The sequence below is a fragment of the Ruegeria sp. YKSF070 genome (assembly GCF_059612725.1).
In genome coordinates this window covers 1-54,911 of record NZ_JBXWRD010000014.1, presented here as the reverse complement: position 1 = coordinate 54,911, position 54,911 = coordinate 1, and the positions used below count along the sequence as shown (strand labels likewise).

Genomic DNA, 54,911 nt, shown 5'->3' with positions numbered 1-54,911 from the left:
CGGGCAGACCCAGTTCGCGCGCTTTCAACAGACGGCGCATGATCTTGCCCGATCTCGTTTTCGGCAGCGTGTTGCGGAACACGATCTCGCGCGGGGCCACGGCGGCACCCAGACTTTTGCGGGCGAAACCGCGAATGTCGCGTTCAAGCTCGGGGCCGGGCTCCGCACCAAGATTGAGCGTGACGAAAGCCTTGACCACCTCGCCGGCGGTTTCGTCGGGCACGCCGATCACCGCCGCCTCGGCCACCGCGTCATGTTCGATCAGCGCGCTTTCCACCTCGAACGGCCCGATCAGGTGGCCCGAGGACTTGATCAGGTCGTCGGCCCGCCCGACGAACCAGTAATACCCGTCGGCATCGCGCATGGCCAAGTCGCCGGACAGGTACCAGCCATCGGCAAAGCACTTGTCATAGCGCGCCTGTTCGTTCAGATAGGCCCGCATCATCGAGGGCCAACCTGGCCGCAAGGCCAGTTCGCCGATCTCGCCATCCGGCAGTTCGCGCAGGCCATCAACGGCGGGTTCGACGATCCCGGCGGTGATCCCCGGCAGCGGCTTGCCCATCGAACCGGGCTTGATGTCCGCGTCCTGCGTGTTGGCGATCATGATCCCGCCGGTTTCGGTCTGCCACCAGTTATCATGGAACGGCAGCCCGAACACCTCGTTCGACCAGATCACCGCCTCAGGGTTCAGCGGCTCGCCAACACTGGCCAGAAACTCAAGGACCGAGAAATCGTAAGGAGCGGCGGCGTCCTTGCCGGCGCGCATCATCATCCGTATCGCGGTCGGGGCGGAATACCAGATCTGGACCTTTTCCCGCTGAAGCGTCCCGTACCAGCGGTCAAGATCGAACTCCGCCTCGTCAACGATCATCGTGGCCCGGTTCACCAGCGGCGAGATGATGCCATAGGTCGTTCCCGTGACCCAGCCGGGATCGGCGGTGCACCAGTAGCGAATGCCGGGCCGCAGCCCCAGCGCATGGCGCCCGGACAGGGCGTGGTAGAGAACCGCCTCGTGAACATGCAAGGCACCCTTGGGCTTGCCGGTGGTGCCCGAGGTGAAATGGATCAGCGCCGGGTCTTCGGGCCGGGTGTTGACCGTCTCGTGTTCCGGCGAGGCTGCGCGCAGCGCCGGACCCAGCGCGACACATCCCTCGGGTGCCTCCTCGCCAACGATCAACACAAGACGCAGCGTCGGGATGTCCTCCCGCCAGGCGGCGATCTTGCGTTCATAGAGTGCGCGGCTGGTGACCAGAACGTTGGCCTCTCCGATTTCCATCCGGGTTCTGAACGGCTCGGGCCCGAAGGCGGCGAAGAGCGGCGTGAAGACCATGCCCGCCTTCCAGGTGCCCAAGGCCGCGGCATAAAGCTCTTTCTCGCGGCCCATGGCGGAAAAGACGCGGGCTCCTTTCTCCAGACCATGCGACTTCAGCACATTTGCTAATCGGGAGGAGAGTTCGGCAAGCTCCTGATAGCTGATCACCTCGCGGCGACCATCTTTCGAGAGCCAGATGATCGCTGTTTCACGACCATGGCCCTGCGCGACATGGCGATCGACGGCCTCGAAACCGATGTTGAGCGCGCCATTCGGCAAACCCGTAACCAGCGCGCGTCCCATCGCGTAGGCATCCAACCGAGCGGTTCCGACGTCCGGCGTCGACTTTGAGCTTCCCAAATGCTGCGGGCGCTTTCTGATGATCTCGTGCATCACGGCCCCCTCCCACTTGAAATGTGGCCGAAGCGGAGCCGCGCGAGCAATGATCCATATCAAAACGGGCCCGGACCCAAGAGGCCCCGCACGCGGCACTGGTGTGGCCGTGTTGCCGGGAGCGGTCTGCTCACGAAACGCGCCGCGGGCAAGACCGCGCGGCACGTTCCTTTCGCCTGCCCCGGACGGCAGGCTGTCAGGCGGTGATGTCTTTCATGGCGGCAAGGAACTGGGCGACTTCCTGGATGCTGTTGTAATGGCACATCGAAACGCGCACGCAACTGTCCATGCCCAGCGGTGTCAGGATGTTGCCCGAGTAGTGGTCCGCCTTTCTCAGATGGGTCCGAATGCCCTGTTCGTTCAGCGCCCTGACCACATCCACCGAGGGCACGCCCTCGACCCGCAGCGACACGAGTCCCTCGCGCGCGGGGTTGTCGACACCGCCAAGGATGGTCACTTTTTCCATCTCCGCCAGGCCGGACAGGTTGCCGGTACCATGGATCATGGCATCGGTCAGGGCCTTTTCCTGGTCATGGATCGCTTCGGCCGCCGCCTTGAACTTGCCTCGTCGGTCGGTGGCATCACTAACCTCGCCGCCCAGCCATTCGAAATAGGAGACGACGTCCGACATTGTCGCATAGGCACCGGTGTCGCGGGTACCCATTTCCCAGTTGTCTTCCGGCCCGTCGAGCAGCGCGTTATGGGGCAGGCGGGTCAACCGGTCCGAGATCCATGCAACCCCGTACCCATGGCGCGAGAACACCTTGTAAGGCGAGATCACGTATCCATCCACGTCATGGTCGGTCAGGTCGATGCCGCCATGGGCCGCGTGCTGAATGCCGTCGACGATGATGATGCAATCGGGGGCCACCGCGCGGATCGCGCGGCTGATGGCGGTCACATCGACGCCCATGCCCGTCACGGGCGAGGTATGTATGATCGTGGCCACCCTGGTGTCCGGGGTGATGGCGGCGGCATAGGCATCGGCCCCGATCGTGCCGGTGGTGCCGTCATGAGGGATCAGAACATGCTGCTGGCCCGCGATGCGTGCCCAGCGGTCACAGGCCGAGCGAGAGGCGGGGTGTTCCAGCGTCGATCCCAGAACCTTGCCTGTGCCGGTACCCAGACAGGCGTTCATGATCAGGCGGAACAGCAATTCAGTGCCGCTTTCCCCCACAAAGAACTGGCCTCCGGGGGCGTTCATGAAGTCCGCCATGTCCTGCTTGGCCTTGTTGATTGTCGCCACCAGTGCATGACTGCCGGGATTGTCGCGTCCCTGGTTGTCGGGGATGGCGGCATGGATGGCAGAGCTTTCCAGAACGGTTTTCAGCGTCAACGCACCACCGGCGTTTTCAAAGAAGATGCGCCGCCCCTGCACCGGGCAATTTTCGACCTGGGCAAATCGGTCACGGATTTGCGCCAACAAGGGATCGGATATCTTGGTCATCTGAGGGGTCAGGCTCCTGAATGGTGTGCTTCGGGCAACTTAGGGGATCCGGCGGCGCATGACATCCAGAGAAGTGATGCTCATCTGCCATTTCAAGAATAGATTGCCAGCCGCGTTTCCGCGCCCCATGCTTCGCTGACACGGCTTCGGTTGAAGGAGAGATACCGATGGCACTGGAAATCATCGGCGCCGGTTTCGGGCGGACAGGCACCGACTCGCTGCGCGCAGCATTGACGATCCTGGGGTTTGGTCCCTGCCACCATATGTACGAGATCCGCGACAATCCCGAAAAGATAGAGCCATGGCATGATCATTTCTGCGGGGGTGCGCCGCTGGATCTTGACCTGCTTTTCGACGGGTACCGGTCGCAGGTCGATTGGCCCGGTGCACATCTATGGCGGGAGGCGGCTGAAAGATATCCCGATGCCAAGGTGATCCTGTCGGTCCGCGACGCCGAAGGCTGGTACAACTCCTATTCCAAGACCATCAAGGTCTTTCGCGAGACGGAGATGCCACCCGAGGCCGTGCATCAGCGCCGCATGCAGGAATTCATCGAAGTTTTCCTCGCAGACCGTTTCGATAGTCGCGAACGGGCCATTGCCGAATTCGATCGGCATGTCGCCGAGGTGAAATCTGCAATCCCCGCGGATCGCCTGCTTGTCTATGAGCTTGGGACGGGCTGGGAACCGCTTTGTGCATTCCTCGGGGTCCCGGTCCCGGAGCAAGACTATCCGCACACCAACTCTTCTGAGGCCTTTCGGCAGAGCAATATCGAGTCGGCGAGCGATCAGCGCTAGGTCCGGGCGCCCGAAAGCAGGGCCTGATAGTCGGCGGCAACCCCTCTGGCCGCTGCCTGCAATAGCTGTGCGCCGTATTCCGGGGTGGCAAGCGCCGAATGCGAGCCGACCCGGCCATCGGGAAACTCCCGCCGGTGCAGGTCGGGTGGCCCATGCCGGTCGCCGGCCCGGCTGGCGATGTCCTCGGCAGTCAGTAGACGGGGTGGGGTGGCTGCGGCACCCGGCGCCACTCGCCGGCCCAGGAATTGCGTGATCGAGATTTCCGCAGGCGTGGCGTGCATGCCCTCCCACTGTCCAAAGAAAGACTGGCGCAGGGCGTTGACCTCGTCGAACTCCCACCAGCTGCGGATGTGCACCATATCGAGAGACCGGGCAACGCGGCGCATCGGTGCCAGGTTCGCCCCATGCGCGTTCAGGACATAGACCCGGCGAAACCCCTGCGCCTGAAGCCCGCGCACGATCTCGGCGAAGAGGTCGGCAAAGAGCTGTTCGGAAATTGACACGGTGCCGGGAAACCCGGTGTTGAACGGCGCAGGGGTATAGGCCAGCGTCGGCGCCACAAAGGTCTCGACGATCTCTGCCGCCGCCTCGGCAATGGCCTGGGCACAGGTGGCGTCCGTCCCGATGAGGCCCATCGGGCCATGCTGTTCGGTCGAACCGACCGGCAAGATGATCCCGTCATGATCGGCCAGATAGGTATCCACCTCGGGCCAGGTCGCCTGATCCAGTCGCATGTTTCCCACCTGTCCGATTGAAAAGGGGGGCATGGATCATGCCCCCCGTCACCTTGACCTCTCGACCGCTTATGCGGCGCTTCAGAGGCCCCACTTGGCCTTGGTGGCTTCGAAAAACCCCTTGGCCTGTTTCACCTTGACCCAGTTGTTGACGTAGTTGATCCACACCTGATCATCCTGCGGCAACAGCATCGCGATCGGCGAGGGCGAGCGCGGTTCGGTATTGGGAACCTGGACTACGCCATGCTTGGCCTTCAGCGTCGAGCCTTCGATGTTGGAAGTAATGAACACATCCGCGCGTCCAGCGAGAACCTCCTGGAAACCACGGGCCGGGGCCTCGACCACCTTGATGTCGGCATTGGGGAACCATTCGCGGGCCAGCGCCTCGAACGTGGTACCCAGCGTGGTGGCCACCTTCACATTGGGCTGGTTGATGCTGTCATAGCCATCGAAGTCGCCCGCCTTTGCAGGGATGGTAAAGGGCATGATCTCGACCGCGATATAGCTTTCCGAGAACCCGGCCACCTTCATTCGGGGCGGGCTGATCGAGGCGGACCCGGTCATGTGGTACTTGCCCGCCACGACACCGTTGACCAGCGTTTTCCAGTCCGTCGGCACGAATTCGACGGTAACGCCGAGGTCGTTGGCCAGTTCGTTGGCAACGTCGATATCAAACCCTTTGTAGCTGTTCGTGGCCGGGTCGCGAACCGACATCGGGTTCCAGTCCCCCGTGGTGCCGAATTTCAGAACGCCGCTGTCGAGGATATCGTTCAGCGCGGATTGCGCCTGTGCCGCAGCAGCCAGACCAAGGCTGAGAACGCCCGCCGCAGCGATTGTCATCCAGTGTTTCATCGTCGTCTCCCTGTTTCTCGCGCTTGCTTTACTTGTACGCTTTGACACTTGAACTTGTGGCCATTCCCCTTCAGCCTCAAGAAAAATCTTCCCTCAGGGGAGGGCCGGGGAGGGGAAATGACCGATATCGCCATCGAAATGGTCAGTGTAAACAAATGGTTCAGTGATTTTCACGTGCTGAAAGATATCGACCTGACGGTGAAGAGTGGCGAGCGGGTGGTGATCTGCGGCCCAAGCGGATCGGGCAAATCCACGGTGGTCCGGTGCATCAATCGGCTAGAAACCCATCAAAAAGGCAGCATCCGCATCTATGGATCCGAGGTGAGCGAGCGCCCCGAGGATCTGCGCGGTGATGTCGGCATGGTGTTCCAGCAGTTCAACCTGTTCCCGCATCTGAGCGTACTGGAGAACCTGACGCTTGGCCCGATGAAAGCGCGCGGGTTGAGCCGCAGCGAGGCAGAGGACCGGGCGCGCCGTTATCTGGAGCGGGTGAAAATTCCCGAACAGGCCGACAAGCGCCCCGGTCAGCTGTCCGGCGGCCAGCAACAGCGCGTCGCCATCGCCCGCAGCCTGTGCATGGAGCCCAAGGTGATGCTGTTCGACGAGCCGACCTCGGCCTTGGACCCTGAAATGATCTCGGAGGTGCTGGACGTGATGGTCAAACTTGCCGAGGAGGGCATGACCATGATCGTTGTGACGCATGAGATGGGATTTGCCCGCAAGGTCGCCGACAAGATGGTGTTCATGGACGCCGGCGAGATTGTCGAAACAGGCGCACCGGCCGAGTTTTTCGGGAACCCGAAATCGCGCCGCTGCCAGACCTTCCTTAGCCAGATACTGAGCCACTGATGCGCCTTCTTCTCTCCCTTGCCGCGCTGGCCCTGCTGTCGGGCTGTTCCTCGTCAACGACATGGGGCTGGTATGTGATCAACCCCTGGACGCCGTCGGGCTGGGTCAACATCAAGTTCCTGATCGGCGGCATGGGGGCCACGATCCTGATCTCGGTCATCGCGGCGGTGCTGTCCATTGTCCTAGGCTTGCTCGTCGCGCTGCCCGGCCTGTCGTCGCGCTGGTATGTCCGGCTGATCAACCGCGTTTATGTCGAGTTCGTCCGGGCGATCCCGCTGTTGCCGATGCTGTTCTGGGTGTTCTACGGGCTGCCGATCATCTTCCGCTCGATGGGGTTGGATATCCCGATCGACCCGTTCTGGGGCGCGATCATCACGCTGGCGATCTCGGACAGCGCGTTTACCGCCGAGATCTATCGGGCCGGGATCCAGTCCATCGCGCGGGGGCAGACCGAGGCGGCCCAGACCATCGGGCTGAACTATCTTCAGACCATGCGCTATGTGATCCTGCCGCAGGCGATCCGGCGCATCCTGCCGCCGCTTGCGAACCAGTTCATCTATATCGTCAAGATGTCGGCCTTTGCCTCGGTGATCGGCATGCAGGAGCTGACCCGGCGGGCCAATGAACTGGTGGTGACCGAGTATCGGCCGCTGGAAATCTATACCTTGCTGATCCTAGAATATCTGGTTCTGGTGCTTGTGATCAGCGCGGGCGTGCGGTGGCTGGAACGCCGCATGGGGTCGGACGAAAGGGGATAGGAATGGATTGGGAAGCCTTCATGGACGGGATCGTCGCGGATCTCGCGGTCCTGAACCCCGAGATACCCGAGACGGTCAAGGGGTTCGGAATGATGGGCGCCGCTGCCAAGAAATCCGGCGCGCTCGACGAAAAGACCAAGGAGATCATGGCGCTGGGCATCGCCATCGCGACGCGCTGCGACAGTTGCATCGGGTTCCATGTGAAATCCCTGATCCGCCTCGGCCTGACCCGACCCGAACTGTGCGAGGCGCTGGCCATGGCGACCTATATGGGTGGCGGGCCGTCCTATGCCTATTCCGCCAAGGCGCTCAAGGCCTATGACACGTTCAAGGGGGGCAACTGATGCAATCGGACCGTTTCATCCGCAACACCTGGTATGTCGCCGGGCGCAGCGAGGATTTCAGCGACCGGCTCAAACCGCTCCGCTTGCTGGATGAGGCGATCGTATTCTACCGGAAAACCGATGGAACCCCGGCCGCGCTGGAGGATGCCTGCCCCCATCGGAAGCTGCCGTTGTCGATGGGCAATCTCAAGGGCGACACTGTGGAATGCGGCTATCACGGACTGACCTTCGATTGCTCGGGCGCGTGCGTATCCGCCCCGACGCAGGGCGACCCGATCCCGAAGCGCGCCCGGGTCCGCAGCTATCCGGTCGAGGACCGCTATGGGTTTCTCTGGATCTGGATGGGCGACCGGGCACCGGGGCCGATCATGGACATCCCCAATTTCGACAATCCCGCCTGGGGCCGGACCGAGCGTGGCGCGCTGCAGATCGCCTGCAACTATCTCTACGTGATGGACAACCTGCTTGATCCCAGCCACGTCGCCTGGGTCCATGTCACCAGCTTTGCCGGGGCAGGGACCGACACACGCCCGCTGGATATCGAAGAGTTGGACGACGGGGTCATCGTCTCGCGCTGGATCATGGCGGAACCGGCACCGCCCTATTATCGGGCGATGCTGGCCTTTGGGGACAATACCGACCGAAAGCAGCATTACGAATGCCGCCTGCCATCCACCGCGATCAACATGAGCGTCTACACCCGAGCGGGCACCGGCGGGCCCGATGCCATCCTGCCCGACGACGCCTATCTGAACATCTCCTATAACTTCATCACCCCGGTCGATGCGGACAATTCGCTGTATTTCTGGTTTCAGCACCGCAACACCGATGCGGGCGACGAGGCCATCAACAAACGGATGTTCGAAGGTGCGACCATGGCATTCAACGAGGACAAGGCGGTGCTGGAGGCGGTGCATGAGGGCATGAAAAACCGCAAGACGCCGTATATGAACCTTGGGTTGGATGCCGGTGCGATGCGGTTCCGGTCCAAGGTGGACAAGGTGATCGCCGCCGAGACCTCAGGCGAAGCTTAAGGCCCCCTCAGGCCCAAGCCCGCAGTCTTGCGCGGGCGCGTCATAAGCGGCGCGCAGATCCGGATGACGGTCGAGGATCTCGGTTGCCCCCGGCATGGCCTCGGGCACCAGCCGACCCGCCTGCCACAGGGCGATACCGTCGGCGGTGATTGTCGGGTCGAGGATGTTGAGCGAGATTTCACCCGGCGCATAGGCGCCGCAGGTATGCACGTGCAGCAGCCGCGGGTTGCCAAAGGCGCTGCCGCTCCAGCGTTCGAAACTGTCCCGCGCCGGATCCCGGAACGCACAACCGGGATGGATGCCGCAATGCCAGGAATGGACGAAATAGGGGTCGATACCGTATCTTTCACCGATCCCGCGATAATGCGCCTCGGCGCGGGCCACATCTGATGCGGTGCCGGAAAACCCGGTGATCCGGTTGCCTTCGATTTCGACGAACAGCACGTCCTCAAGCGCACAGGCATAGGGCTGATAGAAGCGTGATCCCGTTCCGACCAGGAAACCGCGTTGTGCAATACGACCGCTGAAGTTTACGGCAGGCACCGGGGAATGCACCGACAGAGGAAACCGGATCGTGTTGGTGTCCTTTGGCTTTGCGTCAACCGGCGCGACATGGCCGGTGAAATCGGTTCCGGCAGGGCAGGTGACCGTTATGCTCCGGGCCTGTCCCATCGCGCTGTCGATACGGTCGCGCAGTTGAACCATGGCTGCGTGGTCCAGTCGACCAAACGCCGATCCCAGCATGACCCCGTCCAGCGCATAACACACGATGGCACGTATTGTGCCCGGCAGGTCCTGAAACCTGAGCTGATCGCCCAACCGCGCCAGAAAGACGGTCAGGTCCGCCGCCTGCATCGCTGCGGCCAGCGCATTGTCCGGCGCGGTCGCGGTTTCCGTGAACGGGGCCATAACGACCGTGGCACGGATTCCGAGGCTCTGCGCCGCATGCATCAGGCCGTCCACGATGCATTCGCGGTAATACCCCAGACCGGGCGGTTCGCGCACGATCAAGACCGAGTCCCCTGCCGACAAGCCGCCGCAACGGGTCAGCAGATTGACCGCTCCGGCGTGCAGGTCTTCCTTATGGTCAAGCATATTGGCCTCTTGCATGGGAAGATGCTAGCAAGGGCTGCTGGCGTTGAACAGCGGCAAGGGAGATACGAGATGAGCGCTTGGATCGAGATGATCGGGGATGACGCGGCGGACGGGCGCCTGAAAGAACTGCTCGACCGGGCGCGCACGCCCCATGGCACGGTCGACACCGTCATGCGGGTGCATTCGCTGCGCCCCGAAACGATGAACGGTCATGTCACCTTGTATCGCTCGGTCCTGCATTCCGACGACAACACCCTGCCGTTCTGGTTTCTCGAGGTCGTGGCCAGCTATACCTCGATCCTGAACGACTGTACCTATTCGCTGACCCATCATTTCATGAACGTGCGCAACCTGCTCCGGGACCAGCCGCGATCGGACCGCATTTTTATCGCGCTCAAGGCACAGCGGCCTGAGGACGCGTTCGAGGGCAAGGAACTGGCCCTGCTGCGCTATGCCGCCAAGCTGACCACCGGGGTCGGTAGGATGGTCAGATCGGATTTCGAGGCTCTGAAACTGGCAGGCTGCGACGATGGCGAGATCCTGGAGGTGAACCAGGTCTGCGCCTATTTCAACTATTCGAACCGCTTGCTGAACGGGTTGGGTTGCACGACAGAAGGGGATGTCATCGGCTATTACAAGGGCGACGAGAGCTAAGACCGCCGCCCGTCAGACCATCATTTCCTTGGTCGCGGTCAGCTTCAGCTCGGGGTAATCGCGGATCACCCGGTCGATGTCCCATTGCAGACGCGTCAGATAGACAACGTCGCCGTCATGGTCATGTGCGATATGCTGCTTGTTGGCGTTGATGAACTTGTCCATAGCCGCCTTGTCGCCCGCAACCCAGCGGGCGCTGGTGAATTGCGAGCCGTCGAACCGCACCGGCAGGCCGTATTCCAGCTCGATCCGGCTGGCCAGAACCTCGAATTGCAGCGCGCCCACGACGCCCACGATAAAGCCTGAGCCGATCATCGGCTTGAACACCTTGGCGGCGCCTTCCTCGGCAAACTGCATCAGCGCCTTTTCCAGGTGCTTGGCCTTCATTGGATCGCCCGCGCGCACGCCCTGCAACAGTTCCGGCGCAAACGAGGGGATGCCGGTCACCCGCAGCGCCTCGCCCTCGGTCAGGGTGTCGCCGATGCGCAATTGCCCGTGGTTGGGGATGCCGATGATATCCCCTGCCCAGGCCTCGTCCGCCAGTTCGCGGTCCGACGCAAGGAAAAGTACCGGGTTCGATACCGCCATCGGCTTTTTGGTGCGCACATGGGTCAGTTTCATGCCACGCTTGAAATGGCCCGAGGCCATACGGACAAAGGCGACCCGGTCGCGATGCTTGGGGTCCATGTTTGCCTGAACCTTGAAGACAAACCCTGAAACCTTTGTTTCTTCAGGGGAAATCTTCCTGGGCTCTGCGCTTTGCACCTGCGGTTCCGGACCGTAATTGCCGATCCCGTCCATCAGTTCCTTGACCCCGAAAGAGTTGATGGCCGAGCCGAACCAGATCGGCGTCATATGCCCTTCGAGCACGGCTTGCGGGTCGAGCTTGGGCAAGAGCTCGCGCGCCATTTCCAGCTCCTCGTGCAACTGTTCCAGCAGATGCGCGGGCACGTGCTGGGCCAGCTTGGGGTCGTCAAGCCCATTGATTTCAATGCTTTCGGCCACCTTGTTGCGGTCGGCGCGGTCCATCAGCTCCAGCCGGTCGCGGAGGATATCGTAACAGCCGATGAAATCGCGGCCCTGACCGATCGGCCAGCTTGCGGGCGTCACGTCGATGGCCAGCATCTCCTGGATCTCGTCGATGATCTCGAACGTGTCGCGGCTTTCGCGGTCCATCTTGTTGCAAAAGGTCAGGATCGGCAGGTCACGCAACCGGCAAACTTCGAACAGTTTCTGCGTCTGGCTTTCAACGCCCTTGGCGCCGTCGATCACCATCACCGCCGCATCCACCGCCGTCAGGGTGCGATAGGTGTCCTCGGAAAAGTCTGAGTGGCCGGGCGTGTCGACAAGATTGAACCGGAACGTCTTGTAATCGAACGACATTGCCGAGGCCGAGACCGAGATGCCCCGGTCCTTTTCCATCTGCATGAAGTCCGAGCGCGTGCGCCGCGCCTCGCCCTTGGCCCGCACCTGTCCGGCCATCTGGATCGCGCCGCCGAACAGCAGAAACTTTTCGGTCAGCGTGGTCTTTCCCGCATCGGGATGCGAGATGATGGCAAAGGTGCGGCGCCGCGCGATCTCGGGCGGCAAAGCAGGGCGGTTCGAGGCGATATCCAACATGCAGGCGCGTATAGCAGGTTGCGCCGCCCTTGCAAGAATGCGCGTTTACGAGGGTTTGCGGAAATCCTGGTGACAGGATTTGCAGGTGTTGCCGATCTGCGCGAGTGCCGGCTTCAGATCGGCCTCGGTCTCGATTGCTGCGGCCGCCTCGGCGGCGGCCAGTGTCAGTGCCTCGGACCTCTGGCCGAAGGTGTTGAAATCCTGCCAGATCGCGGGCAGGGCCTCGGATTTCGGATCGTGCTCTTCGGCCATGAACAGTGTTGGAACGCTGGCCGCATGGGCGGCAATGGCGGCGGCGGCGGCTCGGGCCTCATCGACATCGAACGCGGCCTCGCCCTTGGCCATGGCACCCAGGATCTTGGTATTGTCGGCGATCTGCATCATCGCGTGCATCCGCGCCTTGACCGCCGGGTTGCTGACGCCGCTATGGGCCAGCGCCGCGCTTGCGGCAAACAGGGCGACAAAAAGAGGGATGGGGCGCAACGGCATGAGGCTTCTCCTGTTCACGGGTCGCGGCAGGATAAGCAGAGGGGGCAACAGGTCAAGACGCAGAGGTCGTCGTGGCGGTCGCGATGCCGTGAGTGATCCGGCCAGACAGATCGACGCCGACGTGACGCTCAGCGTTTGGTCGAGGCGCGTTTCAGAAGGTCGATCGCATCGGGCCGGTCGAGCAGCGCCTTGGCAACATCCATCCCGTGTCCTTCGCCACTTGCATGCTGGTCCAGGAGCGGGCTGACCTGCTCCAGCATCTCTTGCGGCAGCGCCGGTCGGGTCCGCGGGTCGAGCAGCATGGTTTCGGCCGCGATCCCCTCGGCATAGATGATGTGGTGCCGGTCGAACAGCAGCTGGAAATAGTCGACGAAACCGCCCTCTTGCACGAACACGGTATCGCCGTTGACCAGATGCCGCGCCTTGACCAGCAGTTCCGGCCGGCCGACGCCGATCTCGTCGCGGCGCTGATAGACAAAGAGCCGGTGATCGGGGCTGACCACGAGGTCGTTCTCGTTGTTCAGCGTGCCGGCGCGGATCACGATGGGGGCGAACTCGCCCATTGCCCGGACCGTGGTCTGACCGATCCAGCGCACCTCTCGCACGCCGTCGTCACGGGTAAGCACCCGGTCGCCGACCTTCAGGTCCTCGATGCGGACCTGTGCGCCTGAACCCAGCGTGATATGGGTGCCGCGGGTGAAGGAGACACAGGCGACCTGGGCGAATTTCTGGCCTGCGCGGTCGCGGTCAACGCCCACCAGCGTATAGTCGGTCTTGGGCAGCAGAGGTGCCAGCGGCAACAGGTAGAGCTCGGCGATATGGCCGGTCGTGTCGAGTTCGACCAATAGGATGGCGTCGGTGGTATGGCCGTCGGGACTCATCAGGCTCAGCGCGCAATCCAGGTGCAGCGCGGCGCCCGGCTGCCCGGTCTCGGTGTCCCCGGCGATCCGGAACCCGCCGTCCTCCATGGCCTCGATCCCCAGCCGCCAGGTCCGCGCGTCTGTCGCCATGCCATAGACATCGTCCAGCATCAGCTCGTCCATCGGGGCAACCGCATCGCCCAGATTGGCGCCATTGGTCACCGAGAAATCCTCGGCCAGATAGACGGGAACGGATTGGATCGGGGCGTATCGGGTCACGGAGATGGTCCGGATGTTGGTTAACAGGGTACCGGTTGCAAGAAAGTCTAGCACCCGGTTGGGCGCTTCGACAGTGTATGCACCAAAAATGTGGCGCGGATCCGCCGATCGGGTGGTGAAGTGCGGGCAAATGATGTTAGCTCCGAACAACAGGGCATGAGGGGAGAACGCGATATGGATTTGGGGATTTCCGGCAAGCGGGCGCTGGTCTGCGCCTCGTCCAAGGGGCTGGGGCTGGGCTGTGCCCAGGCGCTGGCGGCGGCGGGCGTCGATCTGGTGATGAACGCGCGCGGCGCCGAGGCGCTGGAGGCGGCAGCCGAGGCGATTCGCGGCGCGCATGGGGTGACTGTGACCACCGTCGCCTGCGACGTCACCTCCGAGGCGGGTCAGGCGCAGGTGATCGAGGCGGCCCAGGGTGTCGATATCCTGGTCACCAATGCGGGCGGCCCGCCGCCGGGCCTGTGGTCGGACTGGGACCGCGACGATTTCATCCGCGCGCTGGACGCCAACATGTTGACGCCCATCGCCTTCATGAAGGCGCTGTTGCCCGGCATGATCGACAAGGGCTGGGGCCGGGTGGTCAACATCACCTCGCAATCGGTGCGTGCGCCGATCCCGGCGCTGGGCCTATCCAACGCCGCCCGCACCGGGCTGACCGGCTATGTCGCGGGTACCTCGCGGCAGGTCGCGCCCTTTGGCGTGACGATCAACAACCTGCTGCCCGGCATCCATGCCACCGACCGCGCCAATGCGCTGGATGGCCCGGTGGCGCAGCAAAAAGGCATCTCGCTCGACGAGGCGCGCGCCGAGCGCGCCGCCACGATTCCCGCGCGCCGCTACGGTACGCCCGAGGAATTCGGCGCCACCTGCGCTTTTCTCTGCTCGCAGCATGCGGGCTTCATCGTCGGCCAGAACCTGCTGCACGACGGCGGCGGCACCAACCTGACGATGTAGGGCATGGCGCAGGGGTTTTCGCTCAAGGATCAGCTGTTCAACGCGGACAAGGTGGCCTATCTCGCCGGGCTGTTCGACGGTCCCGGCTTTGACGCATCCGGGTTTCAGGGGCGGGTGATGGCGCGACTGCCCGAGCTGGAGTTGAAGGCGCGGATCGACTGGATTGCGGCCTGCCTGGCCGAGACGGTGCCGGGCGAATTGCCCGAGGTGGCGCCGGTGATCCTGCGGGCACTGCCGCCGCCGCTGGATTCGACGCGGTCGGATGATGATTTCGGCGATTTCATCTTTGCCCCGCTGGGGGAGTGGGTGGCGGCTGTGGGGATAGAGCATCCCGACCTGGCGCTCGACCTGCTGGCGGAACTGACACAGCGGTTTTCGATGGAATGGGCGATCCGCCCGTTCCTGAACCGCTGGCCCGATCAGGTGCTGGCACGGATGGTGGAGTGGTGCGCGCATGACAGCTATCATGTCCGCCGACTGGTCAGCGAGGGCACCCGCCCACGACTTCCCTGGGGGTTGGGCGTATCGCTGGAACTGGAGGCCGCGTTACCGTTGCTTGACCGGTTGCACGGCGATCCCACCCGCTATGTCACCCGCTCGGTGGCCAATCACCTGAACGACATCGCCAAAAAGGCGCCGGATCTGGTGCTGACACGGCTTGGCGGCTGGCGCGAGGAGGGGCGGCAACGGCCCGAGGAGCTGTTCTGGATGACCGGCCACGCGCTGCGCGGCCTGGTCAAGGCCGGCCATCCGGGCGCGATGGCGGCGCTGGGCTATGATCCCGATGTGGCGCTTGACGTGCAACTGAGCCTGCCCGGCGAGGCCCGGATCGGCGACGCGGTCGAGATCGGCGTGACCCTGAGCGGCGCCCGCGATGTGCCGGTGCTGGTGGACTATGTCCTGCATTTCCAGCGCCCGGGTGGCAAGGTCTCGGCCAAGGTACACAAATTGAAACAAGGCAGGTTGAGCGGCGGGCGACTACAGCTGTCCAAGCGTCACAAGCTGAAGGGAGACGCCAGCACCTTTACCTTGGTACCCGGCCCGCACCGGGTCGAGGTGCAGGTCAATGGCCGGGTGCGCGCCTATGGAAGCTTTGCCCTGCTTGAGTGAACGGGCAGGGGGCGCTGCCCCCGTGCTGCGGACTCCCCCGGAGTATTTTGGGCGAAATGAAGGGCGATCACGCTTGGTTCAGAGGGAGTGGGGCTCCGTTGTCTATGATCACGGCGCGGGTTAGGTCGTGGGGGATGGTCAGGAGGGTGTGACATGACTCACGAAGCGGTTCAGAGCTATTACGGAGAGGTGCTGCAAAGCAGCGCCGATTTGCAGACCAATGCCTGTTGTACGCCCGACGCGGTGCCTGCGCATCTGAAGCCGGTTTTGGCCAAGCTGCATGACGAGGTGATGGCGCGCTATTACGGTTGCGGACTGATCGCACCCCAGGCGATGGAAGGCGCGCGTATCCTCGACCTGGGCTGCGGTGCCGGGCGCGATGTCTATGCGCTGTCGGCGCTGGTGGGCGAAAGCGGCGCGGTGGTCGGCGTCGACATGACGCCCGCGCAGCTGGAGGTGGCACGGGCGCACCGCGCCTATCACGCCGAGGTATTCGGCCATGCCGCCCCCAATACAGAGTTTCACCAGGGCTATATCGAAAAGCTGGACGAGCTGCCGTTGGAGCCCGGCTCGTTCGACATCATCGTGTCGAATTGCGTGTTGAACCTGGCCACCGACAAGGCGGCGGTGCTGCGTGGCGCGCAACGGCTGTTGAAACCGGGGGGCGAGATGTATTTCTCGGATGTCTACGCCGACCGGCGGATTCCCGAGGCGCTGGCGCGCGACGAGGTGCTTTATGGCGAATGCCTGTCGGGGGCGCTCTACTGGAACGATTTCCTGAGCTTGGCGCGCGGCGCGGGATTTGGCGATCCGCGCATGGTCGAAAGCCGGTTACTGACCATCGAGAACCCAGAGCTGGAACGCCGTGTCGGCCCGATCCGTTTCCTGTCGGTGACCTATCGGCTGTTCAACCTTGCAGGGCTAGAGCCCGATTGCGAGGATTACGGTCAGGCGGTGATCTACAAGGGCACAGTGCCGCATGCACCGCATGAATTCGTGCTGGATGACCATCATGTCATCGAGGCTGGCAAGGTGTTTCCGGTCTGCGGCAATACCTGGCGGATGCTGGCCGAGACGCGGTTTGCGCCGCATTTCCAGTTCATCGGCGATTTCTCGACCCATTACGGCATCTTTGCCGGATGCGGTGGCGTGTCGCCGTTCAACGGTCTCTCACCCGTGGCGCCGGCCACATCCGGGGGCTGCTGCTGACGCGTCCCGCCTTGCGCAGCGGGGGCGGGGTTGTTATCCCCGGGCTAACTCCCGACCAAAAGGCTTGGGATAGGCAGCGAGGCCCGGCAGGTGACGGCAGGACAGACACCTCCACGACTGGAGATCCGCAATCTGGTGCGCGTCTTTGACGGGCGCCGGGTCGTTGATGACGTGTCGCTGCACATTCGCGCGGGGCAGGTGACCTGTCTGCTGGGGCCCTCGGGTTGCGGCAAGTCCACCACCCTGCGGATGATCGCCGGCGTCGAGATGCAGGACAGCGGCGAGATCTACGTGGACGGCAAGCTGATCTGCGACACCGTGTTCCGTGTTCCGCCAGAGCGGCGCGCGATCGGGCTGATGTTCCAGGATTTCGCGCTGTTTCCCCATCTGAGCGTGGCGGGTAACGTCGCTTTTGGCCTGAAAGGCAGCCGCGAAGAGAAGCGCGCCCGGGTCGAGGAACTACTGGCGCGGGTATCGCTGAGCGGTCATATCGACAGCTTTCCGCATCAGCTGTCGGGTGGCGAACAGCAACGGGTGGCGCTGGCGCGCGCGCTGGCGCCGCGGCCACGCATCATGTTGATGGACGAGCCGTTCTCGGGGCTCGATAACCGGCTGCGCGACGGCATCCGCGACGACACGCTGGCGCTGCTCAAGGAAGAGGATGCGGCGGTGCTGCTGGTCACGCATGAGCCGGAAGAGGCGATGCGCATGGCTGACGAGATCGCGCTGATGCGTGGTGGTCGGATCGTCCAGCAGGGCGCGCCATATAACGTCTATACCCGGCCCGCGGACCGGGCGGCGGTTGCCTTCTTCAGCGATATCAACGTTCTGCGGGCAACTGTCACCGGCGCGCTGGCGCAGACGCCCTTTGGCCAGTTCCTGGCACCGGGCATCCCGGACCGCACCGAGGTCGATATCGTGTTCCGGCCGCAGCATGTGAAGCTGGATTTCGACCGGGGTGGCAAGGGGCCGTTGCCGACGCCCAGCGACGGCGTCGCCGCGCGCGGGGTGGTCGAACGGGCGCGGTTTCTAGGCAGCGAGAGCCTTGTGGAGTTTCGCATGGACTTCGATGGCTCTCTGTTGAAGGCTACAGTGCCCAATGTATTCATCCCGGAAACAGGGCGGGTCATGTGGCTGACCATCCGGCGTGATCGTTGTTTCGTGTTTCCGGCGGATCTCAAGCGCTGAGCGCGTGCCCAGAGCGGTGGCAAAAAATGTCCCATTTTTTGTCCCAGAATTTCGGCGAAATTCTGGGCGTTTGCCGCGCGCTGAACGTGTTTCCTCGTTAGGGGTGTTCATAGCAGGCAGGGCACAGGTGCCGCAGGCGTGCAACAGTCCGTCGGCGCGCGCTTGCCGCGCGGTGGAGGGGCGTCTATCAAGGGCCAAACAGGGCGGGGCGACATGCGCATACTTATCACCAATGACGACGGGATCAACGCGCCGGGGCTGGCGGCGCTGGAGCAGGTGGCCGAGGAACTGGCGGGGCCAGGGGGCGAGGTCTGGATCGTTGCGCCTGCGTTCGAGCAATCCGGTGTCGGCCATTGCATCAGCTATACCCATCCGATGCTCATCGCGCGCCTGGGCGAGCGCCGCTTTGCCGCCGAAGGCTCTCCCGCTGACTGTGTTCTGGCGGGTCTGCATGACGTGATGAAAGAGGCGTTGCCCGATCTGGTCCTGTCCGGTGTGAACCGGGGCAACAATGCCGCCGAGAACGCGCTTTATTCCGGTACCCTGGGGGGCGCGATGGAGGCCGCATTGCAGGGCTTGCCCGCTATCGCGCTTTCGCAATTCTTCGGCCCGCGCAACTATGGCCGCACCGATCCTTTCGAGATTGCCCGAAGCCATGGGGCGCAGGTGATCCGGCGTATCCTCGACACCTGGCCTGACGAACGGCCAGATTACCGGCTATTCTACAACGTCAATTTCCCCCCAGTCCCCGCCGCCGAGGTCAAGGGAATCCGTGCCGTGCGCCAGGGCTTTCGCGAGGGTACGCGGTTTTCCGCCGAGCCGCATCTGTCGCCCGCGGGCAAACGGTTCCTTTGGATCAAGGGCGGCGACCAGCAGCAGCGCACCGCGCCGGGCACCGATGCGGCGGCCAATCTTGACGGTTATGTCTCGGTCACACCGATGCGCGCGGACCTGACCGCGGACGATGCGCTGGAGGCCTTGCAGGCGACCCTATGAGCGGACCCGATCCCGAAACCAAGATGCAGTTCCTGTTCGCGCTCCGCTCCAAGGGGGTGACGGACAAACGGGTGCTGGCGGCGATGGAAGAGGTGGATCGCGGCCTGTTCGTGCGCGGCCTGTTTTCCGAGCGCGCTTATGAGGATATGCCTCTGCCGATCGCCTGCGGCCAGACCATCAGTCAGCCCTCTGTGGTGGGGCTGATGACCCAGGCGCTGGAGGTCTCGCCGCGCGACAAGGTGCTCGAGGTCGGGACCGGTTCCGGCTATCAGGCTGCGATCCTGGCGAAACTGGCACGGCGGGTCTACACGGTGGATCGTCACGCCCGGTTGGTGCGCGCGGCGCAACTGGTGTTCCAGCAGTTGCAGCTGGTCAATATCACCACCATGACCGCAGACGGATCCTTTGGTCTGCCCGATCAGGCACCATTCGACCGCATCATTGTCACCGCCGCTGCCGAGGATGCGCCCGGCCCGCTCTTGGCGCAGCTCAAGATCGGGGGTATCATGGTTCTGCCCGTGGGGCAGTCGGATACGGTTCAAACACTGATCCGGGTGCGCCGCACCGAACAGGGCTTTGACTATGAGGAATTGCGCCCGGTCCGGTTCGTGCCTCTGCTCGAAGGGCTGGGCAAGGATGGGTGACGGGGATATCCCGCGCCAATAGAGATTGAACGACGCAAACCCCCGGACCACATGGGGGGCGGCATTGAGGATTGTATGATGAGCGCTTTGTTCCGGACTCTGTCACGCCCGATGATGGGCCTTTCCGCGTTGGCCCTGGTGGCCGCCTGCGAGGCGCCGCTGGATTATGATCTGCGCGGGCAGATCGGGGCGTTCAACACGACTGAAGCCGCCCAGACCGCCCGCACCGCCGCGCGGCCGAAACCGGATGGGCGTGGGGTGATCTCGTATCCCAATTACCAGGTGGCGGTGGCCAAGCGCGGCGACACGGTGGCGACCCTGTCCGAGCGGGTCGGCCTGCCGGTGGGCGAGGTGGCCCGTTTCAACGGGCTGGAGCCGACCGACGGACTGCGCGAGGACGAGGTGCTGGCGCTGCCGCGCCGTGTCGCGGAACCGTCCGGCCAGGGCAACAATGTCGATATCGCCAGCCTTGCCGGCAGCGCCATCGACCAGGCCCCCGATACGACCCCGGTCCAGACCACCGCGCTTGAACCGGCCAAGCCCGCGGCCCAGCCCGTGCCGAAACCGGCAGCACCCGAGCCTGTGCGCCACAAGGTCGAGCGTGGCGAGACCGCCTATACGATCTCGCGCCTCTATCAGGTGCCGGTCAAGGCGTTGGGCGAATGGAACGGGTTGGGTCCGGATTTCGCGATCCGCGAGGGCCAGTATCTGCTGATCCCGGTCAAGGATCAGCCAGCCCCGAAATCCAGCGCCAAACAGGCCGCGGCCGCCACCACGACCGCGGCGGTCAGCGCGCCGGGGGCCGGGTCGGCCACGCCCACGCCTCCCAGCGCAACCAAGCCGCTGCCCGAGGAAAAGGTGCCCGCCGCCAAGCCGGCGGAACCCGATGTGTCGGTCGGTCAGCCCACCGCCAGCAGCAATGCGCGCCTGGGATTCCCGGTCAAGGGCAAGATCGTGCGCCCCTATTCCAAGGGCAAGAATGACGGGATCGACATCGCCGGCGCGCCCGGCAGCGCGGTCAGCGCCGCCGAGAGCGGCACGGTTGCTGCGATCACCGCAGATGCCGACCAGGTGCCGATCGTGGTGATCCGCCATGCCGACAACCTGCTGACGGTCTACGCCAATGTGGACGGGATCGAAGTCAACAAGGGTGATACCGTGAAACGCGGGCAAAAGATCGCCCGCTTGCGCGACGGCGAGAACGCCTATGTGCATTTCGAGGTGCGCAAGGGCTTCGACAGTTTCGATCCGGAACCTTATCTGAAATGACAGTTACGGGCCGTGCGGCCCGTGCCTCCGGCGGGAGTATTTGCGACCAGAAAGAAGCGGCAGGGAGACCCGCCCCTTCATTTCGCCGCAAATACTCCGGGGGAGTCCGCAGGACGGGGGCAGCGCCCCCTGTCGCGCTCAGGGCTGGTAGTCGGCCAGGGTCTTGCCCGGCTCGTCGCGGAAGAGTTCGGGCAGGGGGCTGAGCGTTTCGATCAGGTCGATGCGGAACACGCGGAACCCCGCGCGCAGCTCACACCAGGCGGTGAGCGTCCAGACCCGGCCCCAATACTCCATATGCAGCGGGCGTATGGTGCGCTCTGTAAGCTCCCCGTCGATCCGACGATAGATCAGCCGCAGCTTCTGGCGGGCCTTGATCGCGGCGCGGATCGGCGCCATATGCGCCAGCCCGCGGGCGGCATCGGCAAAAGGGTAGACCGCGAATTTCCAGGCATCGGCCTCGGCCACGGTCTGGGTGGGCAGCACCGCGTCGATCTTTTCCGCCAGGCGCTGGGCGGCGGCCTTCAGATCGGGATCGGCGGCCTCGGCCACGATGGCCATGCCGAGATTGAGCGCCTCCAGCTCCTCGGGCGTCAGGTTAAGCGGCGGCAGGGTGATCTGTTCGCGCACCAAATAACCAACGCCGCGTTCGCCCTCCACCGGCACGCCCGAGGCAACCAGCGTGTCCATGTCGCGATAGATGGTGCGGACCGAGACCTCGAGCCGCTCGGCGATGTCGCGCGCGCGGTGCAGCTTCCCGTCGCGCAGGATCTGGATGATGTCGAACAGGCGGTCGGTGCGGCGCATGGCCTACCCTTCGCGCGGGCGGGGGGCGGTGGTCAAGGCGCAAACGAGCGCCCTGACCGAGGCGTCTACATCTGCCAGAGCACTGTTTCGTGCCGCATGGACACACTCTCTGGCGCGATTGCCACCATGAGCGCGGCGGCACAATCGGCGCTTTCAAACGCCTTGGCCGCGGCTGCGGCAGCCGCTGCATCGGACCAGACGACATAGTCGGTCCAGCGGCCATCGGCGCCCAGACTGAGCCTGCGATGCTGAAAGCCCGGCAGCCCGCGCACAAAGCGTTCGGTATCCTGGCTCAGGGTGACGAATTCGGCCTCGGTCACGCCGGGCGCCAGTGCGAAGGTGACGATTTCCGCGGTTTGTTTCATGGTCTGCTTTCCTTGTGTCCATGTTGCGATAGGCTGGGTCTATTCCCCTGCAACTGACATAAACCTGTCAGTTGAGTGTCGCCGTCCCGGCGCTTTGTCGTTTTTTCGGGTTTTCCGTGGCCTGCTGGACCCTGTCCAGCTTTGCCGCGCGAGATCAGAAGAGTAGACCGGGGCAGAGACATTTGCGCGGGCCGGCAGGCCCCAACGAGATCAAGGAGAGATCACATGCTCAACAATATCGGTCTTCCCGGCCTTCTGCTTATCGCCGTTGTGGTGCTGGTCCTGTTCGGACGCGGCAAAATCAGCTCGCTCATGGGCGAGGTCGGCAAGGGCATCACCGCCTTCAAGAAGGGCGTCAGCGACGGCAGCAAGGAGTTGGAGGACGACGCAGCCCAGGTGGCCAAGGACGTCACCCCCGAGGCCGACAAGGACAAGGCATAACCGCGCATGTTCGATCTGGGCTGGAGCGAGCTTCTGGTGATCGGCGTCGTGGCGCTGATCGTCGTGGGGCCAAAGGACCTGCCGGTATTGTTCCGCAATATCGGGCGCTGGGTCGGCAAGGCCCGCGGGCTGGCACGTGAATTCAGCCGGGCCATGAACGATGCCGCCGACGAGGCGGGGGTCAAGGATATCTCCAAGGGGCTGAAGGCGGCGACCAACCCTGTCAGCACCGCGATGGACGGGGTGCGCAAGGCGGCCACCGATTTCAAGACCGATCTGGACCCCACCAAATACGACCCTGACAGCGAAACCGGCAAGCTGGCGACGGAGCGGGCCGAGCAGGCAAAGAAGATACAGGCCGCCACCGCGCGCGTCGCTGCCGAGCGGCGCCTGCGCGAGGCCACGGCCGAGCTTGAAAAGGCGCAAGAGGCCGAGGCGGCGTTGAAACCCGGAACCGAGACATGAGCAAGACAGACGAGATCGACGATTCCTCAGCCCCGCTGATCGAGCATCTGGCCGAATTGCGCACCCGGCTGATCCGGGCGGTTCTGGCCTTTATCGTGGGGATCGTGCTGGCCTTTACGGTGGCAGAGCCGATCCTGCAGTTCCTCTTGGCGCCGATCGAGGCAACGCTGCGCGACTTGGGCGATCCGTCGCCCACGCTGCAATATACCTCGCCGCAGGAATATCTGTTCACGCTGTTCCGCATTTCGATGGTGTTCGGCTTTGCGCTGTCCTTTCCTGTGATCGGCTATCAGCTGTGGCGCTTTGTGGCGCCGGGGCTGTACCGGTCCGAAAAGGGTGCGTTCCTGCCGTTTCTGATCGCCTCGCCCTTCATGTTCCTGCTGGGGGCGTCGTTTGCGCAATTCGTGGTCACGCCGCTGGCGATGCAGTTCTTTCTGGGCTTTGCCGATGTCAGTTCGATCTTTGCCAACCTGCTGACGGGGGGCGGCGGCACGGTGCCCTCGGATGTGGCGGTGGTTCCTGAAACCTCCGAAGGGGTCAAGATTACCTTCTTCGGTAAGGTCAACGAATCGCTCGATATCACGCTGAAATTCATCATGGCCTTTGGCCTGTGCTTTCAGTTGCCCGTTCTGTTGACGCTGATGGGCAAGGCCGGACTGGTCAGTGCCGAGGGGCTGGGCAGCGTGCGCAAATACGCCATGGTGGCGATCCTGACCCTGGCCGCGCTGGTAACCCCGCCCGATGTGGTCACCCAGATCATCCTGTTCACCGTGGTCTATGGGCTTTACGAGATTTCGATCTTCCTTGTGGCGCGGGTGGAGAAGAAACGCGAGGCGCAGTTGCGGGCCGATGGCTATTACGACGACGAAGAGGCGTTCGACGATCCGTTGATGGCCGAGTTCGACCAGGACGCGCGCGAAGAGGATGCGCGCAAGTAGGTCTCTCACTTTACCGAGACCGTGAAAACCGATGAAAAGGCGCGCTTGTGACGGCGCGCCTTTTCAGTTCCCAACCGGCGCGGTCGCGCCATCCGGATGCTGGGGCGCTGGCAGTTTTCCTGTCAACCACCAGGTCTCGACCAACCCCACACCGTCGATATTCACCCGTCCGCGCGGTTCGAACCCGTAACTGTCTGCCAGCATGTCCCGCACTGGCCCGGTGGCCTTTATGCGCCCTGGCTCTCCATGGCTTTCCATGCGGCTGGCGATATTCACCGTTTCGCCCCAGACGTCATAGAACAGCTTTTGATGGCCAATCACGCCCGCGACAGCCGGACCTGCTTGTAGGCCAATGCGGATATCGGTCCCGTCGGCAAAGGAACGGGCGACCTCAAGCATGTCGAGCGCATGCCGGCAACCCGGTGAGCAGGGTCGTCACAGGCGACCGGCAGGCCGGCGGCCACCATGTAGGAATCGCCGATGGTTTTGATCTTTTCCAACCCGTGTCGCTCGGCCAGGCTGTCGAATTCCGAGTAGATACCATTGAGAAAGTTGACGATCTGCTCTGGTGTCATCCGGGCCGCGCGTGGAGTGAAGGCGACAAGAACGGCGAGGGATCGCCACCAGCGGCAGTTTGTCGGCGCTCGTCGTGTCGGGATCCTGTTTCAGCCGCGCGGCGATCTGCGCCGGAAGCAGATTGCCCAGCAGCCTTTCCGAACGCGCGTGCTCGGTCGCCAGTTCGGCCCGTTGCGCCGCGACCTTGGCATAAAGGTCGCCCAGACGTTCGCTGGTGGCATTCTCGTTGCGGGCCAGTTCTCCCAGTTCGTCGCGATTGGCAACCGTGACCCGGGTCTCGAAATCTCCGCCAGCTATGGCCCGCAGCGTGCCGCCGATCCGCCGGATAGGCCAGACCAGCGAGCCTGAGATCGCATAGCCAAGCAGGACGGCGGCTCCGATCACGGCCAGGGCCGAGGCAATGACCATTTCGCGTGAGGATTCATAGGCAAGCGCCGTGGTTCGTGCGGTTTCGGCCATTTCCGCCTCGATCTCCTGCACCTTGGAATAGGCGCCCCGTTGCATGCGCAGCGCGATGGGCATGAACTCTTGCCGGGCAACTTCGCCCGCGGCCTTGTAATCCCTGTCTTCTCGCAATGTGCCCGCGCGCCGGGCGATTGCTTGCAAGCGCTTTGCATCTGCACGCAGGTCTGAAACCTCCCGATTGTCGGGTATCCCCGACCGCCCGAATGTGCGAAGCCCCTGACCCGTGTGAAGCACGAGATTGTTGGTCCCCTCGATGAGCAGAAAAGAGGTGTTGAGAAAGAAACCGCTCGCCCTTTGACGCTGCACGTCGTTGGGGTCGATGGCCATTGCCGTGGCCAGGGTAACCAGATCGCTCAGATAGACATGCTGATCGTTGAAAAAGGCGATGCGGTCCTGATCGTATAACAGCTTCTCCGTTCGGGCATTGGCCTGTCGTAGCGTCTCAAGCCCGACCCCTGCCAATCCGGCCAGCAGCAATGTTACCCCCAGAAACGCCGGCAGCAGCTTTGACCGGATCGAGAGGGATAGGCCGGCGATTGCCCGCACAAGGAAGTTTGGCCGGGCGCCCGTCTTGTCCGGGTCGTGATGCGGCGATTGCGGCAAATCCCTTCCGCCAGACGGTCATGACCGATCTAGCTAAGCACAGGTGGCGGATCCAGACAAACCTCGTGCTTGTGTGGCTCGTCAGATGCGGGGGCGTTTCGTCGTTTGTCAGAACCTGCGAACCGGGCGATCAGGCTCTTGCCGCGCGGTCGTGAACATGGTTTCTGTGCCAGACCGCAGGGAGGAGAGACATGGACACCGACGCGCTCAACCGCATTGCCGAAGCCCTCGAACGGATGGCGCCGGCGCCCTTGCGCGCGCCCGATTTCACTTGCACGCCCGCCTTTGTCTGGCATGTCTCCCCTGACCGGCTGGAGCCGGTGGCCCAAGTCAATCGGGTCGATCTCGACCTGTTGGTGGGTATCAACCGCTCGCGCGATACGCTGCTCGACAACACCCGTCGGTTTGCCTCTGGCCACGGCGCCAACAATGCCCTGCTCTGGGGCGCCCGTGGCATGGGAAAATCCAGTCTGGTCAAGGCGGTGCATGGCAGTCTTCAATCTGATTTCCCAGAGCTGAAACTGGTCGAACTGCAACGCGAGGACCTGCCTTCGGTCGCGCGCCTGCTCAACCACCTGCGGGCCGCGCCGCAACGTTTCATCCTGTTCTGCGACGATCTCAGCTTCAGCCATGATGACCAGCATTACAAATCGCTCAAGGCGGTTCTGGATGGCGGCATCGAGGGGCGGCCCGAAAACGTGGTCTTCTACGCCACTTCGAACCGGCGCCACCTGATGCCGCGCGACATGATCGAGAACGAGCGTTCCAGCGCCATCAACCCCTCCGAGGCGGTCGAGGAAAAGGTCTCTCTCAGCGATCGCTTCGGTCTCTGGCTGGGGTTCCATCCCTGCGATCAGGATGAATACCTGGCGATGATCGACCGGTACTGCGCCGCCTATGGGGTAAAGGTCGCTCCCGACACCCTGCGCGCCGAGGCGATCGAATGGCAGGCGACCCGCGGCGCCCGCTCGGGCCGGGTGGCGTGGCAGTTCTTCACCGATCTGGCGGGCCGTCAGGGCATCGCGCTGCGCTGATCCCTTTCATTCCGCCGCAAATACTCCCGCCGGAGGCGGACCCGTCCATAGGGCTCAGAGCAACGTCACGATTCGCGCTGCTTCGTCCGCACACGGGGTCAGCGCCGCGCGGTCCTCGCCTGGATGGAACCGGGCGCGCAGCGCGGTCGCCATCGGCGCCGGTTCTACAATGGTGACGCGCGGACCGGTGCGTTCGGTCTCTGCCGCCCAGCTTCGGGCCAGCGACATCTGCGCCGCCTTGCTGGCGCCATAAGCGCCATAGAACTTGGCACCGGCCTTGGGGTCGTCAAAGAACACCGCCTGTCCGGCCTCGCCCAGCAGCGGTGCCACATAGGGGATCAGGACCGAGGTCGCGGTGGCGTTCACCGCAATGGATTTGGTCCAGTCCTTGGGGTCGACGAATACTGCCGGGCTCAGGGGCGCTGCGTGAATCGCGGTGTGCAGCCACAGGTCGAGCCGCCCCCAACGGTCGTGGATGCCACGGCAGAGCGTTGCCATGGCGGCCGGATCGGTGATGTCCATCGGCGCCAGCGTGGCGCTGCCACCGCGGGACTTGATGCGGTCATCGAGTTCCTCCAGCGCGCCCGAGGTACGGGCGACCGCAACGATGTGGTGGGTGGGGGCCAGGGCCTCGGCCAGGGCAGCGCCCAGCCCGCGCGAGGCACCGGTGATCAGGGCCAGTTTGGTCTCTTGTGTCATGGCTGCGGTTTGACGGTGGCAGGCGGTCGCGTCAAGGGGGGATCAGCCGCCGGCGATATCGACCCGCCGGGTCCGGCCACCATGCCGCAACACCACACCCTCGGCGTCGATGCCAAGCACCTCACCCGCGCGTGTGCGGTCACCGGGAGAGACTTCCTCAATCTTGCCTCCCGGCAGCCGCACCAATGCGCGCAGATGGCCCGAAGCACCGAACACGCCCAGAACGGTCACGCCGTTCGCACGGATTTTCGCCGCCTGGGTGGCGGCCTCTTCGACGATTCCGTTTGCCATGATGTCTTCAGCCCATTTGTTCGACAGCGCGCTCTATCAGGGGACCGCCCTGGGCGAAAGTCGCCAATCCACGTCCCGGCAGTATCCCGCCGGTGCGGTGGCCAAGAAAATTCGGCGAATTTTCTTGGGCCGTTGCGCCCGGCCTATTCGGCGGCTTTCAGCGAAAAGCCCTTTTCGATCATGTCCGAGGGCCGAACCGGGTATTCGCCCGAGAAACAGGCGTCGCAATATTGCGGGCAGGCGCTGTCACGGCCATTTGTCTCGCCCACGGCGCGATAAAGCCCGTTGAGCGAGATGAATTTCAGGCTGTCCACCCCCAGATGGGTGCGCATCTCGTCCTCGGTCATGGTGGCGGCCAGCAGTTTCTCGCGCTCGGGCGTGTCGACGCCATAGAAACAGGGCCAGGCGGTGGGCGGGCTGGCGATGCGGAAATGCACCTCCTTGGCGCCCGCATCCAGGATCATGTCCTTGATCTTGCGGCTGGTGGTACCGCGCACCACCGAATCGTCGACCAGGATCACCCGCTTGCCGCGGATCAGCGCCCGGTTCACGTTCAGCTTCAGCCGCACGCCCATGTTGCGGATCTGCTCGGTGGGCTCGATGAAGGTGCGGCCCATGTACTGGTTGCGGATGATCCCCATCGCATAGGGAATGCCGCTTTCCAGCGAAAAGCCGATCGCCGCCGGGGTGCCGCTGTCGGGCACCGGGCAGACCAGATCGGCCTCGACCGGGCTTTCCTTGGCCAGTTCGCGACCGATCGCCTCGCGGGTTTCATAGACGCTGCGCCCGCCCAGGATCGAATCGGGGCGCGAGAAATAGACATGTTCGAAGATGCAGAACTTGGACGGTTGCGGGCGGAAGGGGAAATGGCTTTCGACACCGCTGTCGGTGATCACCACCATCTCGCCCGGTTCGATCTCGCGGATGAACTCGGCGCCGATGATATCCAGCGCGCAGGTTTCCGAGGACAGAACCCAGCCATCGCCGACCTTGCCCAGAACCAGCGGCCGCACGCCCAGCGGGTCGCGCACGCCAATGAGCTTGGTCCGGGTCATCGCCACGACCGAAAACGCGCCCTCGACCCGGCGCAGCGCGTCCTCCATCCGCTCGGGGATGGTGCGCTGCAAGGAGCGCGCCATCAGGTGGATGATGCACTCGCTGTCCGACGAGGATTGAAAGATCGAGCCGCGCTCGATCAGTTCGCGGCGCAGGGCATTGGCATTGGTGATGTTGCCGTTATGGGCAATCGCCGCGCCGCCCATGGCGAACTCGCCGAAAAAGGGCTGCACATCGCGGATCTGGGTCTGACCCTTGGACCCGGCGGTGGAATAGCGCACATGGCCGATGCCCAGCGGGCCGGGCAGGGTCTCCATCACCGATTGCGAGGTGAAGTTGTCGCGAACATATCCAAAGCGGCGGGCCGAGTTGAACCCCTGTTCGGGGTCATGGGTGACGATGCCGCCGGCCTCTTGTCCCCTGTGTTGCAGCGCGTGCAGGCCAAGCGCCACGAAACTGGCAGCGTCCTGAACGCCGATCACCCCGAATATCCCGCATTCCTCGCGCAGCTTGTCGTCGTCAAAGGGATGGGCAATGGGAAAGCGCGGGGCGGGCGTCTGCGGGCTTTGCACGGGGGCAGCTCCGATTCCGTTTCAGGTCAGGCCCCACATACTGCCTCTGGCCCCGGGTGTCACGAAAGGATCATAAATTCTTTCGTGACAGGCCGCGAGAAAACGGGTGCTTGCCCTTCCTGGTCACGCCGCCAGGTCGGGGGCCAGATTGCCACCGCTGCGCAGCATCAGCAGCGCGCGGGTCTGACCATAGTCGAGGCGATGGAAATGGCGGGCGGGGGTCTCGCCGGGCATCAGGATGCGGGCCCCGGTCTGGGCCCAGACCACCTCTTCCTCGGCAAAGCGCAGGTCATGGGCGGGCAGCGGCGCGGCGGGCCGCTTGTGAATGCCCGCGAACCCGGCCAGCGCCGCCACCGGGGCCAGCACGGTGGGCAGGCCGAACAGGCGGCGGCAGTCGGGGCCGTTCAGGGCCAGGAAATGCCCCTCGGGCAACAGCAGGTCCGAGCAGGTGCCCAGCGTGCCGCCGGGAATACACCAGAGCGGCGCGGGCGCGGCAGTCACCGCATGGGCAGCGGTGACCTTGCAGAACCCGCCGTCGATGGTGGCCACCCGGTCACCGGCGCGAATATCCTCGATTGTGGACCAGCCGGTTTCGGTTTCCAGCAGGGTACCGGCAGGCAGACCGGGAACCGGAGGCGTCAGGGCGGGGGCTACGGCGGCAAAGCGGGCAAAGGCAGTATCATGAGAGAGCAGCATCGGGGGTCCTCCTGTCGCTGACGTCTGTTCTGGACTGCCGCCAGAAGGGGGTCCGAATTCCGCCGAATTTTCGACACGATTAAGGCCAAATCCGAGAACCGTTGCCAGCGCCGGAACAGTCATGCCCCAGCTGCGGGATTCCCCCCATGCCCGAGAACGTGGGGTAATGTCCTGTTAACCAAGAGAAAGCCCGCGCGGCGTAGCCGGGCGGGCGTTCGAATGCGATTCGCGCCAGACGCGAACGGTTACTGGGCGCAGGTGCCGACCAGCCCTTCGTATTGCTGGGTGACCCAGCCAAGCGCGGCCTCAGGGTTCTGTTGCTCGATCTTGCCGGTCATCCGGGCAAAGACCTGGGCCGAGCGGCTCTCGTCGACGATGGTGAAATTCTGCCCGGTCATCACGGTGTCGTAGACAAAGAAGGCAATCGCCACCAGCAGCACGCCGCGCGCCACGCCAAAGATGAAGCCCAACCCTTGGTCCAGCCCGCCGAGAGCGGAACGCTGTACCAGCGACGAGAACAGCGGGGTGAAGAAGCTGACCACCACCAGCGCCAGAGCGAATACGGCGGCAAAGGCGGCAATCACCGACAATTCGCAACTGTCGGTCAGGAACTCGCCCACCACCGGCAATTCGCGGATAAGCGGCATCGCCTTGGGCGCAAACAGAAAGGCAAGTACCGCAGCCGCGATCCAGCCTGCGATGGCCATGGCCTCGCGCACGAAGCCGCGCGCATAGGCCAACAGCGCCGAAAGCACGATGATCAGGGCAACGACCCCGTCGATGATGGTGAAACCTTCCATGGCCCTCGCCTGTCCGTTCCTTGCTGCCCTTTGGGGGCGGTGTTATCCGGCTCCGAAGAACTCGCCGACAAAGCCGACCAGATCGGTGGGGCGGGTCATCGCCAGCCCCTCAAGGGTACCGGTCTTGCCGCCCGCCGGAGCGATGGCTGAGGTGAAACCAAGTTTTTGCGCTTCTTTCAACCTGTTTTCCGTCTGGCTTGCGGGTCGAAGCGCGCCCGAGAGGGAAATTTCGCCGAAAATCACCGTATCGCCGGGCAGCGCCCGGTCTTCGCGCGCGCTGAGAAGCGCGGCGGCCACCGCCAGATCGGCGGCCGGTTCCGAGATCTTCAGCCCGCCCGCCACGTTCAGATAGACATCGAGCCCGGCAAAGGGGATGCCGCAGCGCGCCTCGAGCACAGCGAGGATCATCGCCAGCCGCCCGCCATCCCAGCCCACCACGGTGCGGCGCGGCTGGCTGTGGGGCGAGGGGGCGACAAGGGCCTGCAACTCGACCAGCACGGGGCGGGTGCCTTCGATCCCGGCAAAGACCACGGAACCGGGGCTGGGGGCGCCGCGCTCGCTGAGGAACAGGGCCGAAGGGTTGGTGACCTCAGAGAGCCCGGCGCCGGTCATCTCGAAGACGCCGATCTCGTCGGCGGCGCCGAACCGGTTCTTGACGCTGCGCAGGATGCGGAACTGATGGCCGCGCTCACCCTCGAAATAGAGCACGGTGTCGACCATGTGTTCGACCACGCGGGGGCCCGCGATCTGGCCCTCCTTGGTGACATGGCCCACCATGATCACCGAGATGCCGGTGCGCTTGGCGAATGTGGTCAACTCATGGGCTGAGGCGCGCACCTGGGACACGCTGCCCGGTGCGCTGTCTACATTGTCGGCCCACATGGTCTGGATCGAATCGATGATGACTAGACCCGGTTTTTCGGCCTCGAGAGTGGTAAGGATGTCGCGCAGGTTGGTTTCGGCGGCCAGTTGCACAGGCGCATCCGCCAGCCCCAGTCGGCGCGCGCGCATGCGCACCTGGGCGCTGGCCTCTTCGCCCGAGACATAGAGGGTTTTCAATCCCTTGCGGGCAAAGGCGGCAACCGCCTGCAAAAGCAGGGTGGATTTGCCGATACCCGGATCGCCGCCCACCAGGATCGCCGAGGCGGGCACCAGCCCGCCGCCCAGTACCCGGTCCAGCTCGTCTATCCCCGACAGCGCGCGGGGCGGCGGGGTCTCTTCCGAGGCGAGATCGGTAAGCGTCACGGCCCGGCCCCGCTTGGCGCCGAGCGATGTCTTGGCCGGACCCACCGACAGGCCCGCATCCTGGGAGATGGTGTTCCATTCGCCGCAGCCTTCGCAGCGGCCCGACCATTTGGTGAAGGACGCTCCGCAGGCGGAGCAGGAGAAAGAGGGTTTTGCCATACGCGCTTAGTGCCCTGTCTTTGGCGACACCTCAAGAGCGGAGCGCTCCCGCCCCCCTCGGGCGCCCCTGGCGGGACGCCTGCGGGAGTTGGGCCGGGCGCCGCTGTCGCGGCGGTTTCTTGCGAGGCTCTGCCTCGCGCTCCGGGATATTTTGGGCAAGAGGAAGGGGTTATGGTGTTTGTTTTTGCTGGCGTTCGGTCAGCAGGCCCAGCGTGATGGACGCGAGGATGCAGGCGGTGAAGAGATAGAGGCCCCAGGCGACCTCGATGGTGGCATAGGAGATGCCCTTGGCCAGGGTGATGTAGAGCGCGATCAGGAAGATATCGGCCATGGCGAGCTTGCCCAGGATATGCAGCGCGGGTTGTGCCCGAGGATCGAGCAGGTTCCACTGGATCAGGGCGGTGCCTATGGTCTTGAGATAGGGCGCGAAAAGGGCGAATGCGGTGACGATCAGTGCCAGCGCCACATCCGAGGCCCAGAGGCTTTGCAGCCCGGTGATCACGCTGATCTCGGAAAGGCCGAAGATCGGCAGCAAACCCGCGCGCATCAGCGGTGCGAACCAGGCGATGGGATAGAGGATCAGCAGCGAGAGGGTGGCGAGGCGGAGGGGCAAGGGCGATTTGAGGCGGTGGTCCTGAAAATTCGTTGAATTTTCTGCTGGGCCGCTCACCGCACCGCCTCGATTGGCCCTTCCGCACGACCGTGGATGAACTGATCCAGATAGGGGTCGCCGCTATCGTCCATCTGCGCCACCGGGCCGGTCCATTGGATCACGCCGCCATGCAGCATCGCCACGTTGTCGGCAATCGCGCGCACGCTGGTCATGTCATGGGTGATGGTCATCGCGGTGGCGCCCATCTCGGTCACGATCTCTCGGATCAGCTCGTTGATCACGCCGGCCATGATCGGGTCGAGGCCCGTGGTGGGCTCGTCAAAGAAGATGATCTCGGGCTCGGCGGCGATGGCGCGCGCAAGGCCCACGCGTTTCTGCATGCCGCCGGAGAGTTCCGCCGGAAAGCGGTCGGCCACGTCGGGTTTCAGCCCGACACGGCGCAGTTTCTCGATGGCGATTTCTCGGGCTTCGGCCTGGGGACGCTTCAGCGAGCCGCGCAGCAGGCGAAAGGCCACGTTCTGCCAGACCGGCAGCGAGTCGAACAGCGCGCCGCCCTGGAACAGCATCCCGAACCGGGCCAGGAACGCATCGCGGTCGCTGGTATCGGCGGCATCTTTGCCATCGACATAGATCTTGCCGCTGTCGGGCTTGATCAGCCCCAGCACGCATTTCAGCGCCACCGACTTGCCGGTGCCCGAGCCGCCGATGATCACCATCGAGGTGCCGCGCGGTACATGCAGGTTCATCCCCTGCAAGACGTGGTTGGGGCCAAAGGCCTTGTGGACATTCTCCATCCGGATCATATCGAGAAGAACACCCCCGTCAGAACAAAGTTGGCCGCCAGGATCAGCACCGCCGCCGCCTCGACCGAGCCCTTGGTGGCACGGCCCACGCCTTGGGCGCCACGGCCCGAGTTCATCCCGTAATAACAGCCCATGACCGCCGCAATGACGCCAAACACCGCGCCTTTGACCAGCGACGAAACCACGTCGCGGGTTTCCAGGAAATCGACGGTGTTTTGCAGATAGGCGGCGGCGTTGAAGCCCAGATTCTGTACCGCCACGGTGTAGCCGCCCATGATGCCGATGATATCGCCGATGCCCACCAGCAACGGCACCGTGATCAGCGCTGCCAGAACCCGGGGCGCGGTCAGGTATTTCATCGGATGGGTCGACAGCGTTACCAGCGCGTCGATCTGCTCGGTCACCTTCATCGTGGCGATCTCGGCCGCGATCGAGGAGGTGACGCGCGCCGCGATCATCAGCCCCACCAGCACCGGCCCCAGTTCGCGTACCATGCCGATGGCGACGATCTGCGGCACCACCGCCTCGGCGTTGAAACGGGCGCCACCTGCATAGATCTGCAAGGCCAGCGCACCGCCAGTAAAGATGGCGGTCAGACCCACCACCGGCAGCGACAGCCAGCCGATATTCAGCAGCGCAACCGCCAGTTCGCGCGGGTAATAGGGCGGGCGCAGGATATGGCTGACCGCGTCGAGCGCAAACAGCGTCACCCGGCCAAAGCTGGCCAGAACCGACAGGACCAGCCGGCCCAGCCGCGCCAGGAGCGCAAGCGGGCTCATTCCGCGATGCTCTGCGGCAACAGGTCGGGGCGGCGCTGCAACTTGTCGCGGATCGATTCGACGGCGCGCTCGGCGCTGGCCGAGTGGCTGACATAGCTGCGGCGATACCGTCGGCCCATCGAAGTCAGGATTTCATAGCCGATGGTACCTGCGGCCTCGGCCAGATCATCAACGGTCTGAAGCCGGTTGAGCAGTTGCAGGCTGGCGGGTTCGTGTTCCAGTGCGCTGACATCGACAGTGATCAGATCCATCGAGATCCGGCCCACCAACGGGCAGGCGACCTTGCCAGCATAGAGCGTGATCCCGCGCCCCATGGCGCGATGCAGCCCGTCCGCATAGCCCGCCGCCACAGTGGCTATGCGGCACGCGCGTGGAGCGGTCCAGCTGTTGCCATAGCCCACCGTCTCGCCCTCGGCCACGTCGCGCACCTGAATCACCGGCAGGTCGAGGGTGACGACCGCCTTGGCCTCGTCGAACGGTTCGCCCCCATAGAGGCCGACGCCGGGGCGGCAGAGGTCAAAGTGATAATCCGGCCCCAGCAGGATACCACCCGTGGCCGCCAGTGAGCGCGGAACTTTAATTCCGTCCGTCATCTCTTTGAAAACGCGCAATTGCTCTCGGTTCATGTCATGGTCTGGATCATCGGCACAGGCCAGATGCGACATGATCAGAACCGGGTTCTGGCGCAGCGCGATCTCGCGCAGGTGTCTCCAGTCTTCAGGCTCCAGTCCCAGTCGGTTCATACCGGTGTCCAGCTGGATGCCAAAGCGGTGGCCCGGCAACTGCTCCACGTGGCGGAGCATCTGGTCGACCGAGTTGATCATCGGGGTCAGCCGGTTGGCGCGAAGAATGCCGGCGTCGCCTTCCATATGGCCCGAGAAGACACCGATCATCGGTTCGGGTCCGACCGCCTTGCGCACTGCGGCGCCTTCCTCGGCTGCGGCGACAAAGAACTTGCGGGCCCCGGCACGGGCCAGGCGGGCGGCGACGCGGCCAGCCCCAAGGCCATAGCCATCGGCCTTGACCACGGCGGCGGTCTCGGTGGCGGTGCGGGCATCCAGCGCCTGCCAGTTGTCGGCAAGCGCGTCGAGGTCGATGGTCAGATGTGCGGTACTCATGCCCCGTTCATGCCATGGGGGGCGCGGGGGTCAAGGGGAATTGGCGTTCGCGCACGCGGGTTTGTGGGCGTCATAGGCGGCTTCAAGCTCGGATCTGAGGAAATCGCCAAAAAGCAGCGGCGGAAATTTCGGCGCGCCGGTTCCCGGAAGCGGTTCAATCACCGTATTCACATGCGGATCGTAGAAGAACGGGCAACTGAACCGTTCGTGTCCCGAACGGTTGATCACCCGGTGCGGGGTTGATTTGAGCCGTCCGTTCGACATCCGGTGCAGCATGTCACCCACATTGACCACCAGCGCGCCAGGGCGATGGGGCACGTCGACCCACTGGCCCGCCGGGGTGCGCACCTGAAGCCCGCCGACACTGTCCTGCGCCAGCAGGGTTAGGCAGCCGAAATCGGTATGAGGAGCAGAGCCATAGAGATCGTCCGGGCTGGCCGGGGGCTGCGGTGGGTAATGCAGCAGGCGCAGCCACAGGGTCGGGATCTCAAACGCGTTCATAATATTTGTTTCAGTAATGCCAGCGGCTTGTAGTGCGATTCTCATCAATCGGTTGCCTAGGGCACTCATCGCGGCGCTGTATTGTTCCAGCGTGTCGCGGAACCCGTCCAGATTGGGCCAGCGATTTGGGCCTGACAGATATTCGTCCGGATCTGCCACGGCGGCTTCTCGCATCATCATGAAACTGGCCGACTGGTTCGGCTTGGTCACGGTGGCGAGCGTCGAGTTCACGTCGGTCGAGCTGTTGATCGGAATATAGCCGCGATGGCTGCGGTCGACCGCGATGGCCATCTTCTGCTCAAGCGGCAGAGCATGAAACCGGCGGGATGCCTCGAACAGCGCCTCGATCAGATCAGGGTCGATGCCATGGTCGGTGACATAGCCAAAGCCGGTGGCGCCATAGGCGGCGCGGAACTCGGCGGCGATTTCGGCATCTGGGCGCTTGCCCAGCCGGATGACAGGGATTTCGGTGAATTCGGTCATGTCTTTCTCTCTTTGCGGGTCGGGGAAACGGGCGTGCGAGACCCGTCGCTAACCTGCAAACCGCTTGCGGCGGTGGCCGAAATGCCGGGCCAGGATCACCCGGAGTGGCAAGGGGGAAAGACGCGATATCATATGTCAATCAGTGACAAGCGGCCGGGTTGGCGTCAAGCCCCTTGCCAGCGCGCGGGCTTGGCGCTCAGATGTGGCGGATGGCCCTGCCTGACCCGATCACCGCCGGTGTGTTGTTTGCCGTGGCCCTGCTGGCCGGGGCGTTGAATGCCGTGGCGGGGGGCGCCACCTTCTTCACCTTTCCGGCCCTGATGGCGACGGGGCTGCCACCGATGGTGGCAAACGCCACCAATTTCGTGGCGCTGGTGCCCGGAAATCTGGCCGCGTTGCCTGTCTATCGGGCCGAACTGCGCGCCATCGGCCGTGCGCTCTGGCCGCTGATGGCGGTCTGCGGCGCGGGCGGAGTGCTGGGCGCGCTGTTGCTGGTGGGGCTGGGTGGCGGTCTCTTCGAGCGCCTGGTGCCCTGGCTTATGGCGAGCGCAACGGCGCTTTTCGCCTTTGCGCCGCGCTTGCGCCGTTGGCTGGCGACCCGATCGCTGGGACAGGGGACGGTCTGGGTGATGCTGTTTCTTTTTGCCGTCTATGGCGGCTATTTCGGCGCCGGTCTGGGCCAGATCATGCTCGCCGCGCTGATCCTTGCCGGATACGAGGATTTCCACCTGGCCAACGCGGTCAAGAATGCGGTCATCGGCTGGATCAGCGTGCTGGCGGTGGCGATCTACGGCCTCAGCGCCGCCGTTGCCTGGCCCGAGGCGCTGGTGATGATGGCAGGCGCCACGCTGGGCGGCTATGGCGGCGGCACGCTGGCCCGGCATATTCCCCAGACCCTGTTGCGGGGCGGGGTCATTGGCTTTGGTGTGGCCCTGACTGTGTTCTACGCGCTCCGCGGGTGAGAGTTCCGCTCCGCGCCTATGACCCGAAGTACCTTGAGCGATGGTCTTTCTGGTCTGCCTTCGACAGCGCCTCGAACATTCGGTCGTAGCACTGATCGTCAGCAAAGCATGCCTTCAACCGATCCTTGGGCTCATCCCTCAGGTTGCCCTCGTCGTCATATAAATCAGCGGTCTCGGCAAAAATCTCCAAAGCTTTTCTCAGCTTGGCATTGGGTTGCTTGTCCCCTCTCCATGATTGATCGAACTTCGGGCTGATGGTGTCCACGAAGGAGAGGAAGTTTGAGACTGCCTGTTCCGTTCTTCCAGCCATGCGAAAGACCTGGCATCCTTCGAAGAAGGCTCGTTCCGGGTGTTTCTTGAGAAACTCCAGAACCAGAGGTTCGTTGATTGCCTCGATAGCTTGGTCTTGCCGACCGGCCCGCGCCAGTTCGAAAGCCTCTCTCATTGCTGCAACCGCCACACGTTGACCCGGAGGAGCACTGGCAGCATCCCGGTCAGCAATAGCTGCCGCGGTGTTTCCCGCCAACATGTGCGCTTCGGACCGCAGGGACCGAAAATACCTGTTTTCGGGCTGTATCTCGATTGCCTGGTCAAGATAGCCAATGGCGGCCTTGTAATTGCCGTTTTCCTTCAATTCGATCTCGGCGAGTTGCATCAACAGGCCGCTTGCCTCTCTACGCTCAGACTTGGGGAGCTTTGCAAGCGCAGCCAGCAGGCTTTCTGTGGTATTCTCGTAGCTTGGGGTCGATTGCCAGCGATACAGCCACGACTTGCCTTCATGAGCCGAGGCCTTTTCCTTGCGGCTCGACCATGGGCTGGCAATGACGCGATCGCAGGCAGCCATATCCTTCTTGTGAACCGACCAGCAGGCTTCAAGATTTCTGGTGGCGCTTGCCAGCGTCCAGAAAACGATCGGGATCGCCACGCCAATCAGAAAGACCAAAAGGGCCGGCCTGTTCGAAATGCGGCCATCTATGATGCGCGGGGGCAACAGGATCGTGTTTACGAAGAGGGGCAGGCCCGAAGTTATCCAAATCAGTACAAAGTACCCACCAAAGACGTCACCCCAATCATGGCAAGCGCCGATGAGAAAACAGTAGAATGCCAAACTTGGCTCAAGAAAAACAAAAAAGGTCAAAGGATAGGACAACAGGGAGACCAGCACACGCTGCCAACTGCAGTTCCTTATGACGCGGAAGAAAGAGATGAGCGACACAATCAGCAACGGTATCCACCCGAAGCCGAAAAATATCTCGAACAAAGCAGTCATTCGCCGTTCCTTGCCTCCTCAACGAAAGCTAGGCCGCGACCAGGAATAGATGCTTTGACATGGATCAGTATTGGTCTGGCTGAACGCCTTTGGTCCAATCACCAAATTGGGCCACCGCCAGGGCGTTGGGTTCAGTCGCAGGTCCGTAGGGTGTGCAGAACTGCCCACCCCACAGCGGCCGACGCGCGACAGATCAGTATCCTTCGATCTCGCCGCCCTGCTGCCAGGGCTTTACCAGGTTGCCAAAGCGGGTGAACTGCGCTTCGAAGCTCAACTCGACCGTACCGATGGGGCCGTGACGCTGCTTGCCCACGATCACCTCGGCCTTGCCGTGCAGCCGCTCCATCGCGGTTTTCCACTCTTCCATCCGGTCCAGCTCGTGATCGCCGGGCTTTTCGCGTTCCTTATAGTATTCCTCGCGGAACACGAACATCACCACGTCGGCATCCTGCTCGATCGAGCCCGATTCCCGCAGGTCGCTGAGCTGCGGCCGCTTGTCGTCGCGGTTTTCCACCTGACGCGAAAGCTGGGACAGCGCGATGACCGGAATGTTCAGCTCCTTGGCGATGGCCTTCATCCCCATCGAGATCTCGGCGATCTCGTTCACCCGGTTCTCGGCCATGCCACGGCAAAGCTGGAGATAATCGATCACCAACAGGTCAAGCCCATGCGTCCGCTTCAGTCGCCGCGCCCGCGCCGCCAGTTGGCTGATCGGCAGAGCGGGGGTGTCGTCGATGAACAGCGGGCAGGCTTCCAGATCCTTGGCGGCATTGACGAAGCGGCGGAACTCGTCCTCGGTCATGTCACCCTGTCGGATCTTGTGGCTGGAGATTTCCGAGGCCTCGGCCAGAACCCGGCCCGCCAGCTGCTCGGCGCTCATTTCCAAGCTGAAGAAGCCCACGACACCGCCATCCACCGCGCCCTCGGTGCCGTCATGGCGCTGGCCGCGCTTATAGGCCTTGGCCACGTTGAACGCGATATTGGTCGCCAGAGATGTCTTGCCCATCGAGGGACGCCCGGCCAGGATGATCAGGTCGGACGGGTGCAACCCGCCCAGCTGCTTGTCCAGATCGACCAGCCCGGTCGAGATGCCGGCCATGCCACCGCCGCGCTGATAGGCCTGGTTGGTGACATTGACTGCTTCGGTTACAGCCTTGAGAAAGCTCTTGAATCCGCTGTCGGTCTGGCCCTGCTCGGACAGCTTGTAAAGCTTCTGTTCGGCCTCGACGATCTGCTCCTTGGGCTCGCTCGCCACATCGACGCGCGCCGCCTTGTCAGAGATGTCGCGGCCCAGCCGGATCAGCTCGCGCCGGATCGCCAGGTCATAGATCATCTGCGCATAGTCGCGCACGGCAAAGGCGCTGATCGAGGCACCGGCGAGATTGACCAGGTAAGCCGCGCCGCCCAGTTCCGCCAGCCCCGCATCCTCGGCCATGAAGGATTTCAGCGTCACCGGCGAGGCCAGCGCGTTCTTGGCGATGCGGGCGGCGGCCACCTCCCATATCCGCGCATGCACCGGGTCATAAAAATGCTCGGACCCGATGATATTGGCGACCCGGTCGTAAAGGTCGTTATTGGTCAGGATCGCGCCCAACAGCTGCTGCTCGGCCTCGACCGAATGCGGCATGGTGTCCGGGTTTTGGACTTCGGCAGTTGCCTGTCCGATTGTGGTGATCTCGTTCATGTCTGCTCTACCGCCTCTTGGGTCAGAGGTCATAGCCGAGCGTCGCGAGTCGGCCAAGTTGTATGTTTTCTGGGGATATGCTGTGCATATCTCCGCACCCCCGTATCTTGAAGGATCAGTAGGGGGTACGTCAATATCTGGTGGGGCGGCAGGGTCTTTCGGCCAAGAGCCGCCCGGGTGCCGTCGCGTCGGGCGTCAGCGCTTGTTGGCGGCCTGCCAGGCGCGCGGATCCTTCAGGAAGGCCTCGACCCCGCTCAGCGTGACCTCGTCAAAGGCCTTTTGCGCGCGGGCCTCGGCCAGCACGTCCCACCAGGTGCAGAGGTAATGCAGCGCAACCCCGTGATCGCCCAGAGTCTTTTCCGTCTCGGGGAAGATGTCGTAGTAAAAGATCACTGCCGTATGGCCACAGCTTGCGCCCGTCTCGCGGATCGCATCGACGAACGAGAGTTTCGAGCCGCCATCGGTGGTCAGGTCCTCGACCAGCAGCACCCGTTGGCCCTCGCTCATGGCGCCCTCGATGCGGGCGTTGCGACCATAACCCTTGGGTTTCTTGCGTACATAGGTCATCGGCAGCGCCATCCGCTCGGCCACCAGCGCGGCAAAAGGAATGCCTGCCGTCTCGCCACCGGCGATATTGTCGAAGGCCTCGAAACCTGCGTCGCGCATCACGGTGACGGTCAGGAAATCCATCAGGGTGGAGCGGATACGCGGGAAGGAGATCAGCTTGCGGCAGTCGATATAGCTGGGCGAGGGCAGGCCCGAGGCCAGGATATAGGGCGTTTCGGTGTTGAAATTCACGGCCCCGATTTCCAGCAGCATGCGGGCGGTCAGGCGGGCGATCTCTTCGCGGGTGGGATAGGAAGCGGGGATCATGGCAATGTTCTCTGGTTCGGATTTGTGCGGCGCTGTGTCGTGCGCTGGCATAGCCCGACGACCCTGCCGTGATCAAGCAGGCTTTGGCGTTTCAGGTTGGCGCAAGGGCAGGGTGAGGCAAAACCGGCTTCCCTTGTCGCGGCCAGCGCTATGCGCGGTTGCGGCGCCATTATGCGCCTGCATGATCTGGCGCACATTGGCTAGCCCCAGACCAGTCGCGGTTTCGCCGCCGGTGGGCTTGGCCGACAGGGTCTGAAAGCGGCCAAAGACCAGTTGCAGGTCCTCTTGGGTCAGGCCCTGGCCGGTATCGGTGACGACAATAGACAAATTCCCGTCGGCAACGGCGATGGCGACATCCACAGAACCGCCGGGGCGGGTGTATTTGATTGCGTTGCGGATCAGGTTGTCGACAGCGGATATCAGGTAGGTATCGTCCGCCTCGACCTGAATGGAACTGTCCTCGGGCGTGGTGAAAGAAAGAGCAATATTCTTGCGCCGCGCATCATCGCAATTAGCTGCAACGGCAATGTCGATCAGCCGAGAAGGATCGACAGTGCGAAACGAAAGCACCAAGGCATCGCCTTCTGCACGCACCCGCTCCAGTGTCGCCGCGATCAGGTCGGACATTCGTTCGGCTCCGTTCAGAATCTTGTCGAAACCAACCGCGATGCGGGCAAGATCGGGCACTGCCACCGCGCCGTGTTGCTGACCCAGTTCAGCCTGGGCAATGATTGCCGCAAGCGGGCCGCGCAAGTCGTGGGCAATCACGCCCATCAGGCTGGTTTTCTGGGCGTTCTCGTGTCGCAACCGATCAAATCCGCGCTGCAAGCTGGCATTGAGGTCGGATAATTCGGCGATCATTTCCTGCCTTTCGGCCTCGAATGCCAACCGGCGCAACTCGGCCTCGGCGCGCTGGGCGAAAATCCGGGCGATGGCAGTGGCCAACTCTGTCTCGACAATGGGATCATTGGAAAAGATGGCGAGATGCCCGATCGTCTGTCCACTGGTATCCCGCAGCGGGATGCCGATGTAGCCTTCGTAGGCAGCTTCGCTCGGGTAGAGTTCGGCGATATCGCAAGGGATCGTCACGGTTTCCCCGCGATACACCTGAGCGCACGGGGTTTCATCGAGCTGGTAGCGCAGATCATGCACGGCCTGCTGTCCGCGCAGCGCGTAGAGCGCGCGCGCGTGGGTGGGCGGAACGCCCTCACCATAGGTGACGGCGACAAAGGCCGTATCCAGATACAAGCTCAGCGCCTCGATCAGCCGCCGCAGCATGTCGTGCCCGACCTGGCCGGCGATGCTTTGCGCGATCTGGAGGATTTGCTGAGTTTCTGGCGAAGACATTGTGCGAAATCGGGCTTGTGGCTTGAATTGCCAACATGCTAGCGCACGTGCCGAGCCCTCGCCAGACTTTCGCGACTTTGCGCGGAACTGGTCGAACCGGGCGCGGCACTCGCCGCGATTTTCGAATGTCAGGCGGATACGCTCCAATGCAGCGGCACGCCCGGATCGAAAACGGTGACGGTGTGATCCCCGGCGGGCAGGGTCTTGGGGATGTCGAGCGGGTCGGCCTTGCTGAGCGTGATCATGTCGTCATTGACGGGCAGGCCATAAAAGGCGGGACCATGCAGCGAGGTGAAGCCTTCCAGCTTGTCCAATGCGCCCGCCTGTTCGAACACATGCGCCAGGCAGGAGAGCGCGATGGGCGCGGTGAAGCAACCCGCGGCACAGCATTCTGCCTCCTTGGCATGGGTCGGATGGGGCGCGCTGTCAGTGCCGAGGAAATAGCGCGCATCGCCCGAGGTCGCGGCGGCGACCAGCGCCTCGCGGTGTTGGCGGCGCTTGAGGATCGGCAGGCAATAGTAGTGCGGGCGCATACCGCCCACCAGCATGTCGTTGCGGTCGAACATCAGGTGCTGGACGGTGATCGTCGCCCCCAGACCCTCGGGGTTGGCCGCCACGTAATCGGCACCGTCCTTTGTGGTGATGTGCTCCATGATCACGCGCAGCCCCGGCGTCGCGCGGCGGATCGGGTCAAGCACCCGGTCGATGAACACCGCCTCGCGGTCGAAAATGTCGATCTCGCGATCGGTGACCTCGCCATGCACGCAGAGTGGACAGCCGATTTCGGCCATGCGTTCGAGCACCGGGCGCACCTTGTCAAAGTCCTTCACACCGCTCGCGGAATTGGTGGTGGCGCCGGCGGGGTAGAGCTTGACCGAGGTGATCAGCCTGCTTGCATGTGCTGCTGCCAGATCGTCGGGATCGGTGTCTTCGGTCAGATAGAGCGTCATCAGCGGTTCGAACGCCATGCCCTCAGGCAATGCCGTCAGGATCCGGTCGCGATAAGCGGCGGCCTGTGCTCCGGTCACCAACGGCGGCACCAGGTTCGGCATGATGATGGCGCGCGCGAAATGGCGCGCGGTTTCGGGCAGGACGGCGGCCAGCATGGCGCCGTCGCGCAGATGCAGGTGCCAGTCGTCGGGGCGGCGGATCGTGAGGCTCTGGGTCATGGCGACCCGCTAGCACAGGTGCGGCATTCGGGAAAGGGGGCGAGGCAATTTGCGCGGTTCTCAGGGGACCGGCTGCGCGGCAGTCTTGAGGCTCTGGGGGACAGGATGCGCCGGACTCTATTACTCGATCACATCTACGATGCCGACCCCGATCGGCTGTTCGGGCTTGTCACCGACCTGGATACGCTGGACGCGGTTATTCAACCATGGATGCGGCTGGATCATCTGCCGTCGGGGCCGGTGCATCAGGGCCAGGTGATCGATGTCGACCTGTCGATGCTGGGCCTGTTCCCCTCACAGCCCTACAGAATGGAGGTCACGCTGTTCGATGCTGCCACCCGGCGCATGGTGTCCGAGGAATCGGGCCATGGGTTGCGACGGCTGGTGCATGAGTTGCAGGTGCTGCCCGCCGGTGCAGGGGCGCGGCTGGTTGACCGAATCGAGGTCGAGGCGGGCTTGGCTGCGCCCTTTTTGCTGTTCTGGCTCCGGATCACCCATGCCTGGCGCCACCATGTCCGCAAGCGGCTGTTGCGGGCTCAGGCCTGACCGGGGGGCGGCGAGAACTTTCCGGCACGCGCGTCCTCTTCCAGCTCTTCCAGCCGACGGCGGAAGCGGCGTGCGGGCATCCGGGCGATCACGTTGCGGCAAAGCACCATGTTCAGATAGGGCCGGTTCTGCCGGTCTAGCACGGCCACCAACCCCTTGAGGTAGCGCGGATAGGACCGGCGCGCGCGATATACCTGAAAGAAGCTCCTGGAATTCAGCTTGCCGGTGCCGGCCATCAGCACAATGCGATAAAGCAGGTTCATGTCCAGCAGCCGCGCCTGCAACTCGGCCCCCATGTAGCGCATGCGCAGGCGGGTGACATTGTCGCGGGCAAATAGCGTGGCATGCATCGCATCGAGTGATTCGGCGGGATCGTAGAGAACAAAGGCGTGGTCGGCCGCATCCAGCATGTCGGGGGCATAGCCGTAGCGGTCGCTGAACGAAACCCGGCGCATTTCGGTGAACCGGTCGTCCCATTCGGTCATGCGCGGATCCAGCGTTGCCTGCGGCTGTACCGCCACGACCGTCGCTCCGGGGGAGGCCACCGAAAACGCCGCCGCCGCATAGCCGCAAGGACCGGCGCCATAGAACACGACCCGGTCGAAATCCTCAAAGAAGCCGTCATCGATCAACCGGTCGAAGAAACCATAGACCTTGGTATCGCGGAACCATGTGTCGCCGTCGGAAATGATGCACAGATGCGACCAGCCCTTGGATTTGACCAGTTCAAAGCCAAAGGGTTGATGGGTCTCCGAGATTGAGCGGATGCCCTCGGCGGTTTCGAAGGTCACGATCAGAGTGGGGTCGCGGTCGATGAAAGTGGCAAAGTGGCGCGGACCCAGTTCCTGGGCCATGCCCTCGGCCTCGGCCTGTTCGAGAAGCTTCTGCTTCCAAACCTCCCGACGGAACCCGGCGATGGATTCGTCGATGCTCGTCTTTGCGTCCTGCATAACTGGTCCTCGATACTCCGGCCTCGTGGCGGGCAGGTTTCGGGAACAGGATCTAGATGGCAATTGAGGCCAAATTGGGCAAAACTCAGGCCGGTTTCGGGTCGTTTTCCGGACCGTCTGCAGTGGTTTCCATGCGGCCTAGATTGGCAAACCCCACTAGCGTGCGGGCCGAGGCCGCGCTGATCAAGCGCGAGGGTGGCGTCATCAGCAACCGTGCGAACAGCGCCCGATAGGGTTCCTGCTTCATCAGGTCAGTAAAGCGTTTCTGACGCCATTCCACCGCGCGCTTGTGCAGCCGCGCCAGTTTCGCATCGGCCAGCAGGGCCTGGCGCAACGCAGTGCTGCGTTCGTCATATCGCAGGATCGAGTCGTCGCTATCGGTGTTGAAATTGCGCTCGACCCAGTAATCGACGTCCAGCATGTGCTCGGAATGCACCGCGCGGCCGCGATCGGCCTTGAGCACGTAGCTTTCCATCGCGCCCAGCGGATAGTGGTTGAGTTGCGCCAGCCCGTAATTGGGGCGGCCATAGCTGGAGAATATCCGGTTCTCGCGGAACATTTCGTCCAGCGCACGGCCATGCCCGTCATACCAGTGTGAGGTTTCCAGCCGCTCGGGCACCGGGTTGCGCGGGCGGTGCACCCCCAGTTTGCGATAGGTGCCGTCGTTGCGGTAGAGCGTCTTGAACATCGAGGCGCGCCAGGGCCAGAACATGATCTCGGGCGCACAGCGGGTGAACTGCCCGGTTACCGGCGCATCCACATAGCGCGGCGTGTCGGAATTGCCGAACAGCCGCCAGGTCAACGTGATCGCGGTGGCGTGGGGCAGGGCCTCGAACAGGGCCGACAGGCTGCCGTCGCCCACATGGATGTTGACGAATTCATCCACGTCCAACGGCAGGATCCAGTCGGCCTGTTTGACCAGCCGGTGTTTCGAGGCCGCCTTGAGTGCGGTGAACTGGATGCCCCCCTTGTCATAGGGGCCATCATTGCGCAGATGAACCAGTTGGCCCATTTCGGCCAGCCGATCCAGCATCTGGTCGGTGCCATCCTGGCAGTCATTTGAAAAGACGAGGAAATCCGTGAACCCCACCGCCTGGTGATGGGCCAACCATTCGAGCAGAAACGCTGCTTCGTTGCGAACCGTCAAAACAGCCAGACTGCGCATGCGCCCTCACCAATCGCTGCGAAACACCGCAACCTTACCTTGGGACCAGCGCGGGAAGAAGACCAGACCGGCGCGGCGCATTGCCTCGAAAACCTGCGCGATACCCTCCTTGCCGACCCACTGCGGATGCAGCTCGATCAGCACTGCGCGCAGGCCGGAAAGGTCAAGCTGCGGCAGCAGCTCCACTTCGGCCCCCTCGATATCGCAGACCAGCACGCTGGGCCGGATATCGGCCAGCGCCTTGGCGCCGCCGCGCACGGGCACCTGTACTTTTTCCACCGTGTCGTCATCCTCGGGCAGCGGGTCGAGCGAACTGTCCAGGATCGAGGTGCGCTGGTAGAAGGTGCGCCGCCCGGGCTTGTCCCCCAACAGCGCGTGGTGGATATGGGCGTTGGTGACGTCATTGGCGGCATGCACTGCCTCGATATAGGGGATCAGGCGCGGATTGGCCTCGAAACAATGCACCTCGGCGGCGCGGGTCTTGGTGGCGATCAGGGTGGACATAAAGCCGATGCCGGCGCCCAGCTCCATTACCACGTCTCCTTCTTTGATCAGACGATAGGCGGCACGCGCCTCCTTGGCCTCGTAACCATCGGTGCGCAACAGCACCCGCACCCGTTTCGGCAGGATGTCGGGATCGAGCGGAAACCGCATCCCGCGCGAGATCAGGAACTTGCCGTCATTGGTCTGGGATCCGTCCGCCATGCTTCAGCTCTCCATATCCAGCGCCAGCGCATACGCGACGCGTTCGGTCCCACTCAGCTGTACCTCCAGCGCCTGCTGATACAGGTCTTCGAATTCGGGCATGCCGTGCAGTTCGGCGGCCTTGGCCCGGTGCCAGTCCAGCCCCGCCGCATGCAGGTCGCGCAGGGTGTCATCCTGCATCAGCCGTTCATATTCGGCGCGCATCCGGGGCAGGTTGCGCTTGATCGTGACATCGCGGTGGTCGTTCCAGTCCATCCGGATCCAATAGTTCAGCCCGATCGAGCGATCCACATGCAGCGCCCGGCCGCGCTGACGCTTGACCAGGAAGCTTTCGGCGCTGCGCAGCGCGTAATGATTGAGCTGGAGCAGGTCGTAGCCGATGGATTTCTTGGAATTGCGCCACCCCGATTTCAGCGCCTCTCCGGTCATGTCCTGGCCCGAGCCATTGACCCATTTCACCTTGGTTTCAAAGGCTTCGTCCAGTTTGTTGGGGCGGTGGCAGCTGATCTTCTCATAGGCGCCGATATTGCGGAACATGGTCTTGAAGCCCCAGACCGTATGCGGCTTGGGGCAGTATTTAGGCGCGCAGGCGTCGAACTGGTCGATGACGAACTCGTCCTTCAGTTCGGTCACGCCGTTATGTCCGAACAGCCGCCAGGTCATCGCGACATTGGTGGCCTCGGGGACGGAGGCAAAGAAATCGTCCAGCGTGCCGTTACCGCATCGGATGTTGATGAACTCGTCGACGTCGATATGGATGATCCAGTCGCTGTTTTTCAGCACCGGTTCCTTCAGCGCCTGGTTCAACGCGTGCTGCTGGGGAGAGTTGCCTTTCCACTTGTCGTTGTTGCGGTGCTGAAGCACGCCAAGCTCCTGTAACCGGTCGAGAATTTCGCTGGTGCCGTCAGAGCAATCGTTGGTGTAGATCAGGAAATTGTCGACCCCGATGGCCCGATGATAGGCCACCCATTCGACGATATAAGGCGCCTCGTTCTTCATGCAGCCGACGATCAGATTGCCGGTCTTGCCCTTGGCCAGCTTGCGCGGCTTGACGGGAGAAAAGGCAGCGGCCAGCTGTTCCTCGTCGACCGCGCCGATGCGGTTATGCGGCGCGTAGGAGGATTTGCGCAGCTTCTCGAAATTCTGCACCGCCAGCGGCGGCATCAGCCGACGGGCGGTCTCGCTCAGGCTGTTGTCGCTTTCGGCCTCGACCTGCGGGGCGATGGCGGCTGTGGTCCCGGCGGTCTCGCCCGTGACCTGCTCGGCGCGGGTGACCAGCTGTTCGGCGCTCAGCTTGTCGATCCGCCAGCGCGCCGCCAGCAGGTATTGCGAGGCGCGAAAGCCGCGCTCGGGATCGGCCTCGGCCCAATCGGCGGCGGGCGGCGGGGTGAACTGATCCTCGTTCAGCCCCGGATGATCCAGCATCAGGGCGCTGTTGGCGGCCTCGAACCGGGCCGAGATCGCGGCCAGCCCATCCGGCGCCGGGGGCGGGCCGTCGATGGTGAGTTCGTCCAGCAGGCTGCGCCACAGCTGGCGGTTCACCACCTTGTCGCCGTTGGACATGTAGCGCAGCAGCAATTCGTTGAACCGGCGCTGGCGCGACAGGGTGGCAGCCGAGGGCAGGGGGGCGGCGAAGGTCGGTTCCGCCCGCCCGATGCCGCGCGGGATACCGAACATCTCGCGCACCAGCTCGGTTGCGCCGGGGCTGGCCAGGTCGGCGGGATCGTGCGAAAGCAGCCGCACCGCTCCGGTGCCGAAACCTTCCTCCCACAGGTCCACCAGCCCGACCAGATCGAGCCAGAAGGCCGGTCCCTGGGTCTCTTCGAAGATGCCCCGGATCGGGTCGATGGCGGGCATCGCCGCGATGGCCGCCTGCCACCAGCTGGGCGTGCCGATCAGCTCCAGCTCCTGCTCCAGCGGCGCGGCACGACCTTCCGAGACCTGCGCGGCATAGTGATCAAGCAGCATATGCGCAGGGTCGCTCACCGTGGCGACCACCTGGATGTCATCGGACAGAGGCGCAAGCAGGTCGCGCAGCCGCGCCACCTCGGTCGAGCGGTGGATCGAACTGGCCATTTGTGCCGCCGACAGGATCAGCGTGTCAGGGCGGGTGGCGGCGATCTCGGCGCGTAGCCCTTCGAGCATCGCATCGCGCAGCCCCGCCTGTGCCTCGGGGGCGGCATAGCCCCGATTATAGCGGAACGGGTCCACATGGTCGGGGTCTGTCACCGCCATATACAGCCGCATGTGGTTGCGGTTGCCTGGGCTGCGGGCAAACAGTACGCCCTGCGATTTCAGCCCTTCGCGTTTGTCCGACAGGATCGACTGGATGCGATCCGCACCCGTGGCCTCGGGCCCGATATGAAGAACGATACGCATCAGCTGGCCGGATCCTCGGTCGGGGTTGCCTCTGGTTCGGTCACCGCGTCGGTGATGGTCTCGGCACCGGTTTCGGGGTTCTCGTTCACGGTACCCCACCACTGGATCGGCAGGCCCAGAAACGCGCCAATCTTGGTCGGCGCCTCGGGGTCGAGAATGTCATATTCCAGAAAGCGCGGATCGCCGGCAAAAATCCGACGGCAAAACCGGGAGTGCCCGTCGATCCAGCGCACGATATCGGCGGGCGCGCTGCCGTACTTGCCCGGCAGGCCCGGCACGTCGAAAATGCGCAGGCGCTTGCGCCCCAGATTGGTCCAGCGGATCATGCTGTCCGCATGCGCCTCTGGTTCGCGATGGCTGAGGATGAATTTCACGTCGGGATGATGGTCGATGATCGCCGACAGCAGCCCCCAATCGGTCTGCGGCCAGCGATTCAGATCGCCGCCCACCACGTTGATCTCGGTCATCGCATCGAATTCATCGAGCAGATGCAACGGGTCGCCGGTTTCGAAATAGCCGCGATACATCAGGTCGCCCACGAAATGGCGCGCCACCGCCGGATTGGTGGATTGATGGCGGCGGATCTTCCAGTCCGCCACCGTCAGGCCAGATGCCCGCAACGCCACCCCTAAAGTCGTGGTGCCCGACTTGGGCAGGCCCAGATTGACCACTCTCAGCCGTGCCATCACATCATTCCCAATTCTTGCAACAAGGCCTCCTCGCCCGGCGGCAGGGTCGAGGCGGCGCGCAGCTGCGCCTGCATATCGCGATAGGCGGGCTGTTCCAGCAGGGCGGCGCATTTTTCGCGATGCAGCCGCACCGCCTCGTCATGCAGGGTGCCGATCTCGCCATGCGCCTTGATTTGCTCCAGCGCATCTTCCAGCGCCGGCAGGTAGCGGGCGATGCTGGTATCCTGCCAGGCCGGATCGTTCCGTTCGCGCCAATAACTGTCGTCAAAGGCCCGGTTCTCGCGGTTCACATCGCCCCGGTCGTTCTTGACCAGGTAGCTGTCCAGCGAGCGCAGCGCGTAATGGTTCAGCGTCGCAAAATCGCGCGCGCCCTTGGCCGGAAACTTGCGGATGCGGCGCGGATTGGCCGCGATCAGGAACTTGTGCGGCACCTGCCGACCCGACCCATCGGCCCAGGCCAGCCCCTTCTTCTTGCCCTGCTTCTTGCTGAAAAAGGGCCGGTGTGCGCCGAAATACTGCAAGGGAAAGTCGCGCCGGGTCAGCGATTTGACCTCGATCGCGGTCTCACCGCACCAGATGTCGGGATTGTGAGAGCGGGTGAACTGCGCGATCACCGGCCGGTCCTCGAACCCGTCGATGCCGTCATTGGCGAAGAACTGGAAATGCACCGAGATCGCCGCCGGGTCGCCGCAAGCAGCGATCAGCGCGGGGAGGGTGTTGTCGCCCACATGGATGTTCAGGAACTCGTCCACATCGGCGATCCAGACCCAGTCGGCGGCCTGCACCACGGTGCGATGGGCGGCATCCTTCAGCGCCTCCATCTGGTAATTGCGACCCTCTGCCGGATTGGGTAGATGCACGACGTTGCCACACAGGCCAGCCAGATCGGGGCCAGCCAGGGCCAGCGCATCCAGCAACCGGTCGGTGCCATCGGAACAGTCATTGGAATAGAACAGGAAATCGGTGACCCCGATCAACCGGTTGAACGCGATCCATTCCAACAGGAACGGCCCCTCGTTCTTGACGCAGGTCACCGCCGTTATCCGCATGTACTTGTCCCGGTTGCCCTGGAATAGATTGCTGTCATCGCCTGTTTGCGGGCGGTTTTCCCGCCCTCCGATTGTTTCCAATGTCATGACATTTGCGCGTACAAGCGTCAACAGACCCCTAAGTGTTAGACTATCGTCGCAGTCTTTGTGTCGCAAAACCGCCCCTCTGCCGCTTGACGCGGGCGCGCCGGTGATGCCCCATTGGGCGCAACACGGAAAGCGGAGACAGACATGACACAGGCGCCATCCATAGACGCGGTGCAACAGATGCTGGCTGAACAGGGCTATGTCTGCGGTCGGGCGCTGGCCACGGTCGTGTTCCTGTCGCTGCGCTTGGGGCGGCCGCTCTTTCTCGAGGGCGAGGCCGGGGTGGGCAAGACCGAGATCGCCAAGGCCATCGCCGCCGCTCTGGGTCGCCGCCTGATCCGCCTGCAATGCTACGAGGGGCTCGATGCCGCCTCGGCCGTGTACGACTGGAATTTCCCCGCTCAGATGGTCGCCATCCGCACCGCCGAGGCCGCTGGCGGCGCCGACCGCGGTGTGCTCCAGACCGAACTTTTTTCGGATGACTTCCTGGTCGAACGCCCGCTTCTGCAAGCCATGCGGCCGGATCCGGCGGGCGCTCCGGTATTGCTCATCGACGAGCTCGACCGCACCGACGAACCGTTCGAGGCGTTCCTGCTCGAAGCCCTCTCGGATTTCCAGGTCACGATCCCCGAGCTTGGCACCATCAAGGCGCCCGAGCCCCCCATCGTCATCCTCACCTCGAACCGCACGCGCGAGGTGCATGACGCGCTGAAACGCCGCTGCCTGTATCACTGGGTCGATTATCCCGATTTTGATCGCGAGATGGAAATCCTGCATGCTCGCGCGCCCGAGGCCGCCGAGACCCTCAGCCGCCAGGTGGTGGCCTTCGTCCAGACCCTGCGCACCGAGGATCTGTTCAAGAAACCGGGCGTGGCGGAAACCATCGACTGGGCCAAGTGCCTGCTGGCGCTCGACGTGATCGACCTGAGCCCCGAGGTGATCGCCGACACGCTGGGCGCGATCCTGAAATACCAGGACGATATCCAGAAACTGCAAGGCTCCGAGGCCAAACGCATCCTCGATCAGGCCAAGGCCTCCCTGGAACCCGCCTGATGCTTCTTTATGGTCCGAAATACTCCGGGGGTGTGGGGGCAGCGCCCCCACGCAGCGCCCATGGCTAGGCGCCGTCCCGCGACCGGGCCGCGGTCAGTGGCGCGCCATCCAGCCGGTGATACGGTCGAACTTGTCGCGATTGATCCGCACCGCGCCATTGCCCGATTGCGACCCTGTGGTGTGGATGGCGCAAACCTTCTCTCCCGCGTGCCCGTTCCAGACCGACCACACGCCCGAACCGGACTGGCCGCCGGCGGTGTCGATATCGTAGAACACCTTGGTATCGGTGACCGACTTGATCACGTCCTTGTGGGTCCACAGCGTCCGCCCACCCTTGTCGCCGGGATAGCCCGAGACGTTGACGCGGTGGTCCGAGAGCGTCGCCTCGGGTCCGGTGACGATGCCGTGCCAGCCGGTCCGGTCGCCCAACTCGTCGCCCAGGATCAGCATGCCCATGTCGAATTCGGGGTTCTCGCCATTGGTCCAGCCCGCCACCGACAGCAGGCGTACCGCGCGGCTGGTGCCAAAGGGCAGCGCGCCATCGTCGCGCGCGGCCTGAAAGATCACCTCGGTCGCCCAGCCGCCACTGTCGCGCGAAAACACGCAATGGCCCGCCGTCAGCACATGGTGGCGGTTCACCATTGTCCCAGACCCGATGAAACGGCGGCCATCGGGAAAGGTCATCTCCATATGGCCATGCACCGCCCACGGCCAGAGATCGGCGGGGCTGATGCGGATACGGTCGTCAAGGCCGATCACCACCTCGGTCTGGAAGCCGCTGCCATGCATCAGCGCATCCAGCTCGTCGTCGGGCATTCCGGCGGCACTGGCCTCGCGGGCCTCGGCAAAGCCCGAGACGCTGGTTTCGGCCAGATTGTCCGCGCTTTCAAGGCCGGGCCTGAACCCGGTGGTCGCGGCGATTTCGCCGAACCGTTCGATACACAGGGCCGAGTGTCCGGGATGCTGCGCCTCGGGCGCCAGCAGCGCATGGGTGGTAAGGAGATCGCTCATGGTCTGTCCTTTGAATGCAGGGTGAAAGAAAGAAATTTGGTCTTGATGAATTGTGCCACCATAGCACGAAAAGCGGCTATTCGAAACAGCGCAGGCGGGTGTCATGCCTGAATACGCCCCGCTTGCCCTGCCGGAAAACCCGCGTCTGGCCCAGAACATCACCCATTTCGCCCGTGCCCTGCGCAAGGCGGGATTGCCGATCGGGCCGGGCCGCGTCATCGACGCGGTGCGCGCGGTCGAGGCGGCCGGATTTACCGAGAAACGCGATTTCTACTGGACGCTTCACGCCTGTTTCGTGAACCGCCCCGAACACCGCGCTGTCTTTGCCCAGGTTTTCCGCCTCTACTGGCGTGACCCGCGCTATCTGGAACACATGATGTCGATGATGCTGCCCGCCATCCGTGGCGTGCAGGAGGAACGCAGCGCGCAGGCCGCCGAGAAACGCGCCGCCGAGGCTCTGCTCGACGGGAACCAGCCGGAGCTGCCGGAACCCGAACCCGAGAAGGAGGGCGAGGAAACCCTGATCGAGGTCGATGCCTCGCTCACCATGTCCGCCGAGGAAAAGCTCAAGACGCTCGATTTCGAACAGATGAGCACCGAGGAGATCGCCCGCGCCAAACGCATGCTGGCCCGGCTGACCTTGCCGGTAAAGCCGATCCCGTCACGACGCAGACAGGCGGCGGTGCTGGGGCCCCGTATCGACCGCGCCCGCACCCTGCGCGCCGCCATGCGCCAAGGCGGCGAACTGCGCGATATCGCCCGTGCCGAACCGCGCCCACGCTGGCCCAATCTCGTCGTGCTTTGCGATATTTCCGGTTCGATGAGTCAATACAGTCGTATGGTTCTGCATTTTCTCCATGCCGTGTCCAATGCCAAGGGGCAAGGCTGGGCCAAGGTGCATGCCTTTACCTTTGGCACACGGCTGACCAATGTCACCCGGCATCTGCGCCAACGCGATGTCGACGCCGCGCTGAAATCCGCCGGGGCCGAGGCCCAAGATTGGGAGGGCGGCACCCGCATCGGCGCCTGCCTGCACGCCTTCAATCGCGACTGGTCGCGCCGGGTGATGGGGCAGGGCGCGGTGGTGCTGTTGATCACCGACGGGCTCGACCGTGACGACCCGGACGCGCTTGCCGCCGAGATGGAGCGCCTGCATTTGTCCTCGCGTCGGCTGATCTGGCTCAACCCGCTCCTGCGCTGGTCCGAGTTCGCGCCCAAGGCGCGCGGCATCCGCGCGATGCTGCCCCACGTGGACAGCTTCCGCGCGGGCCACTCCATCGCTTCGCTCGAGGAACTGGCCGAGGTCATTTCGCGCCCCGACGATATGGGTGAAAAGGCGCGGTTGCTGGCGGCAATCCGCGAGGGTTGACACCGAAGTCAACAAACCGCCGGGTTGATGCCGTTTTCCCACCGGGTAGCCGATCGGACCCGGAACTCCAAGGACCCGATAAACTGTGCTATTGTGACGTCGGAAAGAGGGGGGCAAATGACCAACACACAAGAGATTTCCGATCATTGGGGCAAGGGGGACGTCTATTCTCGTATCCTCGCAACGATGGAACTGGCGGGGATTGATCCC

55 protein-coding genes and 1 pseudogene (1 of these 56 running past the window's edge) are annotated in these 54,911 nt (G+C 63.6%); 21 read left to right on the top strand and 35 right to left on the bottom strand.

The features are described 5' to 3' along the window. Both acsA and AC2FL1_RS09960 read right to left on the bottom strand, forming a co-directional pair. Positions 1-1,705 carry the 5' portion of an acetate--CoA ligase gene (gene acsA / locus AC2FL1_RS09965; RefSeq protein WP_496876805.1) on the bottom strand. Its footprint begins 38 nt before the window's first position, so 1,705 of the gene's 1,743 nt are visible here — the first part of the coding sequence; the start codon lies at positions 1,703-1,705; its stop codon lies beyond the left edge, outside the window. Positions 1,706-1,901: 196 nt separating this feature from the next. After that, positions 1,902-3,152, bottom strand: coding sequence for an aminotransferase class V-fold PLP-dependent enzyme (locus AC2FL1_RS09960; RefSeq protein ID WP_496876804.1), 1,251 nt, complete (start codon positions 3,150-3,152; stop codon positions 1,902-1,904). A 167-nt stretch (positions 3,153-3,319) separates the two neighbouring features. Here AC2FL1_RS09960 and AC2FL1_RS09955 point away from each other — a divergent pair, with 167 nt between their 5' ends. After that, positions 3,320-3,949 carry a sulfotransferase family protein gene (locus AC2FL1_RS09955; protein ID WP_496828758.1) on the top strand — a complete coding sequence of 210 codons (630 nt, stop codon included), beginning with the start codon at positions 3,320-3,322 and terminating at the stop codon, positions 3,947-3,949. Here the strand turns inward: AC2FL1_RS09955 and AC2FL1_RS09950 are convergent. Both AC2FL1_RS09950 and AC2FL1_RS09945 read right to left on the bottom strand, forming a co-directional pair. Then, complete coding sequence (locus AC2FL1_RS09950; RefSeq protein WP_496876803.1) at positions 3,946-4,683, bottom strand: creatininase family protein; 738 nt, start codon at positions 4,681-4,683, stop codon at positions 3,946-3,948. The genes AC2FL1_RS09955 and AC2FL1_RS09950 overlap by 4 nt on opposite strands. An 81-nt stretch (positions 4,684-4,764) precedes the next feature. Further along, positions 4,765-5,535 (bottom strand): transporter substrate-binding domain-containing protein, encoded by a 771-nt coding sequence (locus AC2FL1_RS09945; RefSeq protein WP_234136171.1) that lies wholly within the window; start codon positions 5,533-5,535, stop codon positions 4,765-4,767. A 117-nt stretch (positions 5,536-5,652) separates the two neighbouring features. Between AC2FL1_RS09945 and AC2FL1_RS09940 the strand changes: the two genes are divergently transcribed. From AC2FL1_RS09940 to AC2FL1_RS09925, 4 genes are read left to right on the top strand one after another with little or no spacing between them, the layout of a single operon-like run. Continuing rightward, complete coding sequence (locus AC2FL1_RS09940; protein WP_496828754.1) at positions 5,653-6,384, top strand: amino acid ABC transporter ATP-binding protein; 732 nt, start codon at positions 5,653-5,655, stop codon at positions 6,382-6,384. Further along, on the top strand, positions 6,384-7,142 hold the full coding sequence (locus tag AC2FL1_RS09935) for an amino acid ABC transporter permease (protein WP_234221509.1): 759 nt from the start codon (positions 6,384-6,386) through the stop codon (positions 7,140-7,142). Before AC2FL1_RS09940 ends, AC2FL1_RS09935 begins: the two co-directional genes overlap by 1 nt. Before the next feature lie 2 nt (positions 7,143-7,144). After that, entirely contained in the window at positions 7,145-7,486 is a 342-nt protein-coding gene (locus AC2FL1_RS09930) for a carboxymuconolactone decarboxylase family protein (protein WP_496876802.1), read from the top strand. Next, on the top strand, positions 7,486-8,520 hold the full coding sequence (locus AC2FL1_RS09925; protein ID WP_496876801.1) for an aromatic ring-hydroxylating dioxygenase subunit alpha: 1,035 nt from the start codon (positions 7,486-7,488) through the stop codon (positions 8,518-8,520). Before AC2FL1_RS09930 ends, AC2FL1_RS09925 begins: the two co-directional genes overlap by 1 nt. Here the strand turns inward: AC2FL1_RS09925 and AC2FL1_RS09920 are convergent. Continuing rightward, positions 8,506-9,615, bottom strand: coding sequence for a hypothetical protein (locus AC2FL1_RS09920; RefSeq protein ID WP_496876800.1), 1,110 nt, complete (start codon positions 9,613-9,615; stop codon positions 8,506-8,508). The two genes, AC2FL1_RS09925 and AC2FL1_RS09920, sit on opposite strands and share 15 nt — an antisense overlap. A gap of 69 nt (positions 9,616-9,684) precedes the next feature. Here AC2FL1_RS09920 and AC2FL1_RS09915 point away from each other — a divergent pair, with 69 nt between their 5' ends. Next, a complete protein-coding gene (locus tag AC2FL1_RS09915) occupies positions 9,685-10,269 on the top strand; it encodes a carboxymuconolactone decarboxylase family protein (protein ID WP_496828746.1) in 585 nt (194 codons plus the stop codon). A 12-nt stretch (positions 10,270-10,281) separates the two neighbouring features. Here AC2FL1_RS09915 and AC2FL1_RS09910 read toward each other — a convergent pair whose 3' ends face one another. The 3 genes from AC2FL1_RS09910 to AC2FL1_RS09900 all read right to left on the bottom strand — a co-directional run bounded on the left by AC2FL1_RS09910 (position 10,282) and on the right by AC2FL1_RS09900 (position 13,523). Further along, positions 10,282-11,889 (bottom strand): peptide chain release factor 3, encoded by a 1,608-nt coding sequence (locus AC2FL1_RS09910; RefSeq protein ID WP_496876799.1) that lies wholly within the window; start codon positions 11,887-11,889, stop codon positions 10,282-10,284. Between the two features lie 45 nt (positions 11,890-11,934). Next, positions 11,935-12,378: a c-type cytochrome gene (locus tag AC2FL1_RS09905; protein WP_496876798.1), complete on the bottom strand. Its 444-nt coding sequence runs from the start codon at positions 12,376-12,378 to the stop codon at positions 11,935-11,937. Positions 12,379-12,506: 128 nt separating this feature from the next. Further along, positions 12,507-13,523, bottom strand: coding sequence for a Hint domain-containing protein (locus AC2FL1_RS09900; protein WP_496876832.1), 1,017 nt, complete (start codon positions 13,521-13,523; stop codon positions 12,507-12,509). Positions 13,524-13,691: 168 nt separating this feature from the next. Between AC2FL1_RS09900 and AC2FL1_RS09895 the strand changes: the two genes are divergently transcribed. The 7 genes from AC2FL1_RS09895 (at position 13,692) to AC2FL1_RS09865 (ending at position 20,887) form a co-directional block, all read left to right on the top strand. Beyond that, positions 13,692-14,471: an SDR family oxidoreductase gene (locus AC2FL1_RS09895; protein ID WP_496876797.1), complete on the top strand. Its 780-nt coding sequence runs from the start codon at positions 13,692-13,694 to the stop codon at positions 14,469-14,471. Between the two features lie 3 nt (positions 14,472-14,474). Beyond that, positions 14,475-15,581: a YhaZ family DNA alkylation repair protein gene (locus tag AC2FL1_RS09890; protein ID WP_496876796.1), complete on the top strand. Its 1,107-nt coding sequence runs from the start codon at positions 14,475-14,477 to the stop codon at positions 15,579-15,581. Positions 15,582-15,734: 153 nt separating this feature from the next. After that, a complete protein-coding gene (locus tag AC2FL1_RS09885) occupies positions 15,735-16,790 on the top strand; it encodes a methyltransferase domain-containing protein (protein WP_496876795.1) in 1,056 nt (351 codons plus the stop codon). A gap of 90 nt (positions 16,791-16,880) precedes the next feature. Next, entirely contained in the window at positions 16,881-17,978 is a 1,098-nt protein-coding gene (locus AC2FL1_RS09880; RefSeq protein WP_496876794.1) for an ABC transporter ATP-binding protein, read from the top strand. Between the two features lie 213 nt (positions 17,979-18,191). After that, complete coding sequence (gene surE / locus AC2FL1_RS09875) at positions 18,192-18,974, top strand: 5'/3'-nucleotidase SurE (RefSeq protein ID WP_496828732.1); 783 nt, start codon at positions 18,192-18,194, stop codon at positions 18,972-18,974. Next, on the top strand, positions 18,971-19,618 hold the full coding sequence (locus tag AC2FL1_RS09870) for a protein-L-isoaspartate(D-aspartate) O-methyltransferase (RefSeq protein WP_234136184.1): 648 nt from the start codon (positions 18,971-18,973) through the stop codon (positions 19,616-19,618). The genes surE and AC2FL1_RS09870 overlap by 4 nt, the downstream gene beginning before the upstream one ends. A 78-nt stretch (positions 19,619-19,696) precedes the next feature. Further along, positions 19,697-20,887 carry a peptidoglycan DD-metalloendopeptidase family protein gene (locus tag AC2FL1_RS09865; protein WP_496876793.1) on the top strand — a complete coding sequence of 397 codons (1,191 nt, stop codon included), beginning with the start codon at positions 19,697-19,699 and terminating at the stop codon, positions 20,885-20,887. 138 nt (positions 20,888-21,025) lie between these two features. Here the strand turns inward: AC2FL1_RS09865 and AC2FL1_RS09860 are convergent, their stop codons facing one another. Further along, complete coding sequence (locus tag AC2FL1_RS09860; RefSeq protein ID WP_496876792.1) at positions 21,026-21,691, bottom strand: helix-turn-helix transcriptional regulator; 666 nt, start codon at positions 21,689-21,691, stop codon at positions 21,026-21,028. 65 nt (positions 21,692-21,756) lie between these two features. Then, positions 21,757-22,056 carry a hypothetical protein gene (locus AC2FL1_RS09855; RefSeq protein ID WP_496876791.1) on the bottom strand — a complete coding sequence of 100 codons (300 nt, stop codon included), beginning with the start codon at positions 22,054-22,056 and terminating at the stop codon, positions 21,757-21,759. Positions 22,057-22,281: 225 nt separating this feature from the next. Between AC2FL1_RS09855 and AC2FL1_RS09850 the strand changes: the two genes are divergently transcribed. The 3 genes from AC2FL1_RS09850 to tatC are packed head-to-tail and all read left to right on the top strand — an operon-like array spanning position 22,282 to position 23,900. Next, entirely contained in the window at positions 22,282-22,497 is a 216-nt protein-coding gene (locus tag AC2FL1_RS09850; RefSeq protein WP_234221518.1) for a twin-arginine translocase TatA/TatE family subunit, read from the top strand. Positions 22,498-22,503: 6 nt separating this feature from the next. Then, positions 22,504-22,962 (top strand): Sec-independent protein translocase protein TatB, encoded by a 459-nt coding sequence (gene tatB / locus AC2FL1_RS09845; protein ID WP_234136189.1) that lies wholly within the window; start codon positions 22,504-22,506, stop codon positions 22,960-22,962. After that, positions 22,959-23,900, top strand: a complete 942-nt coding sequence (tatC, locus tag AC2FL1_RS09840; protein ID WP_496876790.1) for a twin-arginine translocase subunit TatC — start codon at positions 22,959-22,961, stop codon at positions 23,898-23,900. Before tatB ends, tatC begins: the two co-directional genes overlap by 4 nt. Positions 23,901-23,963: 63 nt before the next feature. Here the strand turns inward: tatC and AC2FL1_RS09835 are convergent. Beyond that, positions 23,964-24,445: pseudogene (locus AC2FL1_RS09835) on the bottom strand (adenylate/guanylate cyclase domain-containing protein); the annotation flags it as partial. Continuing rightward, a complete protein-coding gene (locus AC2FL1_RS09830; protein WP_496876831.1) occupies positions 24,336-24,884 on the bottom strand; it encodes a HAMP domain-containing protein in 549 nt (182 codons plus the stop codon). The pseudogene AC2FL1_RS09835 and the gene AC2FL1_RS09830, both read right to left, overlap by 110 nt. An 851-nt stretch (positions 24,885-25,735) precedes the next feature. On the opposite strand from AC2FL1_RS09830, the gene AC2FL1_RS09825 reads away from it, so the two are divergent. Then, a complete protein-coding gene (locus AC2FL1_RS09825) occupies positions 25,736-26,578 on the top strand; it encodes an ATP-binding protein (protein WP_496876789.1) in 843 nt (280 codons plus the stop codon). Positions 26,579-26,632: 54 nt separating this feature from the next. Here the strand turns inward: AC2FL1_RS09825 and AC2FL1_RS09820 are convergent, their stop codons facing one another. From AC2FL1_RS09820 to AC2FL1_RS09770, 11 genes are all read right to left on the bottom strand, one after another. Then, entirely contained in the window at positions 26,633-27,277 is a 645-nt protein-coding gene (locus AC2FL1_RS09820) for an SDR family NAD(P)-dependent oxidoreductase (RefSeq protein WP_496876788.1), read from the bottom strand. 42 nt (positions 27,278-27,319) lie between these two features. Beyond that, positions 27,320-27,568, bottom strand: a complete 249-nt coding sequence (locus AC2FL1_RS09815) for a hypothetical protein (RefSeq protein ID WP_234183226.1) — start codon at positions 27,566-27,568, stop codon at positions 27,320-27,322. Between the two features lie 143 nt (positions 27,569-27,711). Next, positions 27,712-29,196 carry an amidophosphoribosyltransferase gene (purF, locus tag AC2FL1_RS09810; protein ID WP_496876787.1) on the bottom strand — a complete coding sequence of 495 codons (1,485 nt, stop codon included), beginning with the start codon at positions 29,194-29,196 and terminating at the stop codon, positions 27,712-27,714. Between the two features lie 123 nt (positions 29,197-29,319). Further along, complete coding sequence (locus tag AC2FL1_RS09805) at positions 29,320-29,892, bottom strand: Hint domain-containing protein (protein WP_496876786.1); 573 nt, start codon at positions 29,890-29,892, stop codon at positions 29,320-29,322. A gap of 245 nt (positions 29,893-30,137) precedes the next feature. Continuing rightward, positions 30,138-30,692, bottom strand: coding sequence for a CvpA family protein (locus tag AC2FL1_RS09800; RefSeq protein ID WP_234136195.1), 555 nt, complete (start codon positions 30,690-30,692; stop codon positions 30,138-30,140). Positions 30,693-30,734: 42 nt separating this feature from the next. After that, positions 30,735-32,096 (bottom strand): DNA repair protein RadA, encoded by a 1,362-nt coding sequence (gene radA, locus AC2FL1_RS09795; RefSeq protein ID WP_496828706.1) that lies wholly within the window; start codon positions 32,094-32,096, stop codon positions 30,735-30,737. 169 nt (positions 32,097-32,265) lie between these two features. Next, complete coding sequence (locus tag AC2FL1_RS09790; RefSeq protein ID WP_496828704.1) at positions 32,266-32,709, bottom strand: paraquat-inducible protein A; 444 nt, start codon at positions 32,707-32,709, stop codon at positions 32,266-32,268. A gap of 53 nt (positions 32,710-32,762) precedes the next feature. After that, positions 32,763-33,512: an ABC transporter ATP-binding protein gene (locus AC2FL1_RS09785; protein WP_496876785.1), complete on the bottom strand. Its 750-nt coding sequence runs from the start codon at positions 33,510-33,512 to the stop codon at positions 32,763-32,765. Next, a complete protein-coding gene (locus AC2FL1_RS09780) occupies positions 33,509-34,291 on the bottom strand; it encodes an MlaE family ABC transporter permease (protein WP_234136200.1) in 783 nt (260 codons plus the stop codon). The genes AC2FL1_RS09785 and AC2FL1_RS09780 overlap by 4 nt, the downstream gene beginning before the upstream one ends. Further along, positions 34,288-35,409, bottom strand: a complete 1,122-nt coding sequence (gene alr / locus AC2FL1_RS09775; protein ID WP_496876784.1) for an alanine racemase — start codon at positions 35,407-35,409, stop codon at positions 34,288-34,290. Before alr ends, AC2FL1_RS09780 begins: the two co-directional genes overlap by 4 nt. 30 nt (positions 35,410-35,439) lie before the next feature. Beyond that, complete coding sequence (locus AC2FL1_RS09770; protein WP_496876783.1) at positions 35,440-36,393, bottom strand: isopenicillin N synthase family dioxygenase; 954 nt, start codon at positions 36,391-36,393, stop codon at positions 35,440-35,442. A 209-nt stretch (positions 36,394-36,602) separates the two neighbouring features. On the opposite strand from AC2FL1_RS09770, the gene AC2FL1_RS09765 reads away from it, so the two are divergent. Continuing rightward, positions 36,603-37,355 carry a sulfite exporter TauE/SafE family protein gene (locus tag AC2FL1_RS09765; protein WP_496876782.1) on the top strand — a complete coding sequence of 251 codons (753 nt, stop codon included), beginning with the start codon at positions 36,603-36,605 and terminating at the stop codon, positions 37,353-37,355. 16 nt (positions 37,356-37,371) lie between these two features. Here the strand turns inward: AC2FL1_RS09765 and AC2FL1_RS09760 are convergent, their stop codons facing one another. The 5 genes from AC2FL1_RS09760 to pyrC form a co-directional block, all read right to left on the bottom strand. Further along, positions 37,372-38,625 (bottom strand): tetratricopeptide repeat protein, encoded by a 1,254-nt coding sequence (locus tag AC2FL1_RS09760; protein WP_496876781.1) that lies wholly within the window; start codon positions 38,623-38,625, stop codon positions 37,372-37,374. Between the two features lie 193 nt (positions 38,626-38,818). Further along, positions 38,819-40,309, bottom strand: a complete 1,491-nt coding sequence (locus AC2FL1_RS09755; RefSeq protein WP_496828693.1) for a replicative DNA helicase — start codon at positions 40,307-40,309, stop codon at positions 38,819-38,821. Between the two features lie 195 nt (positions 40,310-40,504). Beyond that, on the bottom strand, positions 40,505-41,182 hold the full coding sequence (locus AC2FL1_RS09750; protein WP_496876780.1) for an orotate phosphoribosyltransferase: 678 nt from the start codon (positions 41,180-41,182) through the stop codon (positions 40,505-40,507). 72 nt (positions 41,183-41,254) lie between these two features. Beyond that, positions 41,255-42,676 (bottom strand): sensor histidine kinase, encoded by a 1,422-nt coding sequence (locus AC2FL1_RS09745; protein ID WP_496876779.1) that lies wholly within the window; start codon positions 42,674-42,676, stop codon positions 41,255-41,257. Further along, positions 42,658-43,698, bottom strand: coding sequence for a dihydroorotase (pyrC, locus tag AC2FL1_RS09740; RefSeq protein ID WP_496876778.1), 1,041 nt, complete (start codon positions 43,696-43,698; stop codon positions 42,658-42,660). The genes AC2FL1_RS09745 and pyrC overlap by 19 nt, the downstream gene beginning before the upstream one ends. 105 nt (positions 43,699-43,803) lie before the next feature. Between pyrC and AC2FL1_RS09735 the strand changes: the two genes are divergently transcribed. Beyond that, the gene (locus tag AC2FL1_RS09735) at positions 43,804-44,244 is read left to right on the top strand and encodes an SRPBCC family protein (RefSeq protein ID WP_496876777.1); all 441 of its coding nucleotides are present in this window, start codon (positions 43,804-43,806) and stop codon (positions 44,242-44,244) included. On the opposite strand, the gene AC2FL1_RS09730 is transcribed toward AC2FL1_RS09735, so the two are convergent. The 6 genes from AC2FL1_RS09730 to AC2FL1_RS09705 all read right to left on the bottom strand — a co-directional run bounded on the left by AC2FL1_RS09730 (position 44,235) and on the right by AC2FL1_RS09705 (position 51,181). Next, a complete protein-coding gene (locus tag AC2FL1_RS09730; protein ID WP_496876776.1) occupies positions 44,235-45,194 on the bottom strand; it encodes a phosphoadenosine phosphosulfate reductase in 960 nt (319 codons plus the stop codon). The two genes, AC2FL1_RS09735 and AC2FL1_RS09730, sit on opposite strands and share 10 nt — an antisense overlap. Positions 45,195-45,279: 85 nt before the next feature. Further along, entirely contained in the window at positions 45,280-46,359 is a 1,080-nt protein-coding gene (locus AC2FL1_RS09725) for a glycosyltransferase family 2 protein (protein ID WP_496876775.1), read from the bottom strand. Positions 46,360-46,365: 6 nt separating this feature from the next. Beyond that, a complete protein-coding gene (locus AC2FL1_RS09720; RefSeq protein ID WP_496828682.1) occupies positions 46,366-47,064 on the bottom strand; it encodes an FkbM family methyltransferase in 699 nt (232 codons plus the stop codon). Between the two features lie 3 nt (positions 47,065-47,067). Further along, a complete protein-coding gene (locus AC2FL1_RS09715; RefSeq protein WP_496876774.1) occupies positions 47,068-49,443 on the bottom strand; it encodes a glycosyltransferase family 2 protein in 2,376 nt (791 codons plus the stop codon). Then, positions 49,443-50,129 carry a sulfotransferase gene (locus tag AC2FL1_RS09710; protein WP_496876773.1) on the bottom strand — a complete coding sequence of 229 codons (687 nt, stop codon included), beginning with the start codon at positions 50,127-50,129 and terminating at the stop codon, positions 49,443-49,445. The genes AC2FL1_RS09715 and AC2FL1_RS09710 overlap by 1 nt, the downstream gene beginning before the upstream one ends. Beyond that, positions 50,129-51,181, bottom strand: coding sequence for a glycosyltransferase family 2 protein (locus AC2FL1_RS09705; protein ID WP_496876830.1), 1,053 nt, complete (start codon positions 51,179-51,181; stop codon positions 50,129-50,131). Before AC2FL1_RS09705 ends, AC2FL1_RS09710 begins: the two co-directional genes overlap by 1 nt. Before the next feature lie 231 nt (positions 51,182-51,412). Between AC2FL1_RS09705 and AC2FL1_RS09700 the strand changes: the two genes are divergently transcribed. Beyond that, entirely contained in the window at positions 51,413-52,321 is a 909-nt protein-coding gene (locus AC2FL1_RS09700; RefSeq protein WP_496876772.1) for an AAA family ATPase, read from the top strand. 93 nt (positions 52,322-52,414) lie between these two features. Here the strand turns inward: AC2FL1_RS09700 and AC2FL1_RS09695 are convergent, their stop codons facing one another. Continuing rightward, entirely contained in the window at positions 52,415-53,332 is a 918-nt protein-coding gene (locus AC2FL1_RS09695) for a trypsin-like serine peptidase (protein WP_496876771.1), read from the bottom strand. A gap of 103 nt (positions 53,333-53,435) precedes the next feature. On the opposite strand from AC2FL1_RS09695, the gene AC2FL1_RS09690 reads away from it, so the two are divergent. Beyond that, complete coding sequence (locus AC2FL1_RS09690; RefSeq protein WP_496828672.1) at positions 53,436-54,701, top strand: vWA domain-containing protein; 1,266 nt, start codon at positions 53,436-53,438, stop codon at positions 54,699-54,701. Positions 54,702-54,911 lie beyond the last annotated feature (210 nt).

Excerpts from the sequence above, each read along its gene's own strand:
- AC2FL1_RS09930 (WP_496876802.1), top strand. The coding sequence starts at position 7,145 with ATGGATTGGGAAGCCTTCATGGACGGGATCGTCGCGGATCTCGCGGTC.
- AC2FL1_RS09820 (WP_496876788.1), bottom strand. The coding sequence starts at position 27,277 with ATGACACAAGAGACCAAACTGGCCCTGATCACCGGTGCCTCGCGCGGG.
- AC2FL1_RS09710 (WP_496876773.1), bottom strand. The coding sequence starts at position 50,129 with ATGGCACGGCTGAGAGTGGTCAATCTGGGCCTGCCCAAGTCGGGCACC.
- AC2FL1_RS09910 (WP_496876799.1), bottom strand. The coding sequence starts at position 11,889 with ATGTTGGATATCGCCTCGAACCGCCCTGCTTTGCCGCCCGAGATCGCG.
- tatC (WP_496876790.1), top strand. The coding sequence starts at position 22,959 with ATGAGCAAGACAGACGAGATCGACGATTCCTCAGCCCCGCTGATCGAG.
- surE (WP_496828732.1), top strand. The coding sequence starts at position 18,192 with ATGCGCATACTTATCACCAATGACGACGGGATCAACGCGCCGGGGCTG.
- AC2FL1_RS09715 (WP_496876774.1), bottom strand. The coding sequence starts at position 49,443 with ATGCGTATCGTTCTTCATATCGGGCCCGAGGCCACGGGTGCGGATCGC.
- AC2FL1_RS09825 (WP_496876789.1), top strand. The coding sequence starts at position 25,736 with ATGGACACCGACGCGCTCAACCGCATTGCCGAAGCCCTCGAACGGATG.
- AC2FL1_RS09805 (WP_496876786.1), bottom strand. The coding sequence starts at position 29,892 with ATGCTGCTCTCTCATGATACTGCCTTTGCCCGCTTTGCCGCCGTAGCC.
- AC2FL1_RS09855 (WP_496876791.1), bottom strand. The coding sequence starts at position 22,056 with ATGAAACAAACCGCGGAAATCGTCACCTTCGCACTGGCGCCCGGCGTG.
- AC2FL1_RS09890 (WP_496876796.1), top strand. The coding sequence starts at position 14,475 with ATGGCGCAGGGGTTTTCGCTCAAGGATCAGCTGTTCAACGCGGACAAG.
- AC2FL1_RS09705 (WP_496876830.1), bottom strand. The coding sequence starts at position 51,181 with ATGCGGATAACGGCGGTGACCTGCGTCAAGAACGAGGGGCCGTTCCTG.
- AC2FL1_RS09960 (WP_496876804.1), bottom strand. The coding sequence starts at position 3,152 with ATGACCAAGATATCCGATCCCTTGTTGGCGCAAATCCGTGACCGATTT.
- AC2FL1_RS09850 (WP_234221518.1), top strand. The coding sequence starts at position 22,282 with ATGCTCAACAATATCGGTCTTCCCGGCCTTCTGCTTATCGCCGTTGTG.
- AC2FL1_RS09940 (WP_496828754.1), top strand. The coding sequence starts at position 5,653 with ATGACCGATATCGCCATCGAAATGGTCAGTGTAAACAAATGGTTCAGT.
- AC2FL1_RS09905 (WP_496876798.1), bottom strand. The coding sequence starts at position 12,378 with ATGCCGTTGCGCCCCATCCCTCTTTTTGTCGCCCTGTTTGCCGCAAGC.
- AC2FL1_RS09935 (WP_234221509.1), top strand. The coding sequence starts at position 6,384 with ATGCGCCTTCTTCTCTCCCTTGCCGCGCTGGCCCTGCTGTCGGGCTGT.
- AC2FL1_RS09800 (WP_234136195.1), bottom strand. The coding sequence starts at position 30,692 with ATGGAAGGTTTCACCATCATCGACGGGGTCGTTGCCCTGATCATCGTG.
- AC2FL1_RS09770 (WP_496876783.1), bottom strand. The coding sequence starts at position 36,393 with ATGACCGAATTCACCGAAATCCCTGTCATCCGGCTGGGCAAGCGCCCA.
- AC2FL1_RS09955 (WP_496828758.1), top strand. The coding sequence starts at position 3,320 with ATGGCACTGGAAATCATCGGCGCCGGTTTCGGGCGGACAGGCACCGAC.
- AC2FL1_RS09925 (WP_496876801.1), top strand. The coding sequence starts at position 7,486 with ATGCAATCGGACCGTTTCATCCGCAACACCTGGTATGTCGCCGGGCGC.
- AC2FL1_RS09785 (WP_496876785.1), bottom strand. The coding sequence starts at position 33,512 with ATGATCCGGATGGAGAATGTCCACAAGGCCTTTGGCCCCAACCACGTC.
- AC2FL1_RS09690 (WP_496828672.1), top strand. The coding sequence starts at position 53,436 with ATGCCTGAATACGCCCCGCTTGCCCTGCCGGAAAACCCGCGTCTGGCC.
- AC2FL1_RS09865 (WP_496876793.1), top strand. The coding sequence starts at position 19,697 with ATGAGCGCTTTGTTCCGGACTCTGTCACGCCCGATGATGGGCCTTTCC.
- AC2FL1_RS09915 (WP_496828746.1), top strand. The coding sequence starts at position 9,685 with ATGAGCGCTTGGATCGAGATGATCGGGGATGACGCGGCGGACGGGCGC.
- AC2FL1_RS09755 (WP_496828693.1), bottom strand. The coding sequence starts at position 40,309 with ATGAACGAGATCACCACAATCGGACAGGCAACTGCCGAAGTCCAAAAC.
- radA (WP_496828706.1), bottom strand. The coding sequence starts at position 32,096 with ATGGCAAAACCCTCTTTCTCCTGCTCCGCCTGCGGAGCGTCCTTCACC.
- AC2FL1_RS09730 (WP_496876776.1), bottom strand. The coding sequence starts at position 45,194 with ATGCAGGACGCAAAGACGAGCATCGACGAATCCATCGCCGGGTTCCGT.
- tatB (WP_234136189.1), top strand. The coding sequence starts at position 22,504 with ATGTTCGATCTGGGCTGGAGCGAGCTTCTGGTGATCGGCGTCGTGGCG.
- AC2FL1_RS09750 (WP_496876780.1), bottom strand. The coding sequence starts at position 41,182 with ATGATCCCCGCTTCCTATCCCACCCGCGAAGAGATCGCCCGCCTGACC.
- AC2FL1_RS09720 (WP_496828682.1), bottom strand. The coding sequence starts at position 47,064 with ATGGCGGACGGATCCCAGACCAATGACGGCAAGTTCCTGATCTCGCGC.
- AC2FL1_RS09760 (WP_496876781.1), bottom strand. The coding sequence starts at position 38,625 with ATGACTGCTTTGTTCGAGATATTTTTCGGCTTCGGGTGGATACCGTTG.
- AC2FL1_RS09945 (WP_234136171.1), bottom strand. The coding sequence starts at position 5,535 with ATGAAACACTGGATGACAATCGCTGCGGCGGGCGTTCTCAGCCTTGGT.
- AC2FL1_RS09725 (WP_496876775.1), bottom strand. The coding sequence starts at position 46,359 with ATGCGCAGTCTGGCTGTTTTGACGGTTCGCAACGAAGCAGCGTTTCTG.
- pyrC (WP_496876778.1), bottom strand. The coding sequence starts at position 43,698 with ATGACCCAGAGCCTCACGATCCGCCGCCCCGACGACTGGCACCTGCAT.
- AC2FL1_RS09895 (WP_496876797.1), top strand. The coding sequence starts at position 13,692 with ATGGATTTGGGGATTTCCGGCAAGCGGGCGCTGGTCTGCGCCTCGTCC.
- AC2FL1_RS09860 (WP_496876792.1), bottom strand. The coding sequence starts at position 21,691 with ATGCGCCGCACCGACCGCCTGTTCGACATCATCCAGATCCTGCGCGAC.
- AC2FL1_RS09830 (WP_496876831.1), bottom strand. The coding sequence starts at position 24,884 with ATGGTCATTGCCTCGGCCCTGGCCGTGATCGGAGCCGCCGTCCTGCTT.
- AC2FL1_RS09950 (WP_496876803.1), bottom strand. The coding sequence starts at position 4,683 with ATGCGACTGGATCAGGCGACCTGGCCCGAGGTGGATACCTATCTGGCC.
- AC2FL1_RS09735 (WP_496876777.1), top strand. The coding sequence starts at position 43,804 with ATGCGCCGGACTCTATTACTCGATCACATCTACGATGCCGACCCCGAT.
- AC2FL1_RS09885 (WP_496876795.1), top strand. The coding sequence starts at position 15,735 with ATGACTCACGAAGCGGTTCAGAGCTATTACGGAGAGGTGCTGCAAAGC.
- AC2FL1_RS09815 (WP_234183226.1), bottom strand. The coding sequence starts at position 27,568 with ATGGCAAACGGAATCGTCGAAGAGGCCGCCACCCAGGCGGCGAAAATC.
- AC2FL1_RS09700 (WP_496876772.1), top strand. The coding sequence starts at position 51,413 with ATGACACAGGCGCCATCCATAGACGCGGTGCAACAGATGCTGGCTGAA.
- alr (WP_496876784.1), bottom strand. The coding sequence starts at position 35,409 with ATGAGTACCGCACATCTGACCATCGACCTCGACGCGCTTGCCGACAAC.
- AC2FL1_RS09870 (WP_234136184.1), top strand. The coding sequence starts at position 18,971 with ATGAGCGGACCCGATCCCGAAACCAAGATGCAGTTCCTGTTCGCGCTC.
- AC2FL1_RS09780 (WP_234136200.1), bottom strand. The coding sequence starts at position 34,291 with ATGAGCCCGCTTGCGCTCCTGGCGCGGCTGGGCCGGCTGGTCCTGTCG.
- AC2FL1_RS09765 (WP_496876782.1), top strand. The coding sequence starts at position 36,603 with ATGGCCCTGCCTGACCCGATCACCGCCGGTGTGTTGTTTGCCGTGGCC.
- AC2FL1_RS09920 (WP_496876800.1), bottom strand. The coding sequence starts at position 9,615 with ATGCTTGACCATAAGGAAGACCTGCACGCCGGAGCGGTCAATCTGCTG.
- AC2FL1_RS09695 (WP_496876771.1), bottom strand. The coding sequence starts at position 53,332 with ATGAGCGATCTCCTTACCACCCATGCGCTGCTGGCGCCCGAGGCGCAG.